Source organism: Acidocella aluminiidurans (assembly GCF_055383125.1).
The window spans coordinates 1-56632 of the sequence record NZ_AP031589.1; the positions used below are offsets into that span (position 1 = coordinate 1).

47 protein-coding genes (1 of these 47 cut by a window edge) are annotated in these 56632 nt (G+C 65.7%); 33 read left to right on the top strand and 14 right to left on the bottom strand.

Going from position 1 to position 56632, the window contains the following annotated elements:
- Positions 1 to 60: 60 nt before the first annotated feature.
- From dnaA to ACZ46S_RS00030, 6 genes are all read left to right on the top strand, one after another.
- On the top strand, positions 61 to 1446 hold the full coding sequence (dnaA, locus tag ACZ46S_RS00005; RefSeq protein ID WP_295744538.1) for a chromosomal replication initiator protein DnaA: 1386 nt from the start codon (positions 61 to 63) through the stop codon (positions 1444 to 1446).
- 150 nt (positions 1447 to 1596) lie between these two features.
- Positions 1597 to 2724, top strand: coding sequence for a DNA polymerase III subunit beta (dnaN, locus tag ACZ46S_RS00010; protein ID WP_008492289.1), 1128 nt, complete (start codon positions 1597 to 1599; stop codon positions 2722 to 2724).
- Positions 2725 to 2882: 158 nt separating this feature from the next.
- Positions 2883 to 3977 carry a DNA replication/repair protein RecF gene (gene recF / locus ACZ46S_RS00015; protein ID WP_464062855.1) on the top strand — a complete coding sequence of 365 codons (1095 nt, stop codon included), beginning with the start codon at positions 2883 to 2885 and terminating at the stop codon, positions 3975 to 3977.
- A gap of 75 nt (positions 3978 to 4052) precedes the next feature.
- Positions 4053 to 5045 (top strand): SDR family oxidoreductase, encoded by a 993-nt coding sequence (locus ACZ46S_RS00020; protein ID WP_464062856.1) that lies wholly within the window; start codon positions 4053 to 4055, stop codon positions 5043 to 5045.
- A 40-nt stretch (positions 5046 to 5085) separates the two neighbouring features.
- Positions 5086 to 5901, top strand: coding sequence for a TIGR00282 family metallophosphoesterase (locus tag ACZ46S_RS00025; RefSeq protein WP_464062857.1), 816 nt, complete (start codon positions 5086 to 5088; stop codon positions 5899 to 5901).
- A gap of 76 nt (positions 5902 to 5977) precedes the next feature.
- Positions 5978 to 6367: a flagellar biosynthesis repressor FlbT gene (locus ACZ46S_RS00030; protein ID WP_464062858.1), complete on the top strand. Its 390-nt coding sequence runs from the start codon at positions 5978 to 5980 to the stop codon at positions 6365 to 6367.
- Positions 6368 to 6578: 211 nt separating this feature from the next.
- On the opposite strand, the gene ACZ46S_RS00035 is transcribed toward ACZ46S_RS00030, so the two are convergent.
- Positions 6579 to 7139, bottom strand: coding sequence for an LOG family protein (locus ACZ46S_RS00035; RefSeq protein WP_464062859.1), 561 nt, complete (start codon positions 7137 to 7139; stop codon positions 6579 to 6581).
- 53 nt (positions 7140 to 7192) lie between these two features.
- Here ACZ46S_RS00035 and ACZ46S_RS00040 point away from each other — a divergent pair, with 53 nt between their 5' ends.
- The 4 genes from ACZ46S_RS00040 (at position 7193) to ACZ46S_RS00055 (ending at position 12567) form a co-directional block, all read left to right on the top strand.
- Positions 7193 to 8173, top strand: coding sequence for a LysM peptidoglycan-binding domain-containing protein (locus ACZ46S_RS00040; RefSeq protein ID WP_464062860.1), 981 nt, complete (start codon positions 7193 to 7195; stop codon positions 8171 to 8173).
- Positions 8174 to 8189: 16 nt separating this feature from the next.
- A complete protein-coding gene (locus ACZ46S_RS00045) occupies positions 8190 to 8879 on the top strand; it encodes a phosphatidylserine decarboxylase (RefSeq protein ID WP_295740139.1) in 690 nt (229 codons plus the stop codon).
- Positions 8879 to 9724: a CDP-alcohol phosphatidyltransferase family protein gene (locus tag ACZ46S_RS00050; RefSeq protein WP_464064309.1), complete on the top strand. Its 846-nt coding sequence runs from the start codon at positions 8879 to 8881 to the stop codon at positions 9722 to 9724. The genes ACZ46S_RS00045 and ACZ46S_RS00050 overlap by 1 nt, the downstream gene beginning before the upstream one ends.
- Before the next feature lie 68 nt (positions 9725 to 9792).
- Complete coding sequence (locus ACZ46S_RS00055; protein WP_464062861.1) at positions 9793 to 12567, top strand: Hint domain-containing protein; 2775 nt, start codon at positions 9793 to 9795, stop codon at positions 12565 to 12567.
- Here ACZ46S_RS00055 and ACZ46S_RS00060 read toward each other — a convergent pair whose 3' ends face one another.
- The 3 genes from ACZ46S_RS00060 to ACZ46S_RS00070 are packed head-to-tail and all read right to left on the bottom strand — an operon-like array spanning position 12568 to position 14054.
- Positions 12568 to 12807, bottom strand: coding sequence for a DUF2188 domain-containing protein (locus tag ACZ46S_RS00060; RefSeq protein ID WP_295740145.1), 240 nt, complete (start codon positions 12805 to 12807; stop codon positions 12568 to 12570).
- A gap of 33 nt (positions 12808 to 12840) precedes the next feature.
- Positions 12841 to 13869, bottom strand: coding sequence for a GNAT family N-acetyltransferase (locus ACZ46S_RS00065; RefSeq protein WP_464062862.1), 1029 nt, complete (start codon positions 13867 to 13869; stop codon positions 12841 to 12843).
- The gene (locus ACZ46S_RS00070; RefSeq protein ID WP_295740152.1) at positions 13866 to 14054 is read right to left on the bottom strand and encodes a hypothetical protein; all 189 of its coding nucleotides are present in this window, start codon (positions 14052 to 14054) and stop codon (positions 13866 to 13868) included. The genes ACZ46S_RS00065 and ACZ46S_RS00070 overlap by 4 nt, the downstream gene beginning before the upstream one ends.
- A 305-nt stretch (positions 14055 to 14359) precedes the next feature.
- On the opposite strand from ACZ46S_RS00070, the gene ACZ46S_RS00075 reads away from it, so the two are divergent.
- The 3 genes from ACZ46S_RS00075 to ACZ46S_RS00085 are packed head-to-tail and all read left to right on the top strand — an operon-like array spanning position 14360 to position 18149.
- A complete protein-coding gene (locus ACZ46S_RS00075; protein WP_295740154.1) occupies positions 14360 to 15052 on the top strand; it encodes an SDR family oxidoreductase in 693 nt (230 codons plus the stop codon).
- A gap of 47 nt (positions 15053 to 15099) precedes the next feature.
- On the top strand, positions 15100 to 16668 hold the full coding sequence (locus ACZ46S_RS00080; protein WP_464062863.1) for a peptide chain release factor 3: 1569 nt from the start codon (positions 15100 to 15102) through the stop codon (positions 16666 to 16668).
- 11 nt (positions 16669 to 16679) lie between these two features.
- Positions 16680 to 18149, top strand: coding sequence for a glycosyltransferase family protein (locus tag ACZ46S_RS00085; RefSeq protein ID WP_464062864.1), 1470 nt, complete (start codon positions 16680 to 16682; stop codon positions 18147 to 18149).
- A 243-nt stretch (positions 18150 to 18392) separates the two neighbouring features.
- Here the strand turns inward: ACZ46S_RS00085 and ACZ46S_RS00090 are convergent, their stop codons facing one another.
- The 4 genes from ACZ46S_RS00090 to ACZ46S_RS00105 all read right to left on the bottom strand — a co-directional run bounded on the left by ACZ46S_RS00090 (position 18393) and on the right by ACZ46S_RS00105 (position 26426).
- Positions 18393 to 22229 carry a translocation/assembly module TamB domain-containing protein gene (locus ACZ46S_RS00090; RefSeq protein ID WP_464062865.1) on the bottom strand — a complete coding sequence of 1279 codons (3837 nt, stop codon included), beginning with the start codon at positions 22227 to 22229 and terminating at the stop codon, positions 18393 to 18395.
- A 3-nt stretch (positions 22230 to 22232) separates the two neighbouring features.
- Positions 22233 to 24053: an autotransporter assembly complex protein TamA gene (locus ACZ46S_RS00095; protein ID WP_464062866.1), complete on the bottom strand. Its 1821-nt coding sequence runs from the start codon at positions 24051 to 24053 to the stop codon at positions 22233 to 22235.
- Between the two features lie 76 nt (positions 24054 to 24129).
- The gene (locus tag ACZ46S_RS00100) at positions 24130 to 25113 is read right to left on the bottom strand and encodes an RluA family pseudouridine synthase (RefSeq protein ID WP_295740170.1); all 984 of its coding nucleotides are present in this window, start codon (positions 25111 to 25113) and stop codon (positions 24130 to 24132) included.
- Positions 25110 to 26426 (bottom strand): replication-associated recombination protein A, encoded by a 1317-nt coding sequence (locus ACZ46S_RS00105; protein ID WP_464062867.1) that lies wholly within the window; start codon positions 26424 to 26426, stop codon positions 25110 to 25112. The genes ACZ46S_RS00100 and ACZ46S_RS00105 overlap by 4 nt, the downstream gene beginning before the upstream one ends.
- Before the next feature lie 105 nt (positions 26427 to 26531).
- Between ACZ46S_RS00105 and ACZ46S_RS00110 the strand changes: the two genes are divergently transcribed.
- Positions 26532 to 26765 (top strand): hypothetical protein, encoded by a 234-nt coding sequence (locus tag ACZ46S_RS00110; protein ID WP_295740174.1) that lies wholly within the window; start codon positions 26532 to 26534, stop codon positions 26763 to 26765.
- A 198-nt stretch (positions 26766 to 26963) separates the two neighbouring features.
- Positions 26964 to 27521: a hypothetical protein gene (locus tag ACZ46S_RS00115; protein ID WP_464062868.1), complete on the top strand. Its 558-nt coding sequence runs from the start codon at positions 26964 to 26966 to the stop codon at positions 27519 to 27521.
- A gap of 12 nt (positions 27522 to 27533) precedes the next feature.
- On the opposite strand, the gene ACZ46S_RS00120 is transcribed toward ACZ46S_RS00115, so the two are convergent.
- Both ACZ46S_RS00120 and ACZ46S_RS00125 read right to left on the bottom strand, forming a co-directional pair.
- Positions 27534 to 28397, bottom strand: a complete 864-nt coding sequence (locus ACZ46S_RS00120) for a transglutaminase family protein (protein ID WP_464062869.1) — start codon at positions 28395 to 28397, stop codon at positions 27534 to 27536.
- Positions 28398 to 28418: 21 nt separating this feature from the next.
- Positions 28419 to 30608 carry a circularly permuted type 2 ATP-grasp protein gene (locus ACZ46S_RS00125; protein ID WP_464062870.1) on the bottom strand — a complete coding sequence of 730 codons (2190 nt, stop codon included), beginning with the start codon at positions 30606 to 30608 and terminating at the stop codon, positions 28419 to 28421.
- Positions 30609 to 30979: 371 nt separating this feature from the next.
- Between ACZ46S_RS00125 and ACZ46S_RS00130 the strand changes: the two genes are divergently transcribed.
- The 3 genes from ACZ46S_RS00130 to ACZ46S_RS00140 are packed head-to-tail and all read left to right on the top strand — an operon-like array spanning position 30980 to position 35105.
- Positions 30980 to 32491, top strand: coding sequence for a circularly permuted type 2 ATP-grasp protein (locus tag ACZ46S_RS00130; protein WP_464062871.1), 1512 nt, complete (start codon positions 30980 to 30982; stop codon positions 32489 to 32491).
- Positions 32488 to 33519, top strand: a complete 1032-nt coding sequence (locus ACZ46S_RS00135) for an alpha-E domain-containing protein (protein WP_295740186.1) — start codon at positions 32488 to 32490, stop codon at positions 33517 to 33519. Before ACZ46S_RS00130 ends, ACZ46S_RS00135 begins: the two co-directional genes overlap by 4 nt.
- On the top strand, positions 33516 to 35105 hold the full coding sequence (locus ACZ46S_RS00140) for a hypothetical protein (RefSeq protein WP_464062872.1): 1590 nt from the start codon (positions 33516 to 33518) through the stop codon (positions 35103 to 35105). Before ACZ46S_RS00135 ends, ACZ46S_RS00140 begins: the two co-directional genes overlap by 4 nt.
- 313 nt (positions 35106 to 35418) lie before the next feature.
- On the opposite strand, the gene ACZ46S_RS00145 is transcribed toward ACZ46S_RS00140, so the two are convergent.
- Positions 35419 to 36192 carry a ferredoxin--NADP reductase gene (locus ACZ46S_RS00145; RefSeq protein WP_464062873.1) on the bottom strand — a complete coding sequence of 258 codons (774 nt, stop codon included), beginning with the start codon at positions 36190 to 36192 and terminating at the stop codon, positions 35419 to 35421.
- A gap of 120 nt (positions 36193 to 36312) precedes the next feature.
- Positions 36313 to 36651 (bottom strand): P-II family nitrogen regulator, encoded by a 339-nt coding sequence (locus ACZ46S_RS00150; protein ID WP_295740193.1) that lies wholly within the window; start codon positions 36649 to 36651, stop codon positions 36313 to 36315.
- Between ACZ46S_RS00150 and ACZ46S_RS00155 the strand changes: the two genes are divergently transcribed.
- Positions 36629 to 36874, top strand: a complete 246-nt coding sequence (locus ACZ46S_RS00155; RefSeq protein WP_464062874.1) for a hypothetical protein — start codon at positions 36629 to 36631, stop codon at positions 36872 to 36874. The genes ACZ46S_RS00150 and ACZ46S_RS00155 overlap by 23 nt on opposite strands.
- Entirely contained in the window at positions 36871 to 38820 is a 1950-nt protein-coding gene (locus ACZ46S_RS00160) for a hypothetical protein (protein ID WP_464062875.1), read from the top strand. Before ACZ46S_RS00155 ends, ACZ46S_RS00160 begins: the two co-directional genes overlap by 4 nt.
- Positions 38821 to 38873: 53 nt before the next feature.
- Here the strand turns inward: ACZ46S_RS00160 and ACZ46S_RS00165 are convergent, their stop codons facing one another.
- Positions 38874 to 41249, bottom strand: coding sequence for a beta strand repeat-containing protein (locus tag ACZ46S_RS00165; protein WP_464062876.1), 2376 nt, complete (start codon positions 41247 to 41249; stop codon positions 38874 to 38876).
- Positions 41250 to 41697: 448 nt separating this feature from the next.
- Between ACZ46S_RS00165 and ACZ46S_RS00170 the strand changes: the two genes are divergently transcribed.
- The 11 genes from ACZ46S_RS00170 (at position 41698) to tenA (ending at position 53073) form a co-directional block, all read left to right on the top strand.
- Entirely contained in the window at positions 41698 to 42276 is a 579-nt protein-coding gene (locus ACZ46S_RS00170; RefSeq protein WP_464062877.1) for a cob(I)yrinic acid a,c-diamide adenosyltransferase, read from the top strand.
- Entirely contained in the window at positions 42269 to 43960 is a 1692-nt protein-coding gene (locus tag ACZ46S_RS00175) for a bifunctional protein-serine/threonine kinase/phosphatase (RefSeq protein WP_464062878.1), read from the top strand. Before ACZ46S_RS00170 ends, ACZ46S_RS00175 begins: the two co-directional genes overlap by 8 nt.
- Positions 43957 to 44790 (top strand): metallophosphoesterase, encoded by an 834-nt coding sequence (locus ACZ46S_RS00180; protein WP_464062879.1) that lies wholly within the window; start codon positions 43957 to 43959, stop codon positions 44788 to 44790. Before ACZ46S_RS00175 ends, ACZ46S_RS00180 begins: the two co-directional genes overlap by 4 nt.
- 78 nt (positions 44791 to 44868) lie before the next feature.
- Positions 44869 to 46122 (top strand): sarcosine oxidase subunit beta family protein, encoded by a 1254-nt coding sequence (locus ACZ46S_RS00185; protein WP_464062880.1) that lies wholly within the window; start codon positions 44869 to 44871, stop codon positions 46120 to 46122.
- Complete coding sequence (locus ACZ46S_RS00190; RefSeq protein ID WP_295740219.1) at positions 46122 to 46373, top strand: sarcosine oxidase subunit delta; 252 nt, start codon at positions 46122 to 46124, stop codon at positions 46371 to 46373. The genes ACZ46S_RS00185 and ACZ46S_RS00190 overlap by 1 nt, the downstream gene beginning before the upstream one ends.
- Positions 46370 to 49159: a 2Fe-2S iron-sulfur cluster-binding protein gene (locus ACZ46S_RS00195; protein WP_464062881.1), complete on the top strand. Its 2790-nt coding sequence runs from the start codon at positions 46370 to 46372 to the stop codon at positions 49157 to 49159. The genes ACZ46S_RS00190 and ACZ46S_RS00195 overlap by 4 nt, the downstream gene beginning before the upstream one ends.
- Complete coding sequence (locus tag ACZ46S_RS00200) at positions 49152 to 49643, top strand: sarcosine oxidase subunit gamma (RefSeq protein ID WP_464062882.1); 492 nt, start codon at positions 49152 to 49154, stop codon at positions 49641 to 49643. Before ACZ46S_RS00195 ends, ACZ46S_RS00200 begins: the two co-directional genes overlap by 8 nt.
- 53 nt (positions 49644 to 49696) lie before the next feature.
- Positions 49697 to 50557 carry a formyltetrahydrofolate deformylase gene (gene purU / locus ACZ46S_RS00205; protein WP_295740228.1) on the top strand — a complete coding sequence of 287 codons (861 nt, stop codon included), beginning with the start codon at positions 49697 to 49699 and terminating at the stop codon, positions 50555 to 50557.
- Between the two features lie 33 nt (positions 50558 to 50590).
- Positions 50591 to 51493, top strand: coding sequence for a bifunctional methylenetetrahydrofolate dehydrogenase/methenyltetrahydrofolate cyclohydrolase FolD (gene folD / locus ACZ46S_RS00210; RefSeq protein ID WP_464064310.1), 903 nt, complete (start codon positions 50591 to 50593; stop codon positions 51491 to 51493).
- 204 nt (positions 51494 to 51697) lie between these two features.
- On the top strand, positions 51698 to 52411 hold the full coding sequence (locus ACZ46S_RS00215) for a helix-turn-helix domain-containing protein (protein WP_464062883.1): 714 nt from the start codon (positions 51698 to 51700) through the stop codon (positions 52409 to 52411).
- A 2-nt stretch (positions 52412 to 52413) separates the two neighbouring features.
- Positions 52414 to 53073 (top strand): thiaminase II, encoded by a 660-nt coding sequence (tenA, locus tag ACZ46S_RS00220; RefSeq protein WP_464062884.1) that lies wholly within the window; start codon positions 52414 to 52416, stop codon positions 53071 to 53073.
- Positions 53074 to 53206: 133 nt separating this feature from the next.
- On the opposite strand, the gene mbfA is transcribed toward tenA, so the two are convergent.
- Positions 53207 to 54163: an iron exporter MbfA gene (mbfA, locus tag ACZ46S_RS00225; protein WP_464062885.1), complete on the bottom strand. Its 957-nt coding sequence runs from the start codon at positions 54161 to 54163 to the stop codon at positions 53207 to 53209.
- Positions 54164 to 54398: 235 nt separating this feature from the next.
- Between mbfA and ACZ46S_RS00230 the strand changes: the two genes are divergently transcribed.
- On the top strand, positions 54399 to 56177 hold the full coding sequence (locus ACZ46S_RS00230; protein ID WP_464062886.1) for a tetratricopeptide repeat-containing sulfotransferase family protein: 1779 nt from the start codon (positions 54399 to 54401) through the stop codon (positions 56175 to 56177).
- Positions 56174 to 56632: the 5' portion of a tetratricopeptide repeat protein gene (locus ACZ46S_RS00235; protein ID WP_464062887.1), read on the top strand. 915 nt of this gene lie beyond the right edge of the window; the window shows 459 of its 1374 coding nt (coding positions 1-459); the start codon lies at positions 56174 to 56176; its stop codon lies off the right edge, out of view. The genes ACZ46S_RS00230 and ACZ46S_RS00235 overlap by 4 nt, the downstream gene beginning before the upstream one ends.

A 56632-nucleotide genomic window follows, 5' to 3' on the forward strand; every position in this document is an offset into this window, starting at 1 on the left:
ATGGGTATCAACCTAGAGATCAATTCCTCTGGTCAGGGCGGCGCTGCGCTGCAAACCTCCATGGTGTGGAATGAAGAGGCGCGCCTAGCCGAGCAATGGGGCCGTGTGCGCGCCCGGCTGCAGGCGGAAGTGGGTGAGGTGGAGTATCGCACCTGGCTGAAGCAGGTCAGCTTTGGCGGGGTTGCCGGCGATGAGGCGGTGGTGCTGCTGCCGACCCGCTTCCTGCGCGACTGGGTGAACAAGGAATATGGCGAGCTGATCGCCTCCTTCTGGCAGGCGGAGAATCCGGGCGTGAAGCGGGTTGAGTTCCGCACCGGCGCGCCCTCCGCGCGGCCGGCCGCGCCGGATCTGGCCGAGCCGACGACCCAGCCCGCCGCCGCGCAGGTGGCGATGCAGGCGCCGCGCCAGGAAAACATGGCCGGGCTGGACCAGCGCTTTACCTTCGAGACCTTCGTTGTCGGCAAGCCGAACGAGTTCGCCTATGCCTGCGCGCGGCGGGTGGCCGAAAGCCCGGCGACGCCCGGCTTCAACCCGCTCTTCCTTTATGGCGGTGTCGGGCTGGGCAAGACCCATCTGATGCACGCCATCGCCTGGGAGCTTTCCACCAATGCGCGCGGCGGGCGGCCGGTCTCGGTCGCCTACATGTCCGCCGAGCGCTTCATGTACCGCTTCATCAACGCGCTGCGCTCGCAATCCACGCTGGAATTCAAGAACGAGCTGCGCTCCGTCGATGTGCTGATGATCGACGATCTGCAGTTCCTGATCGGCAAGGACAACACCCAGGAAGAATTCTTCCACACCTTCAACGCGCTGGTGGATGCGGGCAAGCAGATCGTCATCTCCGCCGACAAATCCCCCTCCGACCTGTCGGGGCTGGAGGATCGCCTGCGCACCCGGCTGGGCTGCGGCATCGTCGCGGATCTGCACGCCACCACCTTCGAGCTGCGCTATTCCATTCTGGAAGCCAAGGCGCAGCGCGCCGGGGTGGAGGTGCCGCCGAAGGTGCTGGAATTCCTCGCCCGCAAGATCACCAGCAATAACCGTGAGCTGGAGGGGGCGCTGAACCGCCTTGTCGCCCATGCCAATCTGTTCAACCGGCAGGTGACGCTGGATACCGCGCATGAGGTGCTGCACGACGTGCTGAAGGCGCATGACCGCAAGATCTCCATCCAGGAAATCCAGAAGCGGGTCTGCGAGCATTACAACATCCGCATCGCCGAGATGAGCTCCGCCCGGCGGGCGCGCAACATCGCCCGGCCGCGTCAGGTGGCAATGTATCTGGCCAAGCAGCTCACCTCGAAGAGCCTGCCGGATATCGGCCGGCATTTCGGCGACCGCGACCATACCACCGTGATGCATGCGGTCTCGCGGGTGACCGAGCTGATCGGCCAGGACGCGGCGTTTGCCGAGGATGTCGAGCTGCTCAAGCGCATGTTGGAGAACTGAGCCGGCCTTTGCCGGCGGTGCGAAAGGGGCCCGCGAGGCCCCTTTTCTTTGGCCGAATCCCTGGCTTTGCAAGCCCCTGGTCGGCTTGCTACTCTAAGGCCCGAATCGCGCCGCAAACCAAGTGATTCGATCGCAGTCTGGAAGGGTATCATGAAGTTCAAGGCCGATCGCGCCACGCTGATGAAGTCTCTGGCCCACGTTCAGAACGTGGTGGAGAAGCGCAATACCATTCCCATTCTCGCCAATGTGCTGCTCTCCGTACAGAATGGCCGGCTCTCCATCGCCGCCACCGATCTGGAGATCGCGCTGGTGGAAGAGGTGGCGGCGGAGACGCTGCGCGATGGCGCCATCACCGTGCCGGCGGCGACCTTGTATGAAATCGTCCGCCGCCAGCCTGAGAATGCGGTGATCGAGCTCGACCATCCGGGCGGCGACGCGCCGCTGGCGCTGCGCGCCGGGCGCTATTCCACCAGCCTGGTGGCGCTCTCGGTCGAGGAGTTTCCCAAGCTCGATGCCGGCAAGCTCTCCCACAGTTTCGTGCTCTCCGCGATCGAGCTGCGCGGGCTGATCGACCGCACGCGCTTTGCGATCTCCACCGAGGAGACGCGCTATTATCTCAACGGCATCTATCTGCACGCGGCCGAGGGCCAGGACGGCCCGGTGATCCGCGCCGTGGCGACGGACGGTCACCGTCTGGCGCGGGTGGAGGAGCCGCTGCCGAGCGGGGCGGCGGGCATGCCCGGCATCATCGTGCCGCGCAAGACCGTGACCGAGCTGCGCAAGCTGCTGGACGAGGCGAGCGGCGAGGTGGAAGTTGCGCTTTCCGAGACGCGCATCCAATTCACCATCGGGACCATGCGCCTGACCAGCAAGCTGATCGACGGCACCTTCCCGGATTATGACCGCGTGATCCCGCGCGGGAACGACAAGATCCTGCGCGTCGACAAGAAGGATTTCAACGATGCGGTCGGCCGCGTCTCGGCGATTTCGGCGGAGAAGCATCGCCCGGTGAAATTGTCGCTGGCGAAGGAGCTGCTGGTGATTTCGGCGGCCTCCGCCGAGCAGGGTTCGGCCTCCGAAGAGCTGGGTGGGGATCTGGTGGATTACCAGTCCGGGCCGTTGGAAATCGGCTTCCAGGCACGGTATCTCTCGGATGTCACCGACCAGATCAAATCCGGCAAGGTGGAGTTCGCCTTCGCGGACGGCGCCGCACCGACTTTGGTGCGTGAAGAGAATGACAGCTCGGCGGTTTATGTTTTGATGCCGATGCGGGTGTAAGGGTTTTTGCAGCCCTTTTTGAAAAAAGGGCTGCACACCAAAAACTTTTGCGCCCGGATACCTGGGTTTTTTCCGCGCTGTTGCATGGGCTTCACCGCCAGAGAGCAAAAGTTTTTGGTGCCGCTTTTTTCAAAAAGCGGCAAAGGACCGCCGCAATATTGCTCTCCCGTCTGACCCTCACCGATTTCCGCTCCTACACCGCGCTGCGCTTCGCGGCGCCGGCGCGGCGCCTGGTGTTCACCGGCCCGAACGGCGCGGGCAAGACCAATCTGCTGGAAGCGGCCTCGCTGCTGGTCCCCGGGCGCGGCCTGCGCGGGGCTAAATTCGCCGAGCTGGCGCGCCAAGGCGGGGCAGGGGGGTGGGGCGTTGCGGCGCAGTTTTCCAACGGGCTGGAAATCGGCACCGGGGCGGTTGAAGGTGCGCCGGAGCGGCGGGAGTTCCGCCTCAACGGGGTGAAGCCGAAGGCGCAATCGGATGTCGCGGAGCAGCTTGCCGCGATCTGGCTGACGCCGCAGATGGACCGGCTATTCACCGACACCGCCTCCGGCCGGCGCAAATTCCTGGATCGTTTGGTGATCGCGCTGGAGCCGTTCCATGCGCGCGAGATCGCGGCCTTCGAGAGCGCCTCCGCCCAGCGCAACCGGCTGCTGGCCGAGCCGCGTTACGACCCCGCCTGGGTGGCGGGGCTGGAGGATGCGATGGCCCGCCACGCCGTCGCCGCCACCGCGGCGCGGCTGGGGCTGATCGCGCGGCTGAATGCGAGCCTGGAGGCCGGCGCGGCGGACCCGTTTCCAAGGGTGATTTTGGGGCTGGCCTGCCCGATTGCGCAACGCCTGGCCAGCGCGCCGGCGTTGGATGTGGAGGATTGGCTGCGCGGCGCGCTGGCGGCCTCGCGCGCCGCCGATGCGGCGGCGAAATCCTCAGGCTACGGCCCGCAGAAAGCCGATCTGCTGATTGCCGATGCGCTGGCCGGGCGGCCGGCGGCACTTTCCTCCACCGGCCAGCAAAAGGCGATGCTGATCGGCATCGTGCTCGGCCATGCCGGTTTGATCTCGACCCTGCGCGGCGCGCCGCCGCTGCTGCTGCTGGATGAGCCGCTGGTGCATCTTGACGCTGAGCGGCGCGGCGCTTTGTTCGCTGCCCTGGCCCGGATGGACGCGCCGGCCTGGCTGACTGGCACGGATCAAGAGCTGTTTGCGGGGCTGGACGCCGCGCATCTGGCCGTGTGCGATAGCCTCCTGACCTCCGGCTGAAGCTTTCTCCACCTGCCGGCATTCGCCCGTCACCGAGCCTAAATCGCGGGGATCAACCGCAGAACGGGAGAAGCCATGAGCAAGATCGTTGTTGTCACCGGCGCTGGCGCCGGGGTGGGCCGGGCCACCGCAACCATGTTCGCCAAGGCGGGCTATGATGTGGCGCTGCTGGGGCGCGATGAGGGCCGGCTGCAGGCCGCCGCCACGGAAATTCAGGGGCTAGGGGCGCGCGCCGTCTGGCATTCGGTGGATGTGGCCGATGCCGATGCCGTCTCCGGGGCCGCGCAGGCGATCGAGCAGGATTTCGGGCCGATCAGCGTCTGGGTCAATAACGCCATGGCCACCGTGTTCGCGCCGGTGACCAAGGTGACACCCGAGGAATTTCGCCGCGCCACCGAGGTGACCTATCTCGGCACCGTGCATGGCTGCCTGGCGGCGCTGGCGGCGATGCAGACGCGCGGCGTGGGGACCATCATCAATGTCGGCTCGGCTTTGGCCTATCGCTCGGTGCCTTTGCAATCGGCCTATTGCGGGGCGAAATCCGCCATTCGCGGCTTCACGGACAGTTTGCGCAGCGAGCTGATCCATGATCGCAGCCAGATCAAGCTCTGCATGGTGCATCTGCCGGCGGTGAACACGCCGCAATTCAACTGGGCGCTGAACAAGATGGGCCGCCGGCCGATGCCGGTGCCGCCGGTCTATGCGCCGGAGGTGCCGGCACGGGCGATCCTGTTCGCGGCCGAGCATCCGCGCCGGGAGTTCTGGGTCGGGTTCCCGACGGTCAAAGCCATTCTCGCCAACCGCATCGCGCCGGGCTTTGCCGATTGGGTGCTGGCCAGGCAAGGCTATTCCGGTCAGTTGACCAGCGAGAAGGAACCGGAAGACCGTCCGGCCAATTTGTTCAAGCCCGTACCCGGCGATGAGGCGGCGCATGGGCGGTTCGACGATGTCGAGCGCGAGGTCAGCTGGGAGATGTTTTCCGGCCGGCATAAGGCGGCGACCTATGCCGGGCTGCTGGCGCTGGGTATCGGCGCCGCGTTGGGGCTGCGGCGCTTAAAGCAGGGCTGAGCCGCTTTGTTTCAGGCAGGGGAGTCCTTATACCGCTCCCATGCGTATTCTTCTGCTCGGCGACCTGCTCGGCCGCTCCGGCCGCGAGGCGGCTCTCAAACATATTCCTGAGCTGCGCGCGGCGCTGAAACTGGATTTCGTCGCGGTGAACGCGGAGAATGCCAGCCATGGTTTTGGGCTGGGGCCGGACATGGCGCAGGCGCTCTTCGCCGCCGGGGCGGATGTGATCACGCTGGGCAACCATGCCTGGGACCGCCGGGAGATCATCCCCTATATCGCCAACGAAAAACGCTTGATTCGCCCGATCAATTTCCCGCCCGGTACGCCGGGGGCGGGGGCCTGTCTGGCGGTGCTGCCGGATGGGCGCAAGGTGCTGGTGGCGCAGGCGATGGGCCGGCTCTACATGGAGGCGATGGATTGCCCGTTTCGCGGCATCGACGAGCTGCTCACCCGCCATAAGCTCGGCATCACCGCCCAGGCCATCCTGATCGACATTCATGCCGAGGCGACCTCGGAGAAGATGGCGTTCGGCCATGCCTTTGATGGCCGCGTCAGCGCCGTCACCGGCACCCACACCCATATCCCTACCGCGGACCATCAGATCCTCCCCGGCGGCACTGGCTTTGCGACGGATCTTGGCATGTGCGGGGATTATGATTCGATCATCGGCATGCAGAAGGCGCCGGCGCTGAACCGGTTCATCCGCAAGATGCCGGGTGAGAAGCTGAGCCCGGCGGAGGGCCCGGCGACCTTGTGCGGCGCCTTCGTGGAGACGGACGACGCCACCGGCCTGGCCAAACGCATCGAGCCGGTGCGCCTGGGCGGACGTCTGGCGCCGGCCATGCCGTCGGCGTAAGCGGCGCTTCATCCCCCGTTAACATGAGGCGTGGCAGACTCATGTTTATCTTCCAATCTTGCAAAAGCGGGGTGTGATGTCGTCTCTGGTCCTGGAACTGAAGCAGGGTGAATCGATGATCCTCAATGGAGCGGTCATCCGGTTCAAAACCCGCACGCGGCTGGAGCTGAACAGCCACGCGCGCTTCCTGTTCGGCAAGCAGATCATGCCGGCGGAGGAGGCCACCAGCCCGCTGCGCCAAGCCTATTTCGCCTTGCAGCAGGCTTATATCAGTGATGATGAGGAGCGGCCGGAGGCGCTGCTGCGCGCCCGCGACACCATTCGCCGGCTGATGGGCGAGGCGGGCGAGGCGCAGCGCGAGGACTGGGCCGCGCTGCTGCGCCTGTCCAGCGAGGAGACCGTGCTGGATGGGCTCAAGCGCGCCCGGCAGATGATCCGCGCGGCGGAACAGACTCAGGGTAATTAGAGGCTGTTTCAAAAGTCGCTATGGTGAGTCGTCAAGTGGTGATCTGCGAGTACCGGCGCGCAGCAAATCGCCGCTTGGCGGCCGCCAGAGTGGCTTTTCAAACAGTCTCTTAGAGCAATATGTGTTTAGGTTGACGCGCCAGCGTCAAAATAAACACATGAAATTGCTCGCCAAAACGAAAGCTAGAGCATTCAGCTGAAAGCTGAAGGCTCTAGCCGGCCTTGCCGCGCAGCTCTTCCAGCCGTGCCAGCAGGGCCGGCACGTCCGGCTGCACTTCAAACAAATTGCGCACCTCCGGCTTGGCGAAGCCGCGCTTGATCGTCTCGTCGATCATCGCGATGAACGGATCGGCCCAGCCGAGAATATTCACCAGAATGATCGGCTTGGCGTGCTGGCCGAGCTGCTTCCAGGTGAGGATCTCGAAGGTCTCGTCATAGGTGCCCAGCCCGCCGGGCATCACCACGAACGCATCGCCCAGCGCGAACAGGCGGCGCTTGCGGGTATGCATCGAATCGGTGACGATCAGCTCGGTCAGGCCCTGGAACTCGACCTCGCGCTGGCGCAGGAAATCCGGGATGATGCCGGTCACCTCGCCGCCAGCGCCCAACGTGGCGCCGGCGGTGATGCCCATCAGCCCGACATTGCCGCCGCCGAACACCAGGCGCATGCCGTGCTTGCCCAGCCCTTCTCCCAAGGATGTGGCCGCCGCCGCATAGGCCGGATCCACCCCCGGGTTGGAGCCGCAAAATACGGTGACGGAAAAACTAGCCATCTCACTCTGCCTCGCTTCCAGTTCTGCCCCGTTCGTGGCAGGCTGAAGCGGCCATGGCAAGCAACGACACTCTTGAGACCCCGGTGCGCAAGCGCACCCCTTTGCGTCTGTTCATCCTCCTCGTGCTGGTCATCCTGGCGCTGGGGGATGCGGCGCTGCTGTTCTATCTGCATCACGGCCGCCAGAGCGCGCCGGCTCCGGCCGTGCCGGCCGCACCCAGCGCCCCGGCCGCGCCGCAGGCGGCCGCCGGCCCCGCCGTGCCGAGCTTCGACATCGTCCGCGTCGACCCGCAGGGCAATGCGGTGATGGCCGGCCGCGCCGCGCCGGGGGCCACCGTCACCGTCAAGGATGGCGACAAGGTGCTGGGTACCGCGACCGCGGACGCGCAAGGCGCCTTCGTGCTGATCCCGGCCAGCCCGCTGCCCGCCGGTTCGCATGAAATCACCCTCTCCGAGGCGCTGCCGGGCGGGCAGGTGGTGCAGGGCCAGCAGAGCGCCTCGATCAATCTGCCCGGCAACGGCCAGCCGGCGCTGGCCGTGGTCTCCGGGCCGGATGGCAGCAAGGTCGTCACCGGCCAGGGGCCGCAGCCCGGCCAGCTCGGCATGGGGGCGGTGGATTACGACGCGCAGGGCCATGCCATATTCAGCGGCACCGCCCCGGCCGGGGCGCAGGTCACGGTCAATGTCGGCGGCAAGGATCTCGGCACCGCCAAGGCCGATGCCTCCGGCCATTGGCATCTGCAGGCAGCGGTGCCGACGGCGCCTGGCATGGTGACGCTGAACGCCACCGGCCCGGACGGCCAGGCGATCCCGCCGGTCACCGCGCCCTTCGCGCCGGAGGCTTTGACCAAGGCGCTGCAAGAAGGCCATGTGCTGATCGCCCCCGGCGATAATCTCTGGATGATCGCGCGCCGGGTTTATGGAAAAGGCACCTTGTACACGTTGATCTATTCCGCCAATGCGGGGCAGATCCACGACCCCAACCTGATCTTCCCCGGCCAGGCCTTCGCCCTGCCGCAGAATCAGGCGCACTGAATAAAGGCAGAGTTGCATGAATATTGCTGAGACGATCAAATCGGTGATGAGCCCGCCGCACAAGGCCGGTTATCCGTTCATCATCGGCGGCATCGTGGTCGCCCTCATCGGGCTGGTGGTGTGGCACCCGCTGGCCTGGATCGGCCTGCTCTTCACTCTGTTCTGCCTGTATTTCTTCCGCGACCCGGAGCGCGTGCTGCCGCCGCGCCCCAACGTGTTCGTCGCCCCGGCCGACGGTCTGGTGGTGAGCATCGAGCAGGCGATCCCGCCGGCGGAGCTCGGCCTGCCGCCTGTGCCGCGCACCCGTGTCGCCATCTTCCTCTCGGTGCTGGACGTGCATGTGAACCGCGCCCCGATCGCCGGCACGGTGCAGAAGATCGCCTATCATCCCGGCCTGTTCCTCTCCGCCGCCGAGGACAAGGCGAGCGACGATAATGAGCGCAACTCCATGCTGCTGCGCACCGTTGATGGGCGCGAGGTGGTGGTGGTGCAGATCGCCGGGCTGATCGCGCGGCGGATTCTGTGCGAGGTGAGCGAGGGCCAGGCGCTGCTCGCCGGTCAGCGTTTCGGCATCATCCGCTTCGGCTCGCGCACGGATCTCTATTTGCCGGAAGGCTGCCTGCCGCTGGTCGCGGTCGGCCAGCGCATGCTCGGCGGTGAAACGGTGATCGCCGAACTGCCGCCCGTGCTCAGCACCTTCCCGTGATGCGGCCGCGTCGGCTGCCGCGCCGGCAGCGTTTTTCCGGGCAGAGTTTCAACCGGATGCTGCCCAATCTGATGACGCTGCTGGGGCTCTGCGTCGGGCTGTCCTCGATCCGGCTGGGGCTGGAGGGGCGCTTTGGCGCCGCCGTGCTGGCAATCGCGGTCTCGGGCGTGATCGACGGGCTGGATGGGCGGCTGGCGCGGCTGCTGAAGGCGACCTCGCGCTTCGGCGCCGAGTTCGACAGCCTGGCGGATTTCCTCTGCTTCGGCATCGCCCCGGCGCTGCTGCTTTATATGTGGTCGCTGCAGCCTTGGGGGGCGATCGGCTTTCTGCCGCCCTTGATGTTCGCCGCCGCCATGGCGCTGCGTCTGGCGCGCTTCAACGCGGCGCTGGATTCCGCCCCGAAGGCCGCCTTCGCCTATAATTTCTTCACCGGCGTGCCGGCCCCGGCTGGCGCGGGACTCGCTTTGTTTCCGCTCTTCATCGGTCTGGCGGCGAATGAGCATGACCAGTTCTGGCTGCAGGATGTGGTGAGTTACCCGCTTTTCACCGGCGCGGTTCTGGCCATGGCGGCGGTGCTGTGCGTCTCCACTTTGCCGGTCTGGAGCTTCAAGAATTTCAAGATCCCGACCGCCGGCATCCTGCCGCTGCTGTTGGGGGTGGTGGTATTCGCGGCTTTGATCTTCGCCGACCCCTTCATTGCCGGGGCGCTGGCTGGACTGGCTTATATCGTGATGCTGCCTTTTTCGCTGCGCAGCTATCATAAGCTGGCCCGCGAGGCGAAAGCCCGGCGGGATGCGGCGATGGTCGTCGATGACGAACCGGCGGCGATGCAACCTGAGGTTTGATTTTCGTTGATTTGATTAAATCACCGGTTTAAGTCTGAATCCGGAATAATCGCGCGGAGAAGCGTTTGATGTCCGGCTTGACGCAAGGCGGCCCGATCTTGCTGGGCACGGCAACCCCCGCCTCCGTGAGCCTGGCGAGCGGGCTTTCCCTCACCTTGGCCGGCCAGGCGGCAACAGACAGCCCGGCGCTGGTCAGCGCGCTTTACGGCGATCAAAGCTCGAACTGGACCATCGCGACCAGCGCCACGCTGGTCTCGGCGCTGACCCTGGCCAGCGGCGCGGCTGTCGGGGTGGGGCTCGAACTGGCCGGGGCCGGCACCATCGAGAATGGTCCGGGCGGGACGCTGTCCGGCAATCTGGAAGGGGTGGTGCTGGCTTCGGGCGGGATCCTGGTCAGCCAGGGGCTCATCCAGGGCGGTGTTGCGGGCGGGACGGGCTTGCAGCGGATCGGCGTGCGCATGGCCAGCGGCGCGCTGGAGAACGACGCCACCGGGACGATCACCGGCGGCGCCTATGGTGTCAGCCTCGGCGGGGCGGGTGTGGTCAGCAATGCGGGCAGCATCTCCGGCGGGCTGGCGGGGATGGTGCTGGGCGCCAGCGGGCTTTTGGAAAATCAGCCAGGCGGGCTGGTGCAAGGCGGGCTGGCCGGGCTGGTGCTGGGCAGCGGCGCCAGCCTGGTCAATCAGGGTGAGGTCCAGGCCACGAGCATCGCCGCCGGGCATGACGGGGTGATTTTGAGCGCCGGCGTCTATCTCGGCAATGCGGGGGTCATTGCGGGGTTCGATGCGGCTTATGCCGGGGCGGGGCTGGTGCGGCTGAATAATAGCGGCACCATGCTGGGCGGCGGGACCATCGCGCTGGCCTTTCCGGCGAGCGGCTATGGCTTCTCGGCCGGTGCCGCGGTGGCGCTGGCGGCGGGGCAGGTCCAGAATACCGGGCTGATCGCGGGCGCTGACGTGCCGTCCGGTCCGGCCTTGCGGCAGGGCACGGCGGGGGCCGGCATGGTGCTGGGCGCCGGCAGCTTGGCCAATCGCGGCATCATTGCCGGCGGGGCGGGCGCCTATGCCGGGTTCGGCGGCGTTGGCCTGTCCGGCGGGGCGGGGCTGGTTGCCAGCAATGATGGCACGCTGCTGGGCGGCGGCGGCGGCCATGGCGGGGCCGCTTCGGTGTTGGCTGGCGCCACCTTGGTCAATCGCGGCTCGATCTCCGGCGGCACCGGGACGCAGACCGGCGGCAACGGTGTGGTGCTGATGAACGACGCCCTGCTGGTGAATGCGGGCAGTATCCAGGGCGGGGCCGGGACGCGCTATGGCTGGGGCGAAGGGTTGGGGGCGGGGGTGGCGCTCTATACCGGCACGGTGCTCAATCAGGGGCTGCTCTCGGGCGGCGGCGGCGCCTTTATCGGGCTTTGGATGGGCGGCGGCAGCGTGCAGAATATCGGCACCATCCTCGGCCATGCGGCGCTGGCGATGCAGGGCGGCAGCTTCACCAATGGCGGGCTGGTCGAGGGCGCGGCCGTGGCGCTGGACCTGGCCGGAGGGGCTTTCACCAATGCCGGCACGCTGGCCGGCAGCTTCGCCGCCTATATCAGCGAAGCCAGCCCCAGCCTCACCGTCGCCCCGGGCGGCGTGTTCGATGGGATGGTAACGGCGGTGAGCGGCGGCGGCACGCTGCTGCTCACCGGCAGCCAAGGCACGTTGGATATGGGGGGAAGTTTTTCCGGCTTTTCCGAGATCTCCTTCACCGGCACGGGCTGGTTGCTGGCCGGGACGGTCGCCGAGCTTGCCGGCGGTCAGACCCTCGCCGGGTTCGGCGCGGGGGATGTTCTGCGTCTGGACGGGGTGAGCGCCAGCGCCGCCAGCCTCGTCGCCGGGACGGGGCTGGTGTTGAGCGAGGTCAGCGGGACGCAAACCATTGCCCTGGCCGGTAGCTATCAGGCCGGGCCGGTGACACTCAGCCAGACGGCAGGCGGCGCTGAGATCGTCATCTGCTACCGGCGCGGGACCATGATCCAGACCGTGGAGGGCGAGCGCGATGTCGCGTCGCTGCGCATTGGCGACGTGCTGCCGACGCGCTTTGGCGGACACCAGCCGATTCGCTGGATCGGCCGCCAGTGTTTCGGGTTGGAGGCGCTGCGCGGCCAGCGCGGGCGCTGGCCGGTTTGCATCCAGAAGGGCGCACTCGGCATGGGCCTGCCGTCGCGCGATTTGTTCGTCTCCCCGGGCCATTCCTTGCTGCTGGGCGGGGTGCTGGTGCTGGCCGAGGCGCTGATCAACGGCGTCACCATCACCCAGCCGGAGCCGACAGAGGCGGTCGAGTATGTCCTGCCGGAATTTGAGCGTCATGATTGCCTGCTGGCGGAAAGCGTCTGGGCCGAGAGCTTTGCCGACGGGCCGGAGCTGCGCGCGCAGTTTGACAATGTCGCGGCGTTTCTGGCGGCCAATCCGGGCTGGCAGGCGCCGCCCGCGCTCAGCCTGTGCGCCCCGCGCTTCCTCTCCGGCCCCAGCCTGGCCGCCGCGCTGCGCCCCTTGCTGCCGCCGCCGCCGGGCTTCGGGGCGCTGCGTGGCTGTATCGACATTGCCGATGGGCGCATGGTCACCGGTTGGGCGCAGGATATCGCCTCACCGCTCTGGCCGCAGGCGCTGGAGATCTATGCCGGGCGAACCAGACTCGGCACGGTGCTGGCCTGCGACCATCGGCCGGATCTCGAACAAGCCGGCATCGGCATCGGCCGCGCTGGTTTCAGCTTCAGCGCGCCGCGCCGTTATCACCCGGCGCGCTTGCGCATTTCCCGTGTGGGGGACGGCGCCTTGCTCCCCGTTGCGGGGCGCCGCGCCGCCTGATCAGCCCTTCACATCCGTATGCGGGCGGTCGATGCCCAGGGCTTCCTCGGTGTGCCAGGCGCCGTCCTCGCTCTGATACTGGATCAGCCTGGTCTCGCCAGGCACCCGCTGCTCCTGCGCGGCGCGGCGCGCGGCCTTCAACGCCGCCTCGCGGGTCTTAAAGCTTTCGGAAAAGCTGCCATCCAGCGTATAGGCGAAGCCGCCATCGTGCGGGACGATCCTGTAATGCGCGGTGCTCATGCGGGCACTCCTTTCAGCTCTCAATATAAGGCGTCATCGAAGCCGCGCCATGGCCAGTGAGTCGGCATAGGCGCCGCCCCGGAAAATATCCGCGGCGAAACGCCCCTCCACCTCGAAGCCGAATGATTCATAAAGCCGGATCGCATGTTCCTGATCCGCCAGCACCGCCAATGCGACGCGGCTGAGCCCCAGCCAGCAATCCGCCAGCTCCAGCACCGCCGAGAGCAAGGCGCGCCCGATGCCCTGGCCCTGATACGCGTCATGCACGAGCAGCGACTCCACCGTGCCGGCATGCAGATGGCGCCCCCGCCCCGGTGTCAGCACCGCCAGCCCCGCCACCACCTCGCCGGACAGGGCGAGGATGGCATGCGCCCCGCTCTCCGGCGTGACCAGATGCGCCACATCCCGCGGCGTCATGAATGGCCGTCCGGTGGTGCCAAAGCAGATGCCGGGCAGGCTGCATAAGGCGGCCAGGCCCGGCAGGTCATCCGGCATCGGCGCGCGCAGGCTGAAGGGGGCGCGTGGCGCCTGGGGCGGGCGCGGCGGCGGCGGGCTGGCATCGCGCTTCAGGCCTTGGCGCAGCCGCCCCATCGCCAGCGCGTCGCGCAGCACGCCCTCCTGCATCGCCTCATGGCGCAGAACCGCCTCGGTGACGAAGCCGAAGCGCTTATAAAGGGCGATCGCGGCCTCGTTGTTGGCGAAGACCGTCAGCTCGATCTTGTGCAGATTGAGCCAGTGATCCGCGAGGTCCAGCAGCGCCGCCAGCAAGGCGCTGCCAATGCCCTGGCGCTGCGCGGTTTCGTCCACCATGATCCCCAGCGTCGCCGCATAAGCCCGCCTCGGGTTGGTCTCGCGGCGCAGGCTGGCCTGGCCCAGCACCGCGCCATCCGGCCCGCAGGCCACCAGACTCGCATGTATGCCCGCTTTGTCGACCAGCACGGCTTGCGTCCGGGCCAGGCTGGTGAAGGGCAGGGCGCTGGTGAAGCGGCGCACGCCGGGTTGGTTATAGATGCGGTTGAGCGCGAGGGCATCATCCGCGCAGGCGGGGCGGATGCTGATCATGGCATCGCCTCCTCGGCACAGGCCGCTATCTGCGCCTTGCCGCCTTCGATCACCACCGGGCGGAAGCCGCGCGGCGGCGGCGCGGCCGGCCGGCGCGCCAGCATGCGCGCCCGCGCGGTGGCCGCGGCAAAGCCGAGCGCGGCGGCACAGAGGGACAGAAACGGCAGCCAGGCCAGGGGCGACATGGAAAAGCTCCTCTTCGGTTGGGAGGCGGGGCGTTTTCCAGAAAAAACCCCGCCTTGCGTGTGGGCGGGGTTGGGGACGGTCGGGGTTGGGAAGCCCGCTAACCTTGCCGCGCCCGCGCGCGCATACGCACGCCGCCAATAATATTGGCGGCTACGATGGTCATCGCACGGGTGAGTGGTTGCGTCATGGGACCTGACGCTAACGAGGAAATCATGTTTTGCCAAGCTCCTATTCGCAAGCGCCTCTTGTGCCGCCCGGCTTTCGGGGCCTTTTCTAGGGCGGACGCAAAACGCAAGGAGTGGCGATGGCCGCGAAGCCGGAAAGAAAGCAGGTGCTCATCGTCGGCGCCTCGCGGGGGTTGGGGCTGGGATTGACCAAGGAGTTTCTGCGCCGGGGCTATCATGTCACCGCCACGGTGCGCGCCGCGATTCACGGCGCCGGGCTGGAGGAGTATTACCAGCAGCTCACGCTCGATACGCTGGACATCAACAACCCGAATATGGCCGATGCGTTTCTGGCGCGGATGAAGGGCCATGTGTTCGACATCGTGGTGCTGAATGCCGGTATTTACGGCCCGCGCGACAAGGGGCTGGACGAGGTCACCGCCGAGGAAATCACGCATCTGATGATGACCAACGCCATCGCGCCGCTGCGCCTGGCGGAGCGTCTGGCGCTGCTGCTGAAGCCCGAGACCGGGGTGCTGGCCTTCATGTCCTCGGCGCTGGGCAGTTTAGAGCTGAACGCCAACGATGCCAGCCCGCTTTATGCCGCCAGCAAGGCGATGCTGAACCGGCTCAGCCGTGCCTTCGCCGCCGCGCATGAATATCTCACCATCGTCAATCTGCATCCGGGCTGGGTGCGCACGGATATGGGGGGCGAGACCGCGCCCCTGGATGTCGAGACCTCGGCCAAGGGCATGGCGGATGTGCTGGAATCACGCGCCGGCAGCGGCGGGCACGAATTCCTGGATTATCGCGGCAAGATCGTGCCCTGGTAGGGCCGGGCGCGGTTGGTTTCGGCGCGAAACCTTGCTAGATCGCCGCGATGGACCAGGCCCTTCCCCAGAGCGAGAGCATCTCCGGCATTCCGCCGCGCCGCACCTTCGCGATCATCTCCCACCCAGACGCCGGCAAGACCACGCTGACCGAGAAGCTGCTGCTGTTCGGCGGCGCGATCCGCGAGGCGGGGATGGTGAAGGCGCGCCAGGACCGCCGCCAGACCCGCTCGGACTGGATGAAGATCGAGCGCCAGCGCGGCATTTCCGTGACCTCCTCGGTGATGACCTTCGAGTTTGGCGGCGCGGTGTTCAACCTGCTGGACACGCCAGGCCATGAGGATTTCTCCGAGGATACCTACCGGACGCTGACGGCGGTGGACAGCGCGGTGATGGTGATCGACGCCGCCAAGGGCATCGAGCTGCAGACCAAGAAATTGTTCGAGGTCTGCCGGCTGCGCAACATCCCGATCACCACCTTCATCAACAAGATCGACCGCGAGAGCCAGAACCCGTTCGCGCTGCTCGATGAGATCGCCGATACGCTGCAGCTGGATATCTGCCCGATGGTCTGGCCGATCGGCTCGGGCGGGCTGTTCAAGGGCTGTTATAATCTGGGCAATGACCAGCTGGTCTCCGCGAAGAAGCCGGGCGAGGACGGGCCAGCGCAGAGCTTCGCCATCCCCCCCGACCAGCAGGCGCAGCTGGATGAGGATGTGGAGCTGATCCGCGCCGCCTATCCGGCCTTCGATGCGCAATCCTACGAGGAAGGGCATCTGACCCCGGTCTATTTCGGCTCGGCCTTGAAGGATTATTCCGTGCGCGAGCTGCTGGAAGGGCTGGTGGCCAACGCCCCGCCGCCGCAGCCCCGGGCCACGGATGTGCGCGAGGTGGCGCCGGAGGAGAAGCCGGTGACCGGCTTCGTGTTCAAGGTGCAGGCGAACATGGACCCGCAGCACCGCGACCGCATCGCCTTCACCCGCATCTGCTCAGGCAAGTTTACCCGCGGCATGAAGCTGAACCATTCGCGCACCGGTAAGCCGATGGCGATTCAGGCGCCGATCTTCTTCTTCGCCCAGGACCGCTCGCTGGCGGAGGAAGCCTTCCCCGGCGACATTATCGGTATTCCCAACCATGGCACGCTGCGGGTGGGCGACACGCTGACCGAGGGCGAGAAGCTGCGCTTCACCGGCATTCCGGATTTCGCCCCGGAAATTCTGCGCCGTGTGCGCCTGGCCGACCCGATGAAGGCCAAGCAGATGCGCAAGGCGCTGGAGGATCTGGCGGAGGAAGGTGTCACCCAGGTGTTCCGGCCGATGACCGGGGCGGACTGGATCGTCGGCGTCGTCGGCATGCTGCAGCTGGACGTGCTCTCAAGCCGCATCGAGCAGGAATATAACGTGCCGATCGGCTTCGACCCGGCGCCGTTCGATACCGCCCGCTGGATCTTCTCGCAGGACAGCGCCAGGCTGAAATTCTTCATCGAGGTGAATAAGAGCGCGATGAGCGAGGACCGGGACGGCGCGCCGGTTTACATGGTGCGCAACGCCTGGGAGCTGAACCGGATGAAGGAAAACTTCCCGGAGCTCACCTTCTCGGCAACGCGTGAGCGCACTTAAAGGTGGCGAGAGTGCTGCGATGGGGGCTGCCGATCGCGGTTTTCCTTATCCCCGCTTACGCATTTTTCTCGCTCGGCCTGCGAAGTTTCTATATTAACGGCGCTTGGTGGGGGGATGCCGGCATGCTCGCCCCGGCCATGTGGCATAATGGCTGGGGGCTTACATTGCCCTTGGTATGGCGCGGCGACAGTTTTCTCGCCACCCATATGGCGCTGGTGTTCTGGCTCACCTCGGGCCTCTCCTGGCTGCTGCCGGTCACACGCGAACAGTTCTTTTCCTTGTTTTTGGGGGGCGTGCAGGGAGGAATGGCTCTCGCGGTGTACGCGCTGCTGCGCGGCATGCCGATGCGGCGCTGGTCCGCTGCCGGATTGGCGATCCTGTTCGCGTTCAACGGGATGGTACTGGCCGCAAGCTGCAATCCGCATTTCGAGCTGCTCATCGTGGCCAGCGGCATCGCGTTTCTCACCTGCCTGCTGCATGGGCGCCATGGGGCGGCGCTATGTTTCTTCGCGCTCTGCCTGAGCACCCGCGAGGATGCCGGCGTTCATCTTGGGTTGCTGCTGGCCAGCGGCATCTGGGCGCTGCGTATGCAGGGGGTGGCGTGGGACAGGCTGCGCCCGCTCGCCGGTTACGCGGTGGCCGCACTGGGCTGGAGTGCTTCTATTCTCGCCATTCAGCACGCCATCTTCCCAAACGCGGCGGCGCTGGACGATGTTTATCTCGGCCATGGCGGCTTTCCGCCCGTGAGTCTGGTAACGATCGCCACGCGCCTCACATTCTGGCTAATCTACCGGCTCTATCTCGTGCTGCCGATCGTCGCGGCGGTCATCCTGGCGGAGCGCTGGCGGGCCCCTTCCATCGTGGCCGGCTTCATATCCTGCCTGCCCTGGCTGGCCCTGAATCTGATGGCCAGCAGTCCCTTTGCTGGAACGCTCTGTAATTATTATCCGTTTCCGTTGGTGTTCGGGATGGCATGGCCATTGCTCGGCCACGGGTTCGCGGTCCGCTTTCAGGCGCGCAACGTCACCACGCCGGTTCAGGCCAAACGCGCCTTTGTGACCATCCTGCTTTGCTCCTTTGTCGGGCTTTGGGGGATGCAAAATCCGCAAAATTTGCGTTTCCCGGGGGAATTCCTTTCGCCGCCCAGCTTGGCGATGCAGGCGCGTACCAACCGGGCGATTGAGTTGGTGAGCCAGGCGAAGCTGGGGCGGGTGGTGGCGGATGGCGCGGTGGTCGCCCTGGCGCCGGGGCGATTTCAGCGCTCGCAAATCCTTTGGGGGCCACAGCCGCCACTGCCCGATACAGTGATTTTCTTCGCCCATGGGCAGGGCACCGCGCCGGCGCTGGCGCTGGCGGCGCAGGCCGGGTTGAAAGTGTTTTCGCAGATCCCGGGCACCCGGCTTCGAATTGCCTCCAAAGAGACCTTGAGTGTCCCGGGCCTGCGATTGGTACAATGGGCACCACCAAACGCCGCATATTGAGAGATGTGTTATCTGCCGCTTGAGGCCGTGCGGTTTCAGAGCTTCACGCTTTTTGCCTGAAGCTCTGACTTTCCTTTATTTTGGCGCGCAATTTCATGTGTTTATCTTGACGCTGTCGTGTCAACCTAGAGCAATATGTGTTTAGATTGACGCGCCAGCGTCAAGATAAACACATGAAATTGCTCGCTAAAACAAAATTTAGAGCATCAAGCTAAAAGCTTGATGCTCTAAACAGATATGACTCTAATAATTGAACTGGTAGGTCAGCCCCACCGAGCTGCCATTGTTACCCGTGCTGTCCTGCCCCGTCGTCGTTTGCAGCTTCAGCCCCTTATAGAGATTGATCTGTACTTTCGCGGAGGTGCCGCCGCCGGAAGTGGCCTGGCTGGCGCCCACATAAACCCCCGGCGCCACGTAGCGCCCGGCCTGCACGGCGGGGTTGCCGGCGCTGTCGGAGCCTACCGAGAGCTGGTCCAGCCCCAGCGCGTTGCGCACCGAATCCACCGGGCTGAACCCCCCGCCGACACCGGTGAGCTGTGCGAGCGCCACCGCCAGCGAGGCTGCCTGGAACGGCGACAGGCTGGAGGCGCTCTGCTTGAACAGGATTTGCGAGAGGATTTCGTCAGACGGCATTGGCGGCGAGCTGGTCAGGGTGATTTTCGGCTTCGCCGCCGTGCCGCCGATCACCAGCGTCGCGGTGCCGTTGGTGCTGGTCGGCGTCGTCGCCTCAAGATCCAGCACGGGGATGAAGCCGGCGCCGTTGAAATCGATCTTGCCGGAGGTGAATTGCAGCGTCGTCCCGGTCAGCGAGAAGGTGCCGCGGATCAGGTTGAAGCCGCCGGAGGGAAGCGGATTATCCGCCGTGCCGCCGATGCGGATATTGCCCCCCAGCTCCGCGAACAGCCCGTCGCCGCGAATGAAGACCTGGTTCCTGGCGCGGACATCCAGGGCAAGGCGGATCGGCGGGGCGGGGGGCGCGGCGCTGCTGGGTTTGGGCGGCGGCGCGCTGCCATTATGGATCGGCAGATTGGCGACCGAAGGCGGCAGCGATTTCGGCAGGTTGATATTGGCCTTGAGAATATCGACCGTGCCGCCGAGCGCGGCGTTGCCCTTCAGATCGCCTTGCAGGCGCAGCGCGGCATTCAGCGTCTCGCTGACCAGATCGGAGGAAATCGGCGTGGCGTGGTCCGCGTTCAGCGAAATATCCACCGGCAGGTTGGGCGCGCCGAGATCGACGCTGCCATGGCCGGTAATCTTGCCCTGGCCGGCGGTGGCGGACAGGCTTTGCAGCGTGATCAGCTTGTCGGCCGCGGTCACGCTGGCATTGATGGCGGTGAGGTTGAGCCCGGAGGCGATGTTCTGCACGCTGCCATCGGCCAGTCTCAACGTGCCATTGGCGCGCGGGGCCTTGGCGGTGCCGGCGATCCGCAGATTGGTGTCGATCCGTCCGCGCACCAGATTGCCGTTCGCGGCGAGGATCGGGTCGAGCAGCTTCAGGTCCAGCCGTCCGGCCACCGCCATGTTGATGGCGCCAGTGCTGGTGAAGGGGGCAGTGCCGCGGGCGGTGAGGTTCACATCCGGCCCGGCCTTCACCGCCACATCAAGCGCGGCACGCTGGCCTTGCAGATTGGCCTTGGCATCCAGGCTGGCGGCGGGCAGGGCGGCGGCGGGGCCGGCCTCGTCGCGCAGATTGCGGCCGGTCAGGCTGATCTGCCCGGCGGGGGCCTTCGGCGTGCCGGAGAGCTGGGCGCTGGTGCTCAGCGTGCCGCTGAGCTTGGTGTGCATCTTCGCCAACAGCGGGTTGAGCATCGCCAGATCGAGCTTCGCATCCAGCGCCAGCTTCATCCGCCCGGTCATTGAGAGCGGGGCGGTGCCGCGCGCGGTGATGTTCGCATCCGCCCCGGCCTGGGCCTTGATGTTCACATCGGCGCTGTCGCCTCTCAGCGTCGCGGTGCCGGCGATGGTGGCGGCGGGCAGGGCGGCGGTGGATTTGTCGATATAGCGCAGGCCGGTGGCATTCAGCGCCACCTGCCCGGCGGGGGCCTTCGGCGTGCCGCTGACATTGGCGGTGAGATTGACGATGCCGGCGGCATTCACGCTGGGCACGAAGAGCTTCGCCAGCGCCAGATCGAGATTTTTCACGCTGGCCTTGGCGTTCAGCGTCGGGGAGAGGGTGCCATCCAGCGCGATGGCGGCCTTGCCGACGGAGAGGTCCAGATGCCGCACCGCCATCTCCGGCTTGGCTTCAATGTCGGCGGGGCCGTTGAGCCTGGCGTTCAGCCCGTGCCAATTGCCGGTCAGGCTGGCGAGATGCGCGCTCTGTGCTGGGATGTTCAGGGTTCCGGACAAAGCCAGCTTCGCCGCCGCGCCCATCAGCCGGGCGACGCTGGCATCCAGCTTCACCGCCAGCGCTTGCAGCGTGCCTTGCGCCTCCAGCGTGGCGTTGGCGGCGCCGATCGAGGGTACGCCGGAGATGTTTTTGGCACTGGCCTGCAATGAGAGAGTCTGCTGGCCCTGGTCGGCGAAATCCGCCTGCAGCGCGCCGTGCAGCTTCATGCCGGTGAAATCATCGAAATCCGCGAGATGGCCCAGAGCCAGATGCGCGCTGCCGGTGGGCAGTCTGGCGCCGGCCGCCAGCGCCAGATCCGCCTGCGCCGCCAAGGATTTCCAGTCCAGCCGGGCGATTTTCAGGCTGGCGGCGCCGCTGTCCTGGCGGGCGAAGCTGGCATCGAGATTCAGGGGCGATCCGGCCAGCGTGCCGCTGCCGGTGAGGGTGCCTTGCGGCGCTTTCGGCAGATGCTGGGCGGCGAGATCGAGCTGGAACGGCCCGCTCGGTACGTTCGGCACGCTGACCTGGCCGTCGATGGCGGTCCGGGTGGCGAAATCCTGCACGGTGCCGGTGACATGGCTATGCAGCTGCAGCGCGCCCTGCAGCCGTGGCAGCAGGGTTGCGAGGTCGTTGAGCTTGGCATCCGTGGTGAGGTCGAGCTGCTGCTTGTCCAGTACCCCATGGCCGCTGATCTGCGCATGCGGGGCATCCAGCAAGAGCTGACCGATGGTGACCTTGTTGCCCTGCAGGCTGGCCAGCAGCGAGAGATGCGTCTCGCCATTCAGGAACTTGTCCAGCCCGGCGGGGGACTGGCTGAGGGCGACATCGCCTTGCAGCGCCAGCGTCGCGCCATCCTGCCTGGCGGTCGGCTCCACCACCAGATGCAGCTGGGTCTGGCCGCTGATCGGCTGCCTGGCCAGCGTGCCGAACGGGGCCAAAGCGGGCACGCTCAGCACCACATCCGCGAACGGGGATGTCTGGTCCAGCCCCAGCGTGCCGGTAACGTTCAGCCTGGCATCGCCCAGCGCCAGCGCCGCCTGCAGCGCGGCATGGGCGCGCGGGCCGTTCAGCATGACGTCGAACTTCAGCGGCAGCTGCACTTGCGGGCCGGCAAAATGCCCGATCAGCCCGTTCGGCGGCTCCTGCACATGCAGTTTCATCGCCACGCTCTGTGGGGCCAGCGTGCCGGTCAGGGCGTAATCCGCATCGCCGCTTTCGGTGGTGGCGTTCAGCGCGATGTCGCCATGCTGGAGATCGCGCAGATGCGTCTGCCCGGTGACATGCAGCGTCACATCCTCCCCGGCCAGCGATGGCGCCACATGCAGCGCGGCGATCTCCAGCCGGTCGAGGTTGAGCCGCAAGCCGGGCAGCTGGCTGTTGCCGGAATTTTTGCGCTTGCTGGCCGGATAGGCGGGGGCGCGGGCGACGTCCAGGCTTTGCGCGCTCAGCAGCCGCACGGCGAGATTGCGGCGCAAGAGCTGCAGGGGCGACCATTTCAGCGTCACATCCCGGCCGGAGAGCCAGATGCCTTTCGGGTCCTTCACCGCGACGCTCGTGATGTTGATGTCCGCAGGAAAATGCCCGCGCAGCTGGCCGATCTGGATATAGGCGGCGCCGTATTTGTTGATCTCGCGCACCGCGAAGGCGCGCCCGCCGGCGGAATTCAGCACCACGACAACGCCCGCCACCGCCAGAATGACGATCAGCACCAGCCCCAACAGCCCGATCAGGATGCGTTTCACCCAGCGCATGGTTCAGAACGCCTCCCCGAGCCCGATATAGAGCCCGAAGGCGCTGCTGCCCGGGGTGCGCTTCAGCGGCAGCGCGAAATCCACCCGGATCGGCCCGATCGAGGTGTAATAGCGCGCCCCCAGCCCGGCGCCGACGCGCAGCGTGCCCTTGAACGGGGCGGCGCCGGCACTGACCTGCCCGGCATCGATGAACGGCACGATGCCGATGCTCTTGGTGATATGCTGGCGGAATTCCAGATTGACCGCATCCAGCGCCAGCCCGCCCTGGGGCGTGTCGTCGGCGAAAAGCGGGCCGATGGTCTGGTAGCTATAGCCGCGCACCGTGCCCGAACCGCCAGCGTAGAAGCGCTGATCCGCCGGCACGCCAAACTGGCTGGCTCCCTGGATGCTGCCCAGTACCCCATGCAGCGCCACCACGCCCCAGGCCTTGCGCTCGACGGGGACATAGACCGAGCCGGTGCCCTGCAGGATCACGAACGGATCATGCGGGGTGCCGACCACCGGCATGGTCGGGGTGATGGTGAGCGAGAGCTTGTGGCCGCGCGTGGGCTCCAGCAGCGAATTGCTGGTGTCCCAGGTGAAATTGATCGGGAATTGCGCCAGCACATAGCTGCGGGCGACCCCTTCCTGGTCCACCCGCTCGGTGGTGAAGCTGGGGCCGTAGGTGATGGCGGTATGGGCGGTGATCGGCCGCGAGAGCGAGCCGCCGATGATGATGCCGGTGCGCCGATAGGCGGTGAGCGATTGTTGCAGCCCCTCGGCGGAGAGGGTCAAAGTCTGGCCGCGCACATAATAATCCGGCTTGGTGAAGACGCCTTTGAGGTCATAGCCCGGCGCCGTGGTGCCGGTGCCGCCCAGCCCGTTGGCGGCGACCGAGAGGGTCAGCGTCTCGGCATGGCCGAAGAGATTGCGGTTCTCCCAGCTGGTGCCGATGGAGACACCCAGATCCGTCGCATAGGCGCCCGAGAGCGTGACCGCGTGCAGCTTCTGCTCGGTGACATGAAAGCTGATCGGCACCTGGCCGGCGACCGCCTCTGTCGCCGGCACCGCGGTCACGGAGGAGAACACACCGAGCCCCAGCAGCGAGTCGCGGGCCTGCTGTAGCGCCTTTTCGGAATAAGGCTGGCCCTGGCGCAGGCTGATATGGCGGCTGAGGAAGGCCGGGTCGGTGCGGGTGAGGCCGGAGAAGCTGACGGCGCCGATATCCACGCGCGGGCCAGGGGTGACGCTATAGCTCACATTCAGCCTATGCGTTGCCTCATTCGCCACCGCGTAGGGCGGCGCCACCTTGGCGAAGGCATAGCCGGCATTCTGCAGATCGGTGGTGAGCTTGGCCGGCACGGCGAGAATTGGCGCGGCGGTGGCGGGCTGGCCGGTGCGGATGCCAGGGTGCGGCTTGAAGCCCGTCGGCAGGCCGGTGATGTTCACCTGGCCGAGGCTGAACAGCGCGCCTTTCTGGGTGGAGATAGCGACCTTGGCCTGGCTGCCCTGGGGCAGGCGGGTGAGATGATCGAGCAACGCCGGATCATCGAGGGACATGCCGTCGATGGTGATCTTCGCCGTGCCGGCATCATAGCCCAGCGCGTGCAACACGGTGATGAAATGTGCCTCATCCGTGCGCGCCCGGCCGATCAGCGCGAACGGGGCAGGGGGGAGTTTCTTTTGCAACGAGACCAGTGAGGAGGTCTGTTTCATCAGCCCGTCCAGCCCGCCATCGCCGGAGGGGGTGAAGCTGAGATTGTAATTCACCGGATCGGCCCCCTCGGCGGCATTGCCGCCGAGGACGAGGCAGAGGCACAGAAGGGGGCGTGTCCACCGGCGCATGCCTCAATATGTGACAGCAAAGCCTGGGGTTTTCCACCCCTCTTGCCGTTAACCGACTGTAATTTATAGGAAAGGCTTAGGCCGCGCCGCGCCCGCCGCGCCTGGGCTTGGCCGCGTCCGGGGCCGGGAAGCCGAGGTAATTCAGCCCGTTCACCATATGTTTGGGCAGCTCCGCCTCGATCGTCAGCAGCCCGCCTTCCGGGTGCGGAAAGCTGAGCCGGCGCGCATGCAGATGCAGCTGGTTGGCGAAATGCTCGTGATAGGCGCTGCCATAAACCTCATCGCCCAGAATCGGCGTGCCCAAGGCCAAACAATGGGCGCGCAGCTGGTGCATCCGCCCGGTATGCGGGCTCAGCTCCGCCAGGCAGAATTTGCGCCCGGCCTTGTCCAGAATGCGGTAATCGGTGATCGCCTTCTGTGCGTCCTTGTCCTTGCGCGAGGCCGGCTCGGCGCGAGAGGTCTGGCCGAGATCGATGCGCTTCAGCGGCAGATCGATCCGCCCTTCCAGCGTTTCCGGCAAGCCGACCAGCAGCGCCCAGTAGGTTTTCTCGACATCCCGGCCGCGAAACGCCGCCGAGAGCTTCGCCGCCACCTTGGCGCTGCGGGCAATGACCAGCACGCCGGAGGTGTCGCGGTCCAGCCGGTGCACCAGTTTGGGCCGCTCCGGCGCATCGCCCTGTAGCGCATCCAGCATCCCATCCACATGCACGGCGATGCCCGAGCCGCCCTGCACCGGCAGCCCGGCGGGCTTGTTGAGCACGATCACCGAGTCATCCTGATAGATCACCATCCGCTCCAATTCCTTGGTGCGGTTTTCATCCATCTTGACGATCTGGCGGGGCTTGGGTGCGTCGGTCGGCGGGGCGATTTCGGGCAGGCTCAGCACATCGCCCAGGGCCAGGCGGTCATTCGCCTCCGCCCGGCTGCCATTGCGGCGGATCTTGCCGGTGCGCAGCAGCTTTTGCAGCACACCCTGGGTGAGGCCCGGCACTTCGCGGCGCAGGAAACGGTCCAGCCGCATCTCGGCGCCGGCCTCGGGAACTTGTATCTCGGTGGTCATTGCCTCTCTTCGCGCAATTTCTGCCAATAAGCGAGGCGCTTGACGATTTCCCGCTCGAAGCCGCGCTCCACCGGGCGGTAGAAATCCGGCCGCCCCATGCCCTCGGGGAAGTAATTATCGCCGGAGAAGCCGTCCTCGGTGTCGTGGTCGTACTGGTAGCCTTCGCCATAGCCGAGATTTTTCATCAGCTTGGTGGGGGCATTCAGGATGTTCCTCGGCGGCATCAGGCTGCCGGTTTCCTTGGCGGCGCGGTTGGCAGCCCCGATGGCTTTATAGACGGCGTTGGATTTCGGCGCGGTGGCCAGATAGACCACGGCTTGCGCGATGCAGACCTCCCCCTCCGGCGAGCCCAGACGCTCATAGGCCTCCCAGGCGGAGAGGGCCTGCACCAGAGCCTGCGGGTCGGCCAGGCCGATATCCTCGGCGGCGAAACGGGTGACGCGCCGGGCGATATAGCGCGGGTCTTCCCCGCCGGCGAACATCCGCGCCAGCCAGTACAAGGCCGCATCCGCATCCGAACCGCGCATGGATTTATGCAAGGCGGAGATGAGGTTGTAATGCTCCTCGCGGTCGCGGTCATATAAAGCCGCGCGGCGGGAGAGGAGCTGGCCCAAAGCGGTTTCGTCCAGCTCGGTGCCCGGCGGCAGGGCGAAAAGCTGTTCGGCCATGTTGAGCAAAGCCCGGCCATCGCCATCGGCCATCGCCCGCAGGCTGGCGCGCGCACCTGCCGTGAGCGGCAGAGGCTGGGTGGTTTCGGCTTCGGCGCGGGTGAGCAGCTCCTCCATCGCCGCATCGTCCAGCCGGCGCAACACGAACACCTGGGCCCGGGAGAGCAGCGCGCCGTTCAGCGCAAAGCTGGGATTTTCCGTGGTGGCGCCGATGAGCGTGATCGTCCCGGCCTCGACCACGGGCAGAAACGCATCCTGCTGGGCGCGGTTGAAGCGGTGAATTTCATCCACGAACAGCAGCGTGGCGCGGCCGGCGCGGTGCAGGCGGGTGGCGTCCTCGAACACTTTCTTGAGGTCCGCGACGCCGGAGAACACCGCCGAGATCTGCCGGAATTGCAGCCCCGCCGCATCGGCCAGCAGCCGGGCGATGGTGGTTTTGCCGACACCGGGCGGGCCCCAGAGGATGATCGAGGCCAGTGAGCCGCGCGCCAGCATGCCGGTGAGGCTGCCCTCTGGCCCCAGCAAATGCGCCTGGCCCGCGACATCGCCTAGCGCCTTCGGGCGCAGCCGCTCCGCCAAGGGCTGGCTGCCCGGATTGGCTGGGGTGGCAGCCTCTGGCGGGCCGAACAGATCATCTTCTTGCATGGCTGACATTTAGCCCTTCGCAGTCGCCCTTGCCATGGCAGCGGGACGCCGCTCTCCTCATCATCGCGCATTGAACTGCGCCGCCCTCTGCCCTAGATCTGTCATATGGCAAAAGAAAATGGCCCGGTGCTCGACATGACGCCCGATGGGCACTTCGTCGAGCCGTCTAAACCCTCTCTGGCGCAGATCGCGCTGCGGTTGCTGGCGTTCGCTGTGGCGCTTGGCGTTGGCGCGGTGGTGGTCTGGACCGCGTTCCTGATGATCCCGGTGCTGCTGGTGTTGGGGTTTGCAGGGTATCTGCTGATGCGCAGCCAGCGGCGGGGCTGGCGCTCGTTCTGAACGCCACTATCTGAAGGATAGTTTTTTCTTATCTGTGTCTTTCCCCAAAGCGTAAGGCAGGCGTGAGCTATCGTTCTCGCGCATCAGCATTGTTGCGATTCTGAAAATTCCATTTTAGATTGTCGCCGCGAAGGCAATACGCCAGGGGGAAATATGAGAGGGGTTTTTTACCGCAGCGATACCCGCCACCCATCCGATATGCCAGAACGTATCTTCAAGGCGGGATTTTCCAAACGCGACAGAAGCTACGCGCAGCCCAAGTTGCGCTGGCCTGCGGGTAAGAAAAATGCCCCGGATATCGTACCGCAATCCGCCGTTTGCGTGACCCGCGATTTTCAGGCCGCCCCGCTTTTTCCTGTCGGGGACCTCAATACAGATAGCTGGGTTTATGTGCTGGATCTCGACGTGCGCCGGATGACGAATACCCAGCAATCCCAGTATGAATATGTCAAAACGGTCGGCAAGCTTGGGGTGCGCCAATCGCTCTGGCCGATGTTTGGCCAGGAGCGTGCGGTCAATGAAATCTATCCGCATGACATTATCGGCGCTGTTTATGTCCAGCGCCGCTTCAACAGCAATGATGTGTTTAACGGTGGAGACTTCCTGCCGAAATCCTATCTGCGCAACGCCGGTTATAGTGGGCCGACCACCACGGCCAATCTCGCAGCCAATCTGATCAAGCCGCTTGTGGAAGCAAAACAGTGGATCGCCATGCCGACCATGGCGCAGGGGGTTGTTCAGAGTACCGGAATCTGAACGCCCCGCGCCTTAGGTCAGCACCGGTTCGAGATCGACGCCCACATGCAGCGAGTGGCGGCCGCCGCCCAGAATCACCCCGCGCAGCGGCGAGACATCGTTGAAATCCCGGCCCCAGGCCAGCGTCACATGCTCATTGCTGACCAGCAGATTATTGGTCGGGTCGAAATCCACCCAGCCGGTCTCCGGGCCGAGCCAGACGCCGATCCAGGCGTGGCTCTGGTCCGCCCCGCGCCGCTTTTCCTGCCCCGGCGGCGGCAGCGTGCGCAGATAGCCGGACACGTAGCGCCCCGGCAGCCCCAGCGCGCGCAAACAGGCCAGCATGAAATGCGCATAATCCTGGCAGACCCCGGTGCGGGTGCGTAAAATCTGCAGCGCCGTGGTGAAGTTGTTGGTCACCCCGGGCTTGTAGGTCATCTCGTTGAAGATGCGCTGGTTCAGCTCCAGCACCGCCTCCAGCATCTCCCGCCCCGGCCGGAAGCTCACCGCGGCATAATCCGCGATCTCCCCGGCCGGTCTGGCGAGGTCGCTCGGCAGGCAGAACTCCGCCACATCCACCTCATGCAGCGCCCAGGCGGCAATCGCTTCCCAGCGCGGTGTGTGCGCCGGCGGCACCGGCTGTTCCACCTCGATCGTAGCACTCAGCGTCACGTTGAATTGCTTATGCGCCCCGGTCAGCGAGACGCTGGTGGTGAAATTGCCGAAATGGTCGATCTCATCGCGCCGGTTGTCCGGCAGCGGCGAGATGTCCAGCCGGGCCTCGCGGATAAACTGGCCGGGCCGCGAACGCGGCAGCAAATGCATGAAATGCGTGCCGATCACCACCGGTTCGGCGTAATCATAGGCGGTGGCGTGGTTCAGGCGGTACAGGGTCATGGCGCGGCGGACTGTGGCAAGTTATTGTGCCGCTTCCAAGATCTCTTCATCCTCAAGCGTGTGTGCCGCGGGCAGCAGCGTGAAGAAGCGCCGCTGCACGCGGTCGGACAGGGTGCGCAGCTTCGCCGCCATGGCGCTCAGCGTGGCGCTCAGCGCCGTGCCGCCGCCGGCTAGATCGGCCAGCTCATGTTGCAGCAACCTTGCGGTTTCGGCATCGTCATCCGCCCCCAGCCGCTCCAGGCAGGCGCGCAGCGCGTTGCACTGGAAGGCCAGAGCGCGGGGGTTGGAAGCATCGGCCAGCAGCATCGCCAGCACCGGGCCGGGGGCGATGATGCCGGCATGGCGCAGCTCATAGCTCAGCACCGAATCCGCCAGCTCGATGCCCAGCGCCAGCCCCGGCTCCAGCCTGGGGATCGGCCCGTCCAGCAAAATCGCCAGCGTCTCCGCCAGCGTCTCGGCGCGCTCCAGCCGGCGGCCCATTTCCAGGAACAGCCAGCCACCGTCGCGGGACATGTTCTCCGCCGCGATGCCGGCGAAGCTGGCGGCGAAATTCAGCATCACCGGCAAGGCCACTTCCTCGTTCGGCAGCGCCTCGTTGGCCTGCTGCAGCGCCAGCCGCACGGTGGCCAGCATCGAGGGCGAAAGCCGCTCGGAGGAGGCATCGACCAACCGCGCCACCTCCTTCACCAGCCCGGCCAGCGGGCGGCGGCGCGCCAGCGTCTGGCGCAGCAGCCGGCCGGAGAGGGCAGAGCCCGCCACATCCGCGGGCAGTAGCCCGGCCTGGCCGAGACAGCGCGAGATCAACCCGCGCTCGGCCATGTCACGCGGCAGCGAGGTGCCGGATTCCAGCCGGGGCAGGGCCAGCATCAGCAGCCGCGCCGCGGCTTCCAGCCGCTCCACCGAGCGGCCGAGCCAGAACAGATTATCCGCCAGCCGCGAGGGCAGATGCGCGGCGGCGAGGAATTTCACCTTCTCCGGCGGCTCGGCCGGGGGCGCGCCGGCGATCATCCGCGGCTCCTCGCCATCGAACACCCAGAGATCCTTCAGCCCCAGCCCGGCCTGCGCATCCATCGCCAGACCCAGCCCGCCCGGCAGCACCTGCCACTGCACCCCGTCATGCCAGGAGAAGATACGAAAACAGAGCGGAGCCTTGGTCAGCACGCCGTCCGGGGCGAGGAAGGGCGCTTGCGAGGCCAGCGCCACATCGTCCGGCTCGGCCTGCTGCATCTTGTGCGGCGCCCCCAGCAGCGGCTCGAACAGCTCCTGCAGATAAGGATGCAGCACCTGCGACTCCAGCAGCTTGCTGCCCGGGGCGTTGAGCATGTTCAGCACCCCGGCCCGTACCGCCCCGAAGGCGCCGGGAATGCCCGCCCCAGGCCGGCCACCTTGCTCCAGCGGGTCGAGATCGATGCCCGAGACACCGCGCACCAGCGTCGCCACATGCAGCAGCCCGCTCAGCGTCTTCATATGCAAGGCGCCGTTGCGGGTGGCGAGGTCGGCGGGTTCGATCATCAGCACGCCCAGCGCGCGCGCCAGCAGCGCATCGTCGCCATGCGGCAGCCCCGGAGCGGCCGCGCCGCCGGAGAGCACCGCCACCAGCCCGCCTTCGGCCCGGCGTTGCAGCTGGTCCACCAGAATTTCCCGCGCCGGCCGCAGCGAGCGCAGCGCCCCGGCCCGGAACAATTCCGGCAGCACCCCGTTGGCCAGGCGGCGCAGCGTGAGCGCGTGGCCAAGCCCGGGAATGGTCCCGGTATGGTCGCGCAGCAGCTTGAAGCGCCCGTCGGTGCCGCGAATCACATCCGCCGCATACAGCCCCAGGCGCGGTGCCGGCAGCTTGCCGCCGGTATGCAGGGCGCGCAGAAAGAACGGGTCCGCCAGCACCAGCGCCGGCGGCAGCCGGCCCAGACGCATCAGGCTCTGCGGGCCGTAAAGATCTTCCATCACCTGCGAGAGCAGCTCGGCGCGCTGGCTGACCGCCTCCTCCAGCCAGGCGAACTCTGAGGCGGTGAGCAGTGCCGGCAAGGGGTCGTAAGGCCGGGCGGCGGGGCGCAGCGCCGGCGCGGCCAGCCCCACCTGCCGGCCCAGCGCCGCGCAGCGCCGTTCCAGCTCGATCATGCCCATTTCGCGCACGGCCGACAAAACCGGCGACCAGGGGCTTTTCAGCCGTCCCTGTCGGTCCAGTGTTTCATCGTAGGGTGACAAAATTTGCATTTCGACAGGATTAACAGAGTGTAGGACGGGTGCCTACCTGTCCCTGATGGCAAGCCCGGTCAGTCTGGCCGCGCCGTGCGCAACGGCGCGGCGCGGCGGCGGGGCGGGCTTGGTCCGATGCTTGCATAACTGTCATGAAGTCTAAATCCCGCAGCCAGGGAGGCACCTTGCGGACATGGATGTTTTGAAGGCAGATTTACCCTGTACCATGACGGATCGGCGCCAAATCTCAGGTGATGCGTGCTGAATTGCTGGGCTCCTTCTGCCCGGTTGGTGCTCTTCGCGCGCAAGCACGGGCTGTTTCCGGCCCGTCACTCCGCCCCTGATACCCTGACGACCCATCGCTTTTTCCATCATCATTTTTTCCGCCTATGCGCGCCGGAGGCTTTGGTTTGAGCGACATTTTTCAGCATTTATGGCCCGAATATGATCCAGGCCGTTTCTTTTGCGAACTGACGACGCCGCGCGCCGATGCCGGGCCGGTGCCGCAATGGCTGGCCGAGCGGTTGCAGGGAATCGGGCTGGAGGCGCTGCGCGCCCGTGCCTCCGCCGCCGAAACCGATCTGATCGATCTCGGCGTCACCTTCACCGTTTATTCCGACGCCACGGCAATCGACCGCATCCTGCCCTTTGATTGTATCCCACGTGTGTTAACCGCGCCTGAATGGGATCTGCTGGAGCGCGCCTGCGCCCAGCGCGTGAAGGCGCTGAACCTGTTTCTGGGCGATATCTACGGCAAGGGCCATGTGGTGAAGGATGGAATCATCCCCGGCGAGCTGGTCTATGGCAACGCCAATTACCGCCCGGAGATGAAGGATTTCCCGGTCCCCCACGGCACCTATGTGCATGTCTGCGGCATCGACATCATCCGCGACGAGGCGGGGGATTTCCGGGTGCTGGAGGATAATGCCCGCACCCCGTCCGGCGTCTCTTACGTGATCGAGAACCGGCATCTGATGCTGCGCACCTTCCCGGACCTGATGGCCGGCATCAAGCTGAAGCCGGTGGATGATTACGGGCGGCGCCTGCGCGCGGCGATGGCGGAGGTGGCACCCGGCGACCATGCCGACCCGCAGGTGGTGCTGCTCTCACCCGGTATCTACAACTCCGCCTATTTCGAGCATGTATTCCTGGCCCGCGAGATGGGCGTGCCTCTGGTGGTGGGGGCAGATCTGACGGTCGAGAATGACCGGGTCTACATGCGCACCATTTCCGGGTTGAAGCCGGTGCACACGATTTATCGCCGGCTGAATGACGATTTCCTCGACCCGGAAGTGTTCCGGCCGGATTCCATGCTGGGCGTGCCCGGTCTGATCCGCGCCTGGAAGGCCGGCAATGTCGCCATCGCCAATGCCGTCGGCACCGGGGTGGCGGATGACAAGGCGGTCTATGCCTATATGCCGCGCATTATCAAATATTATCTGGATGAGGAGCCGCTGATCCGGAATGTCGACACCCATATCTGCCGCGAGACGGAGGGGCTGAAATATACGCTGGAGAATCTCGACAAGCTGGTGACCAAGCCGGTGGGCGAGAGCGGCGGTTACGGCATCACCATCGGCCCGCGCGCCTCCAAGGAGGAGCTGGAGAAAGTGCGCGAGACCATCTCAGCCGATCCGGATAACTGGATCAGCCAGCCGATGATCGGCCTCTCCGTCGGCCCGACCTTGGCCGAGGAGGGCATCGGCCCGCGCCATCTGGATCTGCGGCCCTTCATCGTCACCGGCAAGGAAAGCTGGGTGCTGCCCGGCGGGTTATCACGAGTCGCGATGAAGAGAGGGTCGCTTATCGTGAATTCGAGCCAAGGCGGCGGCTCCAAGGATACCTGGGTGCTGGCCGAGGATTTCAGCAAGGAAGACCCCACGAAGGGAGAAACGCCATGACCCATATGCGCGACCCCGGGCTGCTCGCCCGCGACGCCGAGGGGCTGTTCTGGATGGCGCGCTATCTGGAGCGCGTCGAGAACATGGCGCGGCTGATCGATGTGACGCAGAGCTTCGAGAGCCCTGGTTTCGAGACCGAGGCCTGGTTCGGGCTCATCCGCATCAATGCCGATGAGAAGAATTTTCTGGAGCGCGGCTTCTCGGCGGACGCGACGCATGTGAAGCGCTTCTATCTGCTGGATAAGGGCAACAGCACCTCCATCCCCGCCAGTCTGGAGGAGGCGCGCACCAATGCCCGCACGCTGCGGCCGCTGATGAGCACGGAGATGTGGAAGCAGCTCAACGTGTTTCACCGCTTCGTCAGCCGGATCACGCCGGAGGATCTGGAGGGGGACGCGCTTTCGCGCCTCTGCACCCGGATCAAGGAAGGGGTGCAGGCCCATACCGGCATCACCCAGGGCACCATCTATCGTGACCAGGGTTGGTATTTCTACGAGCTGGGCCGCTATATCGAGCGCGCGGACCAGACCACCCGCATGCTGGACATCAAATTCACCGCCCTGCTGCCGCGCGGGCGGGAGGAAAAGCGCGTGGCGGAGCTGACGCAATGGAACGCCATATTGCGTGCCGCCGCCGGCTATCACGCTTTCAAGCGCCAGGCCCGCGCGCAATTCGCGCCGGAGGATGTGGTGCAGTTCCTGCTGCGTGACCCCTCCAACCCGCGCTCGCCGCTGCTCTGCGTGCGGCGGATTGAATCGCATCTGGACGATCTGCGCCGGCATTTCGGCCTGTCACGCGGGGCGGAGGCGCTGGAGCGGGTGGAGATGCTGCGCGAATTGCTGCTCGAAGCGAAGCTCAGCCATATTTTGGCCACGGGCTTGCACGATTATCTGGATCTCGTTCAGATTCACCTGCAGGAGCTCGCAGGGGCCATCGGCCGTGCCTTTTTCCGCGATTGGCGGCCCGCGCCGACGCCTGAGCCGTCCTTGCAGGGGCAATCACAGTCCCAATCACAGGTCAGCGCGTGAGCATCACTGTCAAACCCGAGATCAAGACCGTTTCCGGCGTGCCGAACCGCGCTTCGTCCTTCGCGCGCTTCGCCTGGCCGGCCGGGATCTTCCTGCTGGCGCTGCTGCCGCGGGTGATCGATCTCGGGCGCCGGCCCTTCTGGCTGGATGAGATGTTCACCTTGCAACGCGCCTCGCTGCAGCCGGGCGCCTTGGTGGTGAATTCCTTCCAGAACCATCATATGCCGAGCTTCTTCCTGATGCTGGCGCCGCTGACCCATTTCGGCGATCCGCAATTCTGGCTGCGCCTGCCCTCGGCCCTGTTCGGCGCGGCGGCGGTGATGCTGGTTTATCTGATCGCGGCGCGCATCGCCGGGCGGCTGGCCGGGGTGCTGGCGGCCCTGGTGCTGGGCTTCTCGCCGATGGCGCTGGCCTTCGCCCAGGAGGCGCGTTCCTACACCATGGAAATGACGCTGATCCTGGTGGCGCTCTACGGCGTCACCCGGCTGACGCTGGATCTGCCGGCGGCCAGCCGCAACTGGCGCCAGGCCAGGGCGGGCTGGCTCTGCTTCGTGCTGGGGACCGTCGCGGCGCTGGATGTGCTGGGCGATGCGCTGCCCTGGTGGCTGGCCGCCAATCTGATCTTCCTTTGCCTGCTCGGCTTCAGCGATCATCGGCGTGGGCTTTTGCGCAATCTCGCGCTGGCGGATGCCGCCATCCTGGCCCTTACCGCGCCGTTCTATCTGGTGATGCTGCATTTCCAGACCGAGAGCGTGACCAACGCGCTGGGCTGGATTCCGCCGCTGGACGCATCCCGACTCTGGTACAGCCTGGGCAGTGTCTATTTCATGCATGTGGCGGATTGGGTTTCCTTCCGCTTCATCAGCCGCGATGCGACGCCGGGCGTGATCTGGCTGACCGATGCGGCGCTGCTGACCGCGCTGTGCGTCGCCGGCTGGAAGCTGCGCCGCCGCCCGGCGGTGATGGCGATGCTGGCGGTGGCGTTGCTGTTCCTGCCGGTGCTGTTCGTGCTGATTTCCCTGAAACACCCGATTTTCCTGCCGCGCTATCTGCTCTGGAGCGCGGCGCCCTTCGCGATCCTGGCCGGGATTGGCGGGGCGGCACTGCTGGAGCGGCGCGCGCCGGGCGTGGCCTGGGCCGGGGTGATGGGGGCGGGGGCGCTGCTGCTCGTCAACGCGCTGCCTTATTACGCCGCCGAGACCAAGCCGCGCTGGGATGTGGCGGCCCAGATTCTGGCCAATGACGTGGCGCCAGGGGATATGCTCTATTTGTCCGATGACGGGGCGCTGCCGATCCTGCAGCATTATCTGCCGGCCGACGCGAAGGCGACGGTGCTGGCCCATGCCGGCGGCGATCTGGCCCAGGCCAGCCAGGCGATCGCTTCGGGCAAGCGGGTCTGGGTGGTCTATGGCCATGCCGGACAGAATACCGGGACCGCGAAAGAATTCTTTGCCAAGACCAAGACGCTGGGCGAGCCGAGCGTGGTGGAGGGGGCGGGGCGGCGGATCGCCATCGTGCTCTACGACCCGGCCTCGCATCTGGCTTTCTGCACCCAGCTCGGGATGAAGGACGGGATTTGTAGCTGAACGTTCCGGTGAGGGGGCGCCGGCGGTGCATACGTCCGGGCCTTTTTCGCCGCTTTTTTGAAAAAAAGCGGCACCAAAAAACTTTTGCAACTTTTTCGAGTCTTTGTTCACAAAAAACCCCGCCGGGGCTTTGCCCAGGCGGGGTTTTTTGTGCCGTCGCGGCGCTCTAGCTTTCGTTTTGGCGAGCAATTTCATGTGTTTAAGTTGACGCTACCGCGTCAACCCAAACACATATCGCTCTAACGCTTTGATCGAGAGGCTGATTCACGGTTCAGCTTGATCGCTTCGCGATTCAATCCGAACCGATCAGGCTCTATTTCTCCACGAAGGCCTTTTCGATCACATACTGGCCGGGCACCGAATGGCTGCCCTCCGCAAAGCCGCGGGCCTCCATCATCGCCTGCAGCTGCGCCAGCATCTCCGGGCTGCCGCACAGCATCACCCGGTAATCTTCCTTGTTGAACGCCGGCAGGCCGAGATCCGCCTCCAGCTTGCCCTGCTCCAGCAGGTCCGTGATGCGGCCCTGGTTGCGGAACGGCTCGCGGGTCACGGTCGGGTAATAAAGCAGCTTCTCGCGCGCCAGCTCGCCGAAGAACTCGTCTTCCAGCAGATCGGCGACCACCTTCTCGCCATAGGCCAACTCCGCCACCTCGCGGCAGCCATGCACCAGCACCAGCTTCTCATAGCGCTCATATGCCTCGGGATCCTTGATCACCGAGACGAACGGCGCCAGCCCGGTGCCGGTGGCGAGCATGGTGAGATATTTGCCCGGCGTCAGGCTGTCCTGCACCAGCGTGCCGGTGGGCTTGCCGCCAACGATGATCTCATCGCCCGGCTGCAGCTTCTGCAGATGCTGGGTCAGCGGGCCGTTCGGCACCTTGATGGAGAAGAATTCCAGCTGGTCCTCATGATTGGCGCTGCACAGCGAATAGGCGCGCAGCAGCGGCCGCCCATTGATGGGCAGGCCGATCATCACGAATTGTCCATTGAGAAAGCGCAGGCCCGGATTGCGCGTCGTCGTGAAGCTGAACAGCCGGTCCGTCCAGTGCCGGACGGTTTTCACCGTCTCGGTATACATCGTCGCCAAGGTCTCTTGCTCCGCACAAAAAATCGGACCCGTCCTTAGACGCTCCGGCGGAAAATGTTAACCTCTATTTTGGCAAAGCAGGGGCCGGAAAAGCAAAAAACTCCTCCGGCCAGCCCGTCCTTACAGCGCCGCGCTGCCCTTGTCGTTGGTGCGGATGCGGATCGCCTCCTCGATCTCGGAGACGAAGATCTTGCCATCGCCGATCCGCCCGGTCCGCGCCGCGTTCATGATCGCCTCCACCGCGCGCTCGACCAGATCGTCGTCGCAGACGATCTCGATTTTCGCTTTTGGAAGAAAATCAACGACATATTCGGCGCCGCGATAGGTTTCGGAATGGCCCTTCTGGCGCCCATAGCCCTTCGCCTCGGTGACGGTGATGCCTTGCAGCCCCACTTCGCCCAACGCGTCCTTCACCTCATCCAGCTTGAACGGTTTGATGATGGCTTCGATCTTCTTCATCGCGTCTCGCCGCCTTTTTTGGCGGGCGCTCCTGAACCGGTTGCGGGGCCGGGTCGCCCCGGCGGCCTGGGAAACAAGCCGCCTCATCCTGTCATGCGCCATTCCGTGGCACAATGGTCTTGGGGCCGAAATGGTCGGGCTGGCGCCGATTTTTGCCGTAAACTTGGCGGCGCGGGGGCAGGTGCGCTATGGCCAGTGGCGTTTACTGGCGGAGACGATATGACCCTCGCGACCTTGCCGGCCCCGGCGCGCCGCCCCGGACCGATCAGCACAGCCGAATTCGCCGCTTTTTCCGCCCCTCTCCCGGCCTTTTTCGTGGCCCATCCGGCGCTGCTGCCGCTGGCCCGCCGGCATGAGGCGGAGACGCTGTGGCTGGCCACCCATCAGGTGCCGTCTTGCCTGGCCCGCGCCGCCGCCGCCCGCGCCGCCGCCTTGTTCGGCGAGGCCGAGCGCGCCGCGCTGCCGCCGCAGGCGCAGGCCCTGCTGCCCGACTGGCTGGCGCCAATGGCCAGCGACATCTCCCCCGGCCCGACGCGCCTGGCCGAGCTTTTCGATCTCTCCGGCGAAGAGGCTGGGCGGCTGCACGGGCTCTGGTCCTGGCTCGGCACCGCCGATGCACTGATGGAGACCGGCGGCGATATCCGCCTGGCGCGCGACCCGAAAACCGCCCTCAACGGCTATGGCTGCAGCCACCGGCCGCGCCCCTGGGCGATCACCTTCGCGTCCTCCACTGCCTCCTCCTCCTCCGAGCGCGGCTATATCGCGGCGGACAAGGCGCGGCTGAAGGTCACTGCCGCGCTGCTGCGCGGCATGGCGCCGCAGCGGGCCCTGGCCGGCTGCATCGGCGCGGTGCGGCGCGGGCTGGGGCGGGCTTATGGGCTGCGCCCTGGCGAGGAGATCGTGCTCGCGGCTTCTGGTACCGATACCGAATTGCTGGCCCTCGCCTTGACCCATCTCGCCGGGACCGAGCAGCCGATCCTCAACATCCTGATCGCCCCGGAGGAGACCGGGCGCGGCGTGCCGATGGCGGCACGCGGCCAACATTTCGCCGTGGACACCGCCTTGGGCCATGACGTCACGTTCGAGGCGCCGATCGAGGGCTTCCGCCCCGATACCGCCCTGGCCAATATCGCGCTGCGCAACGCCGCCGGCGCGGTGCGCCCGCTAAGCGAGGTCGAAGCCGAAATCGAGGCCGTGCTGGCCGCCGCGCTGGCGCAAGGGCAACGCGTGATCCTGCACGGGCTGGACCTGTCCAAGACCGGCCTGCTGGCGCCATCCCCGGCCTTTCTGGCGGATCTGCGGGCGCGTTACGGCGCGGGGTTCGATATCGTCGTCGATGCCTGCCAGGCACGGCTCTCCCCGGCTGCAGTGCGCGCCTATCTGGGGCTGGAGGCGGTGGTGCTGGTCACCGGCTCGAAATTCTTCACCGGCCCGCCTTTCGCCGGGGCGGCGTTGTTGCCGGCTTCGGTGGCGGCACGGCTGGGCCGGGCGCGGCTGCCAGCCGGGCTGGCCGCCTATTTCAATCAGGGTGAGTTCCCGCCCGGCGCCTTTGCCGCGCAGGGTCTGCCGGCGGGCGGCAATTATGGGCTGGCGCTGCGCTGGCACGCGGCCCTGGCGGAGATGCGGGCGCTGTTGCGTGTTGCCCCGAAGCGCCGGGCAGACATTATTGAGGCGTTCGGCGCGGCGGTGCGCCGGGGCATCGACGCCACACCCGGCCTGGCGCTGCTGCCCGCCCCGCCGATTGCCCGCACCGCGGCAGACGAGCCTTGGGAGCGCCTGCCCAGCATCTTCACCTTCTCGCTGCCGGCACCGCACGCCCCCGGGCGCTGTTTGACCCCTGCCGAGGCCCGTCAGGTCTATGTCTGGCTGAATACGGATCTTTCCGGCGTGCTGCCACAGGCGGGCGAGGTGGCGGCAAGGATCTGCCATATCGGCCAGCCCGTGCCGCTGGCGCAGCCTGAAGGGGCGGGGCAGATGGGGGCGTTGCGCGTCTCCGCCGGGGCGCGGTTGATCTCGGGCGAGCCCTCGCATCGCAGCCTGGCGCCTGGCGCGCGGCTGCGGCGGGAATTTGCGGATGTCGGCATCGTCTTCGCCAAGATCCGGCTGATCCTGGAAAACTGGCAGCGCCTCTGCGCCGCCAACCCCACACCCAGCTATCGCGGCGCCTGAAACGCAAACAGGGCAGGCCGCGCGGCCTGCCCTGTCTGATCATGGCGGTGAGATCAAGCGGCGGTGATGATGCTGCCGCTCTGATGGATCGCGCCGATCCCGGAGAGGATCAGATGCGTGCCGTCATTCAGGATCAGGTTCATCGAACCGCCGGAGACCGTCTCGCTGCTCACCGAGAGACCCGCGCCCAGCACCATCTGGCCGCTGAAATTGCCGATAAGGTCCGTGCCGCCGCCGCCGGTGATGGAGAACAGATCATTGCCGAGCCCCGCACCGGTCAGGGTTTCATTGCCCGCCGCGGAGACCAGCGTGTTATAGCCGCCGCCGCCGCCGATCAGCACATCGTTATTGCCGCCGGCGCTGAACAGATCGCCGGTGCCGCCGCCGCCATTCAGGCTGTTATTGCCCGCATTGCCGCCGGAGACGATGTTATGGTTGCTCTGGCCGCCGAACAGGGTGACGGCGGTGTTGCTGCCCGCCGCGAGCACGGTGCTGGACGAGCCGCTGCCACCGATGAAGACCAGCGATTCATCGCTGTTATCATTGACGGCGCCGATCTTGCTGCCGGTATCGTCGCTGGCCTTCACGAAGGCGCCGAGCGCGGCGGAGACGGTGGCGGCGCTGCCCGCGACATTGATCAGGTTGACGCTGTCATTGGCGCCGGTCAGCACGATATTGTTGCCGCCATAGGTCTGGTCGGTGGCGGTGATGCTGTCCTGGCTGCCGCTCAGCGTGGCGTTGCTGCCGCCGGCGAGGGTGACGGCGGCGCTGCCGCTTGTCTGCAGCAGCTGGTCCTGGCCTCCCAGATTGAACTGCCCGCTCTGCACGGTGAACTGGTTTTGCACGGTCTCGGCGCCGCTGGCGATGCCATAACCCCAGGGGTTGGCGTCCGAGACGGTGGCGTTGCCGGTGAGGTTCACGCTGTTGCCGCGGCCCTGCAAGGTGAGGTTCACCGCGCTGCCGCTGATCGTGTTGTCGCTTGAGGTGACATAGAGGGTCGCGCCACCCGAGGCCGCGATGGTGTTGCCGCCGGTCCAGATCGACAAGGTGTTGTTGCCCGTCGCCACCAGCAGGCTGCCGCCATTGCCGGTGACACTGGCATCGGCGGTGACAGCGAAAAGATTGTTGCTGCCGCCGGCATAGAGCGTGTCGTTCATATTGCCGTAGAGCATGCCGGAACTGCCGTTGCCGGTGACGCTGACGACATCATAGCGCCCGATGATGCCATTGGCGGTGAGATCGATATTCACCGCCGAGCCGAGAACCACGATATTGGCGGCCGCCGCGGTACCCGCCAGCGTGTCGCGCGTGATCTGCTCGCCATCCGTGACCCGGATCGTGTCGCCGCCGGCGGTAAGGTTAACCAGTGTTCCTCCACCGATTGTATAGGCATTGCCGCCAACGCTGTCATTATAGGTGCCGCCGGCGGTCGCGACGACGCTGCCGCTGCCGCTGGTGATATTGACGGTGCTGGCGCCGGATCCCGGCGTGGTGTCAACGATGCTCGACGAGCCGTTATTAAAGGTCGTGGAGGCGGCGACGCTGCTGGCGATCGACACGGTGGTGGCGGCAACGCTGGTGGAGCCGCTGCTCCCGGAGATCGGCACGGCGGTGCTGACGGTGCTGTTGGCGCCGGAGATGCTGATGCTCTCCGAAGAGGTCTGCGCAGTGACGTTGCTGCTGTTTCCCGAAACGGTGGCGCTGTTGCCATAGCTCTGCAGCGAGACGCTGACGCTGTCGCCGGTCGCGGTGATGCTGTTGTTGTTGTTCAGCGCCGTCACGCTGTCATTCGCGCCGGTGACGGTGATGGCGGAGCCGGCGGTGGTATCGGACGCGGCGGCGCCGGCGCCGGCGAACAGATTGACCGGGAGGGACGAGCCTACCTGCGCCTGGTCGACCACGGTATCGTTGCTGCCGGTGACGATGATGCTGGTGGCGTTGGCGGCCCTCACCGTATCGTTGGCGCCGTTGATGGTGAAATTGCCATTATTCGCGATGATAAGGGCATTGTCGCCATTGATGACGAAATTGCCGGACACATACATCGCCGAAACGGTGTCGTTCGAGCCGTTCACCAGAATGTTGGTCGTCTCGATGCGTTGCTGCGAGACGAAATTATTGTAGCTGCCATTGATGGTGACGCCGCCATTGCCGAAGCCGCCATCCATGATGGTGTTGTTGTTGCCAACAAGCAGCAGGCTGTCGCCATTCGCGCCGCCGGACTGATACAGCCCTGCGGAGAGCGTGTCGTGCGCGCCGAACAAGGTCACGGCATTTTGATTGTCCGCGAGATAGATGCCGACATCATTGGCCGAACTGACGACCGAATTCGAGCTTCCATAAATCGTTGGATTGCCCGAGACCACGTTAAGGCTCTGCCCGTTGAAGGTGCTGGTCGAGTTGCCGGAGACCGAAACGGTGTTAGACAAGGTAAAGTCCCTCATACGCTACAGAAAGAGGATTGCTTCCATGCCGAAAGGTTTCGTCAGGATGAGCAGTGGCCCAATCATCTCTTGAAGGTTAGCGTGCTGAGGAAAATCCGTCAGCAGCGATTTCGCGGACATTTCCGGCACACGAATATGTGAGGTAGGTTGTTGAAAAATGCCTAAAATTTGGAGACAGCCCGGAGGAACATGCCCCAAACCCTTTAAATGCGCTGGGGAGTGTCGGGAGGTTTGACGCAAAAAATAGATTCAGCAAAAAATTTATGAACAAATCGATAAGGGACTATTTTTATAGTATTTCCAAAACCAAAATATTCTTTATTCGGAATGTATTAAATTTTATCCATTATTTTGCGGCGTCTGCGCTTTCTCCCAGCTTTTTCGGCCGATTCGGGCCCTTGAAGTCGCACGCGCGGCATGGTGCAGTCCGGCCATGGTGAAGCTGGACAAGATTTATACAAGAGGCGGCGATCAGGGCGAGACCTCGCTCGGCAATGGCGCCCGGGTGGCGAAATCCTCGGCGCGGATCACCGCGCTGGGGGAGGTGGACGAGGCCAATGCCGCCATCGGCCTGGCCCGGCTGGAAGGGACGGGGCCGATCGATGCGATCCTGGCGCGCATCCAGAACGATCTGTTCGATCTCGGCGCCGATCTTTGCACGCCAATCCGCGAGGATGAGGCGCCGGGGGCGGCGCTGCGCATCGTTCCCGCGCAGGTCGCCTGGCTGGAGGCGCGGATCGATGCCGTCACCGCGGAGCTGGCGCCGCTGACCTCCTTCATCCTGCCCGCCGGCAGCGCCAGCGCGGCGCGGCTGCATTTCGCCCGCACCGTCGCCCGCCGGGCGGAGCGCGCGGTGGTGGCACTGCTGGAGATCCCGGATGAGCCCGTGAACCGGCTGGTGCTGGCTTATCTCAACCGGTTGTCGGATCTGCTCTTCGTGCTGGCGCGCGCCGCCAATGGCATGGGCGGGGCGGATACGCTGTGGGTGCCGGCGGCCAGCCGGCATGGCTGAACCGCCGCCAGCCTCCGGCTGGTCGCTCGAAACGGAATTTGCCGCCAGCCTGCAAGGGGCGGGGGCGTCGTCGCGGAATTTCTATGCGCTGTATGAGGGCGAAGCCTTTGGCGTGCCGGGGCGCGGGGCGCTGGCGGTCATCGCCCGCGCCCATGCGGATAAGCGGGCCAAACCCCGCGGCGGGCGCGATGCGGTGCAGACCGCCGTGGCCAGCTTCGCGGAAGGCTATTTCGGCGCCAAGCGCACTTTTTCCCCGCGCAAGGCGGCCTCTGGCGCGCTGGCCGCGGTGAATCGCTGGCTGGCCGGGCAGTTGCAGGGGGAGAGCGGGCTCACCCCGGTTTCGCTCTCGGCCTTGCTGCTGCAGGATGCAAGGATTTTCGTCGCTCAGCTCGGCGCCTGTCAGATCTACCGGCTGCGCGGCCAGGTGCTGAGCCCGCTACTGCACCCGCATATCCGCCCGCCCGAGGCCGCGCCCTTCATGCCCACCCGGGCGCTGGGGCTGGAGCCAGAGCTGGCGCTGGATCTGGCCGAGGAAGAGGCGCAGCCGGGCGATGCCTATCTGCTCATCGCCGGGCTGGCGGCGCTGGAGGGCGTCTATGCCGCGCTGGCGCCGCTGGCCCAGCACCCGCCCGCTGCTCTGGCCGAAGCGGCGCTGGCGGCGCTGGCGCATCTGCCGGCCCCCGACAAGGCGGTGATGGCGCTGCGCGTGCATGCCGTGCCGGCGGCCGGGCAGGACGAGGCCGCCCGCGCCGCCCTGGCGCAGCTGCCCATCCGCCCGGCCCCGCGCCAGGGCGATAACTGGGACGGCTTTGCCATCGGCGAGACTTTGTTTCGCGGCCGCTACACCATGCTGGTGGCCGCACGTGACACATTGAACGGCCAGGATGTGGCGCTGAAACTGCCTTTGCCCTCGATGCTGCAGGACGAGGTTTTTGCCGCCGGCTTCATGCGCGAGGCCTGGATCGGCACCGCCGTGCGCAGCCCGAGCGTGGTGCAATATATCGACATTCCGGCCAGCCGGCGCAGCGCGCTCTATCTGGTGATGCCGCTCTATCATGGTGAGACGCTGGAAAAGCGCCTGCACCGCGCCCCGTTGATGAGCCTGCCCGAAGGCATGGGCATCGCCTTTCGGCTCTGCGAGGCGGTGCAGGATCTGGCGGCGATCGATGTGGTGCATCGCGACATCAAGCCTGAAAACGTCATGCTGCTGGAAACCGGCGAGGTGAAGCTGCTGGATCTCGGCCTCGCTTATCTGCCGGGGATCGACGCCGCCAACGCCGCGCGGCCGGGCGGCACCATACGCTACATGGCGCCGGAATTGCTGAAGGGCACCCAGGCCAATCCGCGCACCGAGCTCTACGCCCTGGCGGTGACCCTCTACCGCATGTTCGCCGGCGGCGCCTTTCCCTATGGCCAGCATGAGAAGCGCCCGCTGCAGCGCCTGCGCCCGGATCTGCCCTCCTGGCTGGGCGAGGCGCTGGCGCAAGGGCTGGCGGCGCGCCCGGAGGAGCGGCTGGCCGATGCCGGGGCGCTGGCGCAGCTGCTGCAGCTGGGCCTGGCCGAAGGGCGCGACGAGCCCCCGCGCTTGCGCCGCTTCGCCTTCAGCGCCTTGCGTCTCTGGCAGGGGTTGACTTTGTTTTTCGCCCTGCTCAGTGCCGGCCTGCTGCTGCGGATGCTGACATGATCCGGGTGCTGTATATGAGCGATCTGCATCTGGAGATGGCGCATCGCCGGCATCTTCTGGACGTGGTGCTGCGCCGTCCCGCTCTACAGGCCCGCCCGGCGCTGAAGGGCGTGCCAGAGCCAGACCTGATCGTGCTGGCGGGCGATATTCATAACGGGCTGCTCAGCGTCGCTTATGCCGACAGCCTGGCCAAGCGCTTTGCGGTGCCGGTGGTGCTGGTGGCCGGCAATCACGAATATTACTTCCATAATCTGGAGCCGCTGGGCGCGCAGATGGCGAAGGCGGCGGCTGCCACCCAAGGCCGGGTGCAATTTCTGGAAAATGCGCTGTTCACCTTCGAGAAGCAGGACCAGCGCCTGCATGTGCTGGGCAGCACGCTCTGGACGGATTTCAACCTCAATCACGACCCCGCCCTCTCCAGCGCCCATGCCGGCGAGCGGATGAATGATTACCGGCTGATCAATGCCGGCAGCAAACGCCTGCGGCCGAAACAGACGATGGAGCTGCATTTCGCCGCCCGCGCCTGGCTGCATACCCAGCTGGCGCGGTTGCAGAAGGATGATCCGCATACGGTGCGGATGATCGTCACCCACCACGCCCCGGGGGCGGCCTTCCTTGGCCGGCGGGACGGGGCGATCGGCCCGGCCTATGGGTCTGATCTGCTGGCGGAATTCGCCCCCTACAGCCCGGGCTTCTGGGTGCATGGCCATACCCACCACCGGCACGAGACCTTCAGCCACGGGTTTTGGGTGGTCTCCGCGCCGCGCGGCTATGCCAAGGAGGACCCGGAGGCGGTCGCATCCTATGAGCCGGGTATTTTGGAGATCTGATCCGCGTCATCGGGGTTTGACAGCAAAATAGTTCTTGTGCATCACTCTGTTTAACTGGCAGGAAATTTATTTGCCCCGATGAGATATTCCGCTTTCTCCGTTCTCACCCAGGCGCTGCGTGGGCATACCGGCTGGAAACCAGCCTGGCGCAAGGCCACGCCGGCGCCGTCCTATGATGTCATCATCATTGGCGGCGGCGGTGGCGGGCTGGCGACGGCCTATTATCTGGCGAAGAACCATCCGCAGGTCGGGCGCATCGCGCTGCTGGAGAAAGGCTGGCTGGGGGGCGGCAATATCGGCCGCAACACCACCATCATCCGCTCCAACTATTTGCTGCCGGGCAATGAGCCCTTCTACGAATTCTCGATGAAGCTCTGGGAAGGGCTGGAGCAGGATTTCAACTATAATGCGATGGTCAGCCAGCGCGGCATCTATAATCTCTACCATTCCGACGCGCAGCGCGACGCCTATGCGCGGCGCGGCAATGCCATGCTGCTGCACGGCGCGGATGCGCAGTTGCTGGACCGGGCGCAGCTGCGCAAGGAACTTCCCTATCTGAATTACGACAATGCCCGCTTTCCGGTGCAAGGCGCGCTGGTGCAGCGCCGGGCGGGCACGGCGCGCCATGATGCGGTGGCCTGGGGCTATGCGCGCGGTGCCGACCAGCGCGGCGTGGACATTATCGAGAATTGCGAAGTTCTCAATATTCTCCAGGAAAACGGCAAAGCCGTCGGGGTCGAGACCACGCGCGGCAGCATCCGTGCCGGCAAAATCGGCATGGCGGTGGCGGGCGCCTCCTCGCTGCTGGCGGCGAAGGCGGGGATGCGTCTGCCGATCGAGAGCCACGCCTTGCAGGCTTTCGTCAGCGAGGGGCTGAAGCCGTTGATCGATACGGTGATCACCTTCGGCGCCGGGCATTTCTATATTTCCCAGTCCGATAAAGGCGGTTTGGTGTTTGGCGGGGATATTGACGGCTATAATTCCTACGCCCAGCGCGGCAATCTGCCGGTGATCGAGGATGTGTGCGAGGGCGGCATGGCGCTGATGCCGATGATCGGCCGCGCGCGGCTTTTGCGCAGCTGGGGCGGGTTGATGGATATGAGCATGGATGGCTCGCCGATCATCGATAAAACTCCGGTTGAGAATCTCTTCATCAATGCCGGCTGGTGCTATGGCGGCTTCAAGGCGACACCGGCCTCGGGCTTCTGCTTCGCGCATCTCATCGCGCGCGGGGAGCCGCATGAGGTCGCCGGCGCCTACCGGCTGCAGCGCTTCGCTGAGGGTAGATTGATCGACGAAAAGGGAGTCGGCGCGCAGCCGAATCTGCATTAATGCGCATCACCTGCCCGCATTGCGGCAATCGCGGCCTGGAGGAGTTCACCTACACCCAGGACGCCGAACGCACCCGCCCGACCGATGGCGGGGCTGCGCCCACTCAGGAATGGGCGGACTATATTTATCTGCGCGATAATCTCAAAGGCCCGCGCAAGGAATATTGGTATCACAGCGCCGGGTGCCATGCCTGGCTGATCGTGGAACGCGATGTCTCAACCCATGAAATCCTCTCGGTGCGCCTGCCATGACCGGCTATAGATTGGCGCAAGGCGGGCTGGTGGACCGCGCCAGCACAGTGAATTTCCGTTTCGATAGCAAATCCTATACGGGCTTTGCCGGCGATACGCTGGCCGCGGCGCTGCTGGCATCGGGGGTGAAACTCATTGGCCGTTCCTTCAAATATCATCGCCCGCGCGGCGTGTTCAGCTCCGGCTCCGAGGAGCCGAACGCGCTGGTGGAGCTGCGCGCGGGCGCCTGGCGCGAGCCCAATAGCCGCGCCACCATGGCGGAAATTTTCGAGGGGCTCGAAGCCGCCAGCCAGAATCGTGGCCCCTCGCTGAAATATGATCCGCTGGCGGTGAACAATCTGCTCTCGCCCTTGCTCTCGGCGGGATTCTACTACAAGACCTTCATGTGGCCGGCGAGCTTCTGGGAAAAATTCTACGAGCCGATGATCCGCCGCGCGGCGGGGCTGGGCCGCAATGCCGGCCTGCCGGACCCGGATATTTACGAAAAGACCACGGAATTTTGCGATGTGCTGGTGATCGGCGCCGGGGCGGACGGCGTTGCCGCCGCGGCTGAGGCCGCAGCCACCGGCCAGCGCGTGCTGCTATGCGATGAGAATGCCCCGCTGGCGCCTTTGGATGTGCCGGCCGGGGTGGAATTCCTCTCCCGGACCAGCGTCGTCGGCGTCTATGATGGCGGCACCTACGCGGCGTTGCAGCGCCTCACCGACCATCTGCCATCCTCCAGCGCCCCGCGTCAGCGCCTGGTGCGCATCATCGCCGGGCGCAGCGTGCTCGCCACCGGTGCGCTGGAGCGGCCGATCGCTTTTGGCCATAACGACCTTCCCGGCGTGATGCTGAGCCGCGCGGTGGGGGATTATGTCACCCGCTACGGCGTCGCCCCTGGCCGCAATATCCTGCTCTATCTCAATAATGACGACGCTGCCGGGCTGATTCCCGTTCTGCATCAGGCCGGGGTGAACATCGCCGGCGTGGTGGATGCGCGCCCCGCCAGCTCCGATTTCGTGCATCAGGCCGCCCGCGCCGCCAATGCGCCGATCTATGCGGGGGCGGCGATCATCCGCGCCACCGGCTGGCAGGGTGTAACCGGTGCCAAAATCCGCCTCGCCAAAGGCGGAGATCTGGCGCTGCCTTGCGACATCATCGCCGTCTCCGGCGGCTTCAACCCCAATCTGGCGCTCACCTCGCATTTCGACGGCAAGCCGGTCTGGGATCAGGCCATCGCCGCCTTCGTGCCGGGAAGCCTGCCGCCTTGCATGAGCGTCGTCGGCAAGGCGGCGGGGCAGGGGCTCAACGCCAATATCCAGCCGGTCTTTCATTCCGGCTTCCACCCCGGCAAATCCTTCCTGGATCTGCAGAACGACGTGACGGTGAAGGATGTGAAGCTGGCCGAGCAGGAAGGCTTCGCCGCCGTCGAGCATGTGAAGCGCTATACCACGCTGGGCATGGCCACCGACCAGGGCAAGACCAGCAATGTGAACGCCATCGGCGTGCTGGCGCAGAGTTTGGGGCGCGGCATTGGCGAGACGGGGACCACGCGCTTTCGCCCGCCTTACGTGCCGGTCGCCATCGGCGCGCTGGCTGGCGCGCATACGGGCAAGCATTTCAAGCCGACGCGCCTCACTCCCACCCATGAATGGGCGGCCGGGCTGGGGGCGGCCTTCGTGGAAACCGGCCTCTGGCTGCGCGCGCAATATTTCCCGAAACCGGGTGAGGATTGGCTGGCCGCCGCCCAGCGCGAGGTGAATAGCGTGCGCAACGCTGTTGGCCTCTGCGATGTCACCACCTTGGGCAAGATCGACATTCAAGGCCCGGACGCCGCCATTTTCCTGGAGCGCGTCTATACCAATGGCTGGGCCAATCTGCCCATCGGCAAGGTGCGCTACGGGCTGATGCTGCGCGAGGATGGCTTGGTGATGGATGACGGCACCACCGCGCGCCTCGGCGAGACGCATTTCGTGATGACCACCACCACCGCCAACGCGGCGCGGGTGATGCAGCATCTGGAATTCTGCGCCCAGGTGATCTGGAAAGAGCTGGATGTTTCGCTGATCTCGGTCACCGACCAATGGGGGCAGATCGCGCTCGCCGGCCCGAAATCCACCGCGACGCTGGAGAAGATCGTCGACGCGCCCTATGATCTTTCGGATCAGGCCTTCCCCTACATGGCCTGCATGGAACTCACGGTGTGCGGCGGCGTGCCGGCGCGGCTGTTTCGCATCTCCTTCTCCGGCGAGCGCGCATATGAGCTGGCGGTGCCCTCCCGCCAGGCCGATGCGCTGGCCAGGGCGCTGATGCAGGCGGGCGAGGAATTCGGCATCGCCCCCTACGGCACCGAGGCTTTGGGCATCATGCGCATCGAAAAGGGCCACCCGGCCGGGCCGGAGCTGAACGGCCAGACCAGCGCGCATGATCTGGGCATGGGCAAGCTGCTTTCGAAAAAGAAAGAGTTCATCGGCCGGGCCATGGCCGCCCGCCCGGCTTTAACCGCCCCCTCCAGGCAGACGCTGGTCGGGCTGCGCCCGGTCAACCCGCTTGACATCATCCGCGCCGGCAGCCATCTGCTGCCCGTCGGCGCGCCGGCCGTTGCGGCGAGCGATCAGGGCCATGTCACTTCCGCCGCGCGCAGCCCGACACTCGGCTCCATCGCCCTGGCCCTGCTGGAAAACGGCCCGGCCCGGCATGGCGAGACCATCCGCGTCTATGATCCGCTGCGCGGCGGGGATTTCACCGCCATCGTCACCCCTCCTGTGCATTACGACCCGGAAGGCCTCCGTTTGCATGCTTGACGCGCTCGACCCGGCCTTGCCGGCGCACCCTTTCATCGCTTTGGCCCCGCACCGGCGGGTGCGCAGCCTGGCCGCCTTCAAATCCGGCCCGGCGGCGCTGGAAGCTTCCTTGGGGCTGAGCCTGCCGGCCACGCCCAAGCGGCTCTCGCATCAGGGCGCGGACATCCTCTGGAATGGCCCCGGCCAATGGCTGGTGCTGGGCGAGCTGGACCTCCCCGTGGGCCTCGCCGCCGTCACCGAGCAATCGGACGGGCTCTGCCTGCTCAGCCTCTCCGGCCCGCACCAGGTCGAGATTCTGAAAAAGCTCCTGCCCATCGACATTGCCGGCTTCGCCCCGGACGAGGTGGCGATCACCCTGGCCGGCCATATCGGCGTGCGGGTCTGGCGGGAGGGGGAGTGTTTCATCCTGGCCTGTTTCCGTTCCTTCGCCGGGGCGCTACACCATGCCCTCATGCAAGCGGCAGAGCATTCGGGGCGAGGTTGAGGGCAGCGCGGCGCGCGCCTCCATCGCCTCTCCCCCTCATTCAGGAACCCAACATGTCCAAATCACAGTTCGTGCTGACCCTCTCTTGCGTCAATCGCCCGGGGATCGTCGCCGCCGTTTCCACCTATCTGTTCGAAAAGGGCGCGGATATCCGCGAGGCCCAGCAATTCGACGATGTCGAGACCGGCAAATTCTTCGCCCGCATCGCCTTCACCCTGGTGGACGGGGCGGAGAGTCTGCCGCTGCGCGAGGGGTTCGGTGCGGTGGCCGAGAGCTTCAAGATGGCCTGGCGCTTCTCAGACCATTCCACCCCGCGCAAAGTGCTGCTGATGGTCTCGAAATTCGACCATTGCCTGGAGGATCTGCTCTATCGCTGGCGCATCGGCGAGATGGAGATGCAGCCGGTCGGCATCATCTCCAACCATCCGCGCGAGGCCTATAACGGGCTGGATTTCGGCGGCATCCCCTTCCACCATCTGCCGATCACCAAGGAGACCAAGATGGAGCAGGAAGGGCAGATCTGGTCCATCGTCAAAGAAAGCGGCGCGGAGCTGGTGGTGCTGGCGCGCTATATGCAAATCCTCTCGGACGCGCTGGCGCAGAAGCTCTCCGGGCGCTGCATCAATATCCACCATTCCTTCCTGCCCGGCTTCAAGGGCGCGAAGCCCTACCACCAGGCGCATAAGCGCGGCGTCAAGCTGATCGGCGCCACCGCGCATTACGTGACCGCCGACCTGGATGAAGGCCCGATCATCGAACAGGATGTGGAACGCATCTCCCATGCCGACACGCCGGATGATCTGGTCCGCAAGGGGCGTGACATCGAGCGCCGGGTGCTGGCCCGCGCCGTGCGCTACCATCTGCAGGACCGGGTGATCCTGAATGGCAGCAAGACGGTGGTGTTCGGGAGCTGAGCGCCCTGGCTTGGCGGTGGGCGCGCGTTTCCGATAGAAGGACGCCCAGCACCGCCCCAACCCGAGAGGACAGGTAAATTGGCTGAGATCATCGACGGTAAGGCCTTCGCGGCCAATTTGCGCGCCCAGATCGCGGCGGAGGTCGCCACCCTGCCTTACAAGCCCGGCCTCGCCGTGGTGCTGGTGGGGGAGGACCCGGCCTCGAAAGTCTATGTCGCCAACAAGGCGAAACAGACGGTGGAGGTCGGCATGGCGTCCTTCGAGCATAAGCTGCCGGCCGACACTGCCCAGGCGGAGCTGCTGGCGCTGGTGCAAAAGCTGAATGACGACCCGAAGGTGCATGGCATTCTGGTGCAGCTGCCGCTGCCCAAGCATCTGAACGCGGATGAGGTGGTGGCCGCGATCTCTCCGGAGAAGGATGTGGACGGGTTGACGGTGGTGAATGCCGGGCGCCTCGCCGCGGGGCTGCCCGGGCTGGTGCCCTGCACGCCGCTCGGCTGCATTTTGCTGCTGGAAGACAGGATCGAGGACATGACCGGGCTACACGCGGTGGTGATCGGCCGCTCCAACCTGGTCGGCAAGCCGATCGCGCAATTGCTGCTGCAGAAGAACTGCACCGTGACCATGGCGCATTCCAAGACCAAGGATCTGCCGGGGCTGTGCCGCACCGCCGATATTCTGGTGGCGGCGGTGGGCCGGCCGGAGATGGTGAAGGGCGACTGGATCAAGCCCGGTGCGGTCGTCATCGATGTCGGCATCAACCGCGTTCCGGCTGCGGCGGAGGGTAAGACCAAGCTGGTCGGCGATGTGGAGTTCGGCTGGGCGGATAAGGTGGCGGGGATGATCACCCCGGTGCCGGGTGGGGTCGGGCCGATGACCATCGCCTGCCTGCTGCGCAACACGCTGACGGCGGCGAAGCGGCTGGAAAAAATATAAAAGCTTTTTGCTGCCGCTATTTTGCATAAAAGCGGCGAAAGACGTGGGGGCTTTTTGCAAAAAGCCCCCACACCCCCAAAACTTTTGCGACTTCACGCGGGCGCTTCACGGCAGGACGCAAACCGCTTCTGCTTGCGCGGCCTGAAGCTTCTGGCCTTTTTCGCCCGGTCCCCCTAAGACAAACAGGTGCAGGAGGGGGAGAAGATGCGAAGCCAGGCCAAGCCCAGCGCCCGAAAGGCCCAGATCATCAAGGCTCCCCTGCCGGAGGCACTTGCGCAGGCCGGTCTGCCGGCCGAGATCGCCGAGCCTTATAGCACCGGCAGCAACGCCGCCGCGGTTTCGGATCTGACGCTGGAACAGGCGATCGGCGTGCAGGTGCGTCAACTGCGCCGGCGCGTGGGCATCACCGTCTCCGAACTCGCCGCCGCCGCCAATCTTTCCGGCGGCATGCTCTCGAAAATCGAAAACGGACAGATTTCCCCCTCGCTCGCCTCGCTGCAATCGCTGGCGCTGGCGCTCAACGTGCCGATCACCACCTTCTTCTCCACCTTCGAGGAAAAGCGGGACTGCTCCTTTGTGAAAGCCGGCACCGGCGTGGTGATCGAACGGCGCGGCTCCAAGGCCGGGCATCAATACGCGCTGCTCGGCCACGCGCTGGGCGGCAATGTGGTGGTCGAGCCCTATCTGATCACGCTGAGCGGCGATGCCGCCCCTTATCCCGCTTTCCAGCATGAGGGCACGGAATTCATCTATATGCTCACCGGCGAGGTGCTGTATCGCCATGGCGATCAATCCTACCACCTCACCCCGGGCGACGCGCTGCTGTTCGACAGCGCCGCCCCGCACGGGCCGGAAAAACTGCTGGTAAAGCCGATGACCTATCTCTCCATCATCACCTACGCGCGCGAGCCGGCCTGAACATGGCGCGGCTGTTCGCACAGTGGCGCGACGGGGCAGGCGCCACCTGGGGCGATTATGTGCGCCATCCTTTCGTGCAGGCGCTGGCCGAAGGCAGGCTGAAACCCGAGGCCTTCCGGAATTTCCTGATCCAGGATTATCTGTTCCTGATCCAATATGGCCGGGCCTACGCGCTGCTGGCGGCGAAGCTGGAGGCGCTGGAGGATATCAAGGCGGCACTCGCCACCGCCCAGGCGCTGATCGAAACCGAAATGCCCCTGCATGTGAAATATTGCGAAGGCTGGGGGATTACGGAGGCGCAGATGCGCGCCGCCGAACCGTCCTTGGAGATGCTGGCCTATACGCGTTATGTGCTGGAGGTGGGCTATAGCGGCGACGCGCTGGCGTTGCTGGCGGCGCTTGCCCCCTGTATCGCCGGCTATGCCGAGGTGGGGGCTTACGCGGCGGCGCGGGCGGGGGCGGATAATCCTTATCGGCTCTGGATCGAGACCTATACCGGCGCGGACTATCTCGAAGCGGTGGCGTCATCCTTGGCGACGATCGACCGTGTGGGCGCTGCCTGCGGGGCGGCCGGACGGGCGGCGCAGTTGCAGGGCATTTTCACCCAGGCGACGAAGCTGGAAGCGGCGTTCTGGAATACCGGCTGGATATCGCAGATTTAAAAGCCAAAAGTTTTTTGGTGCCGCTTTTTTTCAAAAAAGCGGCAAAAACCTTTGGGGCGGTGTCAACAGCTTTGCCACCGCCCCAAACGTTCATCGGAACTTTTTGAAAAAAGTCCGCCCACCCCAAAAACATTTACCCCGCGCCAATCAGCACGCCAGTCGCAAACACCAGCACGCCCCCCAACGCCACTTGCAGCGTCGCGCGGATCGGCGAGGTCTCCATGAAGCGCCAGCGGATCCAGGAGATCGCCGCCAGCTCCACCGCCACCACGATGATCGCTACGATCAGCGCCAGATGCAGGATCGGGATCAAGAAGGGCAGCGTATGGCCGAGCCCGCCCAGCGTCGTCATCAGGCCGGTGACGATGCCGCGCACATAGGGCGTGCCGCGCCCGGTCAGCGAGCCGTCATCCGAGAGCGCCTCGGCGAAGCCCATCGAGATGCCCGCCCCCAGCGAGGCCGCCGCGCCGACCAGAAAGGCCGAGAACGGATTATGCGTCGAGAACGCCGCGGCGAAAATCGGCGCCAGGGTGGAGACCGAGCCATCCATCAGCCCGACCAGCCCGGGCTGCACATATTGCAGCATGAATTGCTGCTTCGCCTCCTCATCCTCGCTCTTGCGGGCATCGGCGGTGAGGTTCTGGGCGGACAGCTCGTCGGCGCGGTGCTCGTGCTCGGCTTCCGCATCGGCCAGATCGCCCAGCAGCTTGCGGATCGACACATCGCTCGTGCGCGCCGCGGCGTTGCGGTAGAAGCGCTGCGCCTCGTGCTCCATGCCCTCGGCCAGCTTGCGCACATCATTGATGTTCGGCTTCGGAAACTGCCAGATCGAGGGGCGGCTCAAGAAGCCGCGCACATCCTGGCGGCGGATCAGCGGGATATGTTCGCCGAATTTTTCCTGGAACAGATCCAGCAGCATGCGCCGATGCTCGCTCTCCTCCGCCGCCATCTCCTTGAAGATGTTGGCGGTGCCGGGAAAATCCTCCCGCATGCGCTCGGCGATATCCAGATAGATGCGCCCATCCTCTTCTTCATTGCTGATCGCCAGCGCGAGGATCTCGCGCTCCGAGAGCTGGGAAAATTCACGCATTGCAACACTCCGTTTAGCAACCGCTCATCTGACGCGCAGGGCGCCGCGCGTCAAGAAATTTATCACATTTGAGAATGAATGGCTGTTGCATAGATCCTTGAAAAGACAGTTTTTTTACAGTCCGGGTCAGCGTTGCGGCAGGGTGGAAAGCCTGTAAAATGAAGGGGCAAGGAACAGCTTTGAGGCGGTGGGCAGGGTGCGGGATCAGAACGGGCTTTGCCCATGCGAAAGTGGATTGCGGGCTTTGCGCTGCTGCCAGTCGGACCCCGCGCAATGGCCGGGCGAGGCGGCGCTGGCGCTGCTCACCCCGAAGGCAGAGGAGGCGACGAAACTCTTCAACGAGAAGAAATATGAAGAGGCGGAGGCGCTGGCGCTGGCGGTGCTGGATGCCGCCCCCAATCAGCGCATCGCGCTGCGCGTGCTGTTTGAAATCCGCAATGCGCAGAAGCGCGGCAAGGCGGCGGATGCGCTGGGCGCCAGGCTGGCCGGGCTGCCCGGCAATGCCGCCCAGCGGGCCCAGGCCAATGGCCATTATGCGCAATATCTGATCGGCCAGGCGCGCTATGAGGCGGCGATCCCGTTCGCGGCCGAGGTGCTGAAAGCCACGCCGCGCGCCGCTCAGGCGCATCATGTGATGGGGGTGGCGTTCACCGAAACCGGCGCGCTGGAGGCCGGGGAGCGGCATTATCGCAAGGCGGCCGCGCTGTCCCCGGTTGAGGACGGCATGGTGCTGGGCAATCTCGCCTGGAACCTGAAACAGCAGGGCCGGCTCACCGAGGCCTTGGCGCTGTATGAAAAGGCCCTGGCGCTGCGCCCCGATAATATGCGCGGCACCGGCGGCAAGGCGCAGGTGCTGTTCGCCTTGGGCGAGCGCGCGGCCGCCGAAACGCTGCTGGACGAGGCGGTGGCGCGCTGGCCCGACGACAAGATGCTGCGCCTGTTGCGGGTGATGGCGGATCTGGCGCAGGACCGCCCGCAGGCGGTGCTGGACCGGCTGAACCCGGCCGAGCCGATGGTGCCGCCCGAGATCCTCGCCCGTGGCCGCGCTTATATGCAGCTCGGCCAGCCGCAGGAGGCGATCAACGCCATCGCCGCCGCCCGCAACATCCAGCGCGAGCGCGGCGGGCTCAGCTTCCAGCCCGAGGCGCTGCGGGCGCAGATCGAGCGCGACAAGGCCTATTTCACCGGCGACCGGCTGCGGCCTCTGCCCAAGGCCGGGCCGGGCGCGTTCATGCCGGTGTTCCTGCTCGGCTTCCCGCGCGCGGGCAGTTCCTTGCTGGAGCAGCTGCTGGCCCAGCTTCCGCAATTCGCGGCGGGAGATGAGCTGGCCCCTGTCTCCCGGCTGGTCGACGCGATCCCCGGCATGCTCGGCAACCAGCCTTATCCGGAGGCCTTGGACAATGTGCTGGTGGGCGACGCGGCGCAGGTGCCCGATCGGCTGCGGGCGCTGTATGAGGCGCCGCGCGGCGCCTTGGCCCGCCCCGGCGTGCGCTTCATCACCGACCGCGCCCCGGGCAATGTCTGGCATCTCGGGCTGATCAAGCTGCTCTATCCCGAGGCGCCGATCATCCATGTGCTGCGCCACCCTTATGACCTCGTGCTCGCCAACGCCGCCCAGGACCGTAAGCTGGAAACCAACGCCCATGCCGGGCTGCCCGCCCTGGCGCGCTATTTCGACATGCAGGCGCAGATGCTGAAACATTATCGCGGCCAGCTGACGCTACGCTATCTGCCGGTGCGCTATGAGGCGCTGGTGCGCGACCCGGATGGCGAGGTGCGCAAGATCCTCGCCTTCATCGGCGCGGATACCGATCTGCCCGGCGGCTTCGGGCTGAATAACGGCGCTGTGCCCGAACCCTGGCCGGCGCATTTCGCCCTGCGCCGTCCGGTGCACGCCAATGCCGCCGGCCGCTACCAGGCCTATCAGCAGGCGCTGCCGAAACTCTTCAGCGAGGTGGCGTCGATCCTTGATCCCTGGGTCCGAGAGCTGGGCTATGAGGAGCCGACGCCATGAGCGCCACGCAGGAAAACGGCAAGGTGGTGATGAAGCTGGCGGACGCGCTGGACAAGCTCGCCAAGCTGGAACAGGCCAACAAGCTCGAAGAGGCCGATGATCTCGCCAAGCGCATGCTGGCGGCGATGCCTGAGCATCCGCATATCCTGCAGCTGGCCGGCATCGTCGCCTATCGCAGCGGGCGGGTGCAGGAGGCGATCGAGCGCATGGAGAAATCCCAGGCGCTGGCGCCGGATGTGGCGCTCTATCCGCGCAATATCTGCGAGATCTATCGCGGAGCTGGCCGGCTGGACGATGCGCTGGCTGCCGCCAAACGCGCCATCGAACTCTCGCCTGAGGATTCGCGCAGCTATTTCAACTGCGCGCTGATCCATTATGAGCGGCTGGAACTCGATGAGGCCGTCGCCGTCTCAGACAAGGCGATTGCACTCGACCCGGACTTCGCCGAGGCGCAT

What these genes read in the sequence shown, in the direction of transcription:
- ACZ46S_RS00105 (WP_464062867.1), bottom strand. Translation starts at nt 26,426, where the DNA reads ATGCAAGAAGATGATCTGTTCGGCCCGCCAGAGGCTGCCACCCCAGCC.
- ACZ46S_RS00160 (WP_464062875.1), top strand. Translation starts at nt 36,871, where the DNA reads ATGACCCTCGCGACCTTGCCGGCCCCGGCGCGCCGCCCCGGACCGATC.
- ACZ46S_RS00185 (WP_464062880.1), top strand. Translation starts at nt 44,869, where the DNA reads ATGAGATATTCCGCTTTCTCCGTTCTCACCCAGGCGCTGCGTGGGCAT.
- tenA (WP_464062884.1), top strand. Translation starts at nt 52,414, where the DNA reads ATGGCGCGGCTGTTCGCACAGTGGCGCGACGGGGCAGGCGCCACCTGG.
- ACZ46S_RS00110 (WP_295740174.1), top strand. Translation starts at nt 26,532, where the DNA reads ATGGCAAAAGAAAATGGCCCGGTGCTCGACATGACGCCCGATGGGCAC.
- ACZ46S_RS00120 (WP_464062869.1), bottom strand. Translation starts at nt 28,397, where the DNA reads ATGACCCTGTACCGCCTGAACCACGCCACCGCCTATGATTACGCCGAA.
- ACZ46S_RS00075 (WP_295740154.1), top strand. Translation starts at nt 14,360, where the DNA reads ATGGCCGCGAAGCCGGAAAGAAAGCAGGTGCTCATCGTCGGCGCCTCG.
- ACZ46S_RS00095 (WP_464062866.1), bottom strand. Translation starts at nt 24,053, where the DNA reads ATGCGCCGGTGGACACGCCCCCTTCTGTGCCTCTGCCTCGTCCTCGGC.
- ACZ46S_RS00200 (WP_464062882.1), top strand. Translation starts at nt 49,152, where the DNA reads ATGCTTGACGCGCTCGACCCGGCCTTGCCGGCGCACCCTTTCATCGCT.
- ACZ46S_RS00080 (WP_464062863.1), top strand. Translation starts at nt 15,100, where the DNA reads ATGGACCAGGCCCTTCCCCAGAGCGAGAGCATCTCCGGCATTCCGCCG.
- ACZ46S_RS00180 (WP_464062879.1), top strand. Translation starts at nt 43,957, where the DNA reads ATGATCCGGGTGCTGTATATGAGCGATCTGCATCTGGAGATGGCGCAT.
- ACZ46S_RS00060 (WP_295740145.1), bottom strand. Translation starts at nt 12,807, where the DNA reads ATGAGCACCGCGCATTACAGGATCGTCCCGCACGATGGCGGCTTCGCC.
- mbfA (WP_464062885.1), bottom strand. Translation starts at nt 54,163, where the DNA reads ATGCGTGAATTTTCCCAGCTCTCGGAGCGCGAGATCCTCGCGCTGGCG.
- ACZ46S_RS00090 (WP_464062865.1), bottom strand. Translation starts at nt 22,229, where the DNA reads ATGCGCTGGGTGAAACGCATCCTGATCGGGCTGTTGGGGCTGGTGCTG.
- ACZ46S_RS00155 (WP_464062874.1), top strand. Translation starts at nt 36,629, where the DNA reads ATGATGGCTTCGATCTTCTTCATCGCGTCTCGCCGCCTTTTTTGGCGG.
- purU (WP_295740228.1), top strand. Translation starts at nt 49,697, where the DNA reads ATGTCCAAATCACAGTTCGTGCTGACCCTCTCTTGCGTCAATCGCCCG.
- ACZ46S_RS00100 (WP_295740170.1), bottom strand. Translation starts at nt 25,113, where the DNA reads ATGACCACCGAGATACAAGTTCCCGAGGCCGGCGCCGAGATGCGGCTG.
- ACZ46S_RS00065 (WP_464062862.1), bottom strand. Translation starts at nt 13,869, where the DNA reads ATGATCAGCATCCGCCCCGCCTGCGCGGATGATGCCCTCGCGCTCAAC.
- ACZ46S_RS00150 (WP_295740193.1), bottom strand. Translation starts at nt 36,651, where the DNA reads ATGAAGAAGATCGAAGCCATCATCAAACCGTTCAAGCTGGATGAGGTG.
- ACZ46S_RS00215 (WP_464062883.1), top strand. Translation starts at nt 51,698, where the DNA reads ATGCGAAGCCAGGCCAAGCCCAGCGCCCGAAAGGCCCAGATCATCAAG.
- ACZ46S_RS00115 (WP_464062868.1), top strand. Translation starts at nt 26,964, where the DNA reads ATGCCAGAACGTATCTTCAAGGCGGGATTTTCCAAACGCGACAGAAGC.
- ACZ46S_RS00035 (WP_464062859.1), bottom strand. Translation starts at nt 7,139, where the DNA reads ATGGCTAGTTTTTCCGTCACCGTATTTTGCGGCTCCAACCCGGGGGTG.
- ACZ46S_RS00055 (WP_464062861.1), top strand. Translation starts at nt 9,793, where the DNA reads ATGTCCGGCTTGACGCAAGGCGGCCCGATCTTGCTGGGCACGGCAACC.
- ACZ46S_RS00050 (WP_464064309.1), top strand. Translation starts at nt 8,879, where the DNA reads ATGCGGCCGCGTCGGCTGCCGCGCCGGCAGCGTTTTTCCGGGCAGAGT.
- ACZ46S_RS00175 (WP_464062878.1), top strand. Translation starts at nt 42,269, where the DNA reads ATGGCTGAACCGCCGCCAGCCTCCGGCTGGTCGCTCGAAACGGAATTT.
- ACZ46S_RS00070 (WP_295740152.1), bottom strand. Translation starts at nt 14,054, where the DNA reads ATGTCGCCCCTGGCCTGGCTGCCGTTTCTGTCCCTCTGTGCCGCCGCG.
- ACZ46S_RS00020 (WP_464062856.1), top strand. Translation starts at nt 4,053, where the DNA reads ATGAGCAAGATCGTTGTTGTCACCGGCGCTGGCGCCGGGGTGGGCCGG.
- dnaN (WP_008492289.1), top strand. Translation starts at nt 1,597, where the DNA reads ATGAAGTTCAAGGCCGATCGCGCCACGCTGATGAAGTCTCTGGCCCAC.
- ACZ46S_RS00170 (WP_464062877.1), top strand. Translation starts at nt 41,698, where the DNA reads ATGGTGAAGCTGGACAAGATTTATACAAGAGGCGGCGATCAGGGCGAG.
- ACZ46S_RS00040 (WP_464062860.1), top strand. Translation starts at nt 7,193, where the DNA reads ATGGCAAGCAACGACACTCTTGAGACCCCGGTGCGCAAGCGCACCCCT.
- dnaA (WP_295744538.1), top strand. Translation starts at nt 61, where the DNA reads ATGGTGTGGAATGAAGAGGCGCGCCTAGCCGAGCAATGGGGCCGTGTG.
- ACZ46S_RS00045 (WP_295740139.1), top strand. Translation starts at nt 8,190, where the DNA reads ATGAATATTGCTGAGACGATCAAATCGGTGATGAGCCCGCCGCACAAG.
- ACZ46S_RS00130 (WP_464062871.1), top strand. Translation starts at nt 30,980, where the DNA reads ATGCGCGCCGGAGGCTTTGGTTTGAGCGACATTTTTCAGCATTTATGG.
- ACZ46S_RS00030 (WP_464062858.1), top strand. Translation starts at nt 5,978, where the DNA reads ATGTCGTCTCTGGTCCTGGAACTGAAGCAGGGTGAATCGATGATCCTC.
- ACZ46S_RS00135 (WP_295740186.1), top strand. Translation starts at nt 32,488, where the DNA reads ATGACCCATATGCGCGACCCCGGGCTGCTCGCCCGCGACGCCGAGGGG.
- ACZ46S_RS00195 (WP_464062881.1), top strand. Translation starts at nt 46,370, where the DNA reads ATGACCGGCTATAGATTGGCGCAAGGCGGGCTGGTGGACCGCGCCAGC.
- ACZ46S_RS00025 (WP_464062857.1), top strand. Translation starts at nt 5,086, where the DNA reads ATGCGTATTCTTCTGCTCGGCGACCTGCTCGGCCGCTCCGGCCGCGAG.
- ACZ46S_RS00125 (WP_464062870.1), bottom strand. Translation starts at nt 30,608, where the DNA reads ATGCAAATTTTGTCACCCTACGATGAAACACTGGACCGACAGGGACGG.
- ACZ46S_RS00190 (WP_295740219.1), top strand. Translation starts at nt 46,122, where the DNA reads ATGCGCATCACCTGCCCGCATTGCGGCAATCGCGGCCTGGAGGAGTTC.